Origin of the sequence: Luteibacter sp. RCC_6_2, from assembly GCF_041360655.1 — a bacterium.
Classification (GTDB): Bacteria; Pseudomonadota; Gammaproteobacteria; order Xanthomonadales; family Rhodanobacteraceae; genus Luteibacter.
The window spans coordinates 112147-168653 of the sequence record NZ_JBFUPQ010000007.1 but is presented as its reverse complement, the minus strand read 5'-3'; the positions used below and the strand labels follow the sequence as shown (position 1 = coordinate 168653).

Below are 56507 nucleotides of genomic sequence, written 5' to 3'. Positions count from 1 at the left end.
GGCGACCGCACCGTGGGCGGCCTGAACGCACGCGACCCGATGGTCGGCCCGTGGCAGGTGCCGGTCGCCGACGTCGCGGTGACCATGACCGACTTCGAAGGTTATACCGGCGAAGCCATGGCCATGGCCGAGCGTGCGCCCGTGGCGCTGCTGTCCAGTGCCGATGCCGCGCGCATGGCCGTGGGCGAGGCGATCACCAACCTCGCCGCCGCTTCCATCAAGATGGACGAAGTGCGCCTGTCCGCGAACTGGATGGCCGCCGTGAACCATCCGGGTGAGGATGCCGCCCTGTTCGACGCCGTGAAGGCCGTCGGCATGGAGCTGTGCCCGTCGCTCGATATCTCCATTCCGGTGGGCAAGGATTCGCTCTCCATGCAGACCGTCTGGACGGACGGCAACGGCAAGGCCCAGAAAACCGTGTCGCCCGTGTCGCTGGTGATCACCGGCTTCGCCCGCGTCGACGACGTGCGGCGCACGCTCACGCCGCAGCTGAAACTCGATCGTGGCGATACCGACCTGTGGTTGATCGACCTCGGCGCCGGACGTGACCGCCTCGGCGGCTCGGCGCTCACCCAGGTGTTCAACCGCGGCGGCGGCGTGCCGCCGGATCTCGACGATCCCAAGCGCCTGCGCGCGATGTTCGAGCTGATCCAGGAAGCCAACCAGGCCGGCCTGCTGCTGGCCTACCACGACCGTTCCGACGGCGGCGCCATCGTGACGCTGCTCGAAATGGCTTTCGCCGGTCATTGCGGCCTCGAACTGCGACTCGACGGCTGGGCCGACGCGACGCTGCGCGCCCTGTTCAACGAGGAACTCGGTGCCGTGGTGCAGGTGGCCGTGGCCAACCGCGAGGCCTTCGAGCAGTTGCTGGTCAAGCACAACCTCGCCGGCATGACCCACAACGTGGGCCGGCCCAAGGACAAGCTCGGCATCAAACTGCACCTCAACGGCGAGCCGGCGTTCAAGTGGAACTGGACCGAGCTCTTTCGTGCCTGGAACGAAACCAGCTACGCCATGCAGCGCTTGCGCGACAACCCGCACAGCGCGGACCAGGAAAGCGAGTGGCGGCTCGACGATGCCGATCCGGGCATCACGCCGAAGCTGGTGTTCGATCCCGCCGACGACATCGCCGCGCCGTACATCGCGACGGGCGTGCGCCCGCGCGTGGCGATCCTGCGCGAGCAGGGCGTCAATGGCCAGGTGGAAATGGCGGCGGCGTTCAGCCGCGCCGGCTTCGACGCCGTGGACGTCCATATGACCGACCTCGCCAGCGGCCGCCATCACCTCAAGGATTTCGTCGGCCTCGCCGCCTGCGGCGGATTCTCCTACGGCGACGTGCTCGGCGCCGGCCGTGGCTGGGCCACCTCCATCCTCTACAACGACGCGCTGCGCGAACAGTTCGCCCGCTTCTTCGAAGACGGTTCCCGGTTCGCCCTCGGCGTCTGCAACGGCTGCCAGATGATGTCCGGCCTCAAGGACATCATCCCTGACGCCAAGCACTGGCCGCAGTTCCTGCGTAACCAGTCCGAGCAGTACGAGGCGCGTGTCGCCACGCTGGAGATCCTCGACTCGGGCAGCATCTTCTTCCGTGGCATGGCCGGATCGCGCATTCCCGTCGCGGTGGCGCACGGCGAAGGCCGCGTGCACTTCCCCAACGTGTGCAGCCCCTCCAAGAGCCATGCCGCGGCGCGCTTCGTCGACAACCGCGGCAAGCCGACCGAAAGCTATCCGCTCAATCCGAACGGCTCGCCGGGTGGCCTGGCCGCGTTCACCGCCGGCGACGGCCGCATCACCATCATGATGCCGCACCCCGAGCGCGTGTTCCGCAGCGCCCAGCTCAGCTGGCACCCGGAGCAGTGGGGCGAGGATTCGCCGTGGATGCGGATGTTCCGCAACGCACGGGTATGGGTGGGTTGAGGACAGGGATCGACCGGTGAACAGCCCCCGCCTCACCAGCATCGTCATCGTGCTCGCGGATAGCGGCCCGTTCACGCGCGAGTGTGTCGAGCACGCGCTCGCCAGCGACGTGCCGGTCGAGATCATCGTCGTCGACAACGGTTCCAACGACGGCGTGCCCGAGTCGCTCGATCGCGCCTACGCCGACGACGAGCGCGTGCGGGTGGTGTACAACCGGGCCAACCTCGGTTTCGGTCCGGCGGTGAACCGCGGTGCCGCCCAGGCACGCGGCGACCACCTGCTGGTGCTCAATCCGGATTGCCTCGTCGAGCCCGACACGATTTCCCGCATGGCCGCGCATGTCGACGTCCACACGGGCATCGTCGGCGCGGTCGTGTGCGATAGCGAAGGCCGGCCCGATCCGGCCTCGCGGCGGCGCGACCCCTTGCTGCGCCGGTCCCTCGCGACCAAGCTGGGACGGGGCGGTGACGCGGGCATCGACATCGCCGGGCCGTGGCCCGACGGCGCCGAAGAGGTCGAGATCGTTTCGGGCGCGATCATCCTCATGCCGCGCCAGGTGTTCGAACGCCTGAACGGGTTCGACGAAACCTTCTTCCTGCACTGCGAGGACATGGATCTCTGCCGCCGTGCGCGCGATGCGGGCTACAAGGTGCTGCTGGCCGGCGACGTCCGCGTGTTGCACGGCAAGGGTGGCTCGAGCCGGCACCGGCCCGTCTTCGTCAGCCGGCACAAGCACCGCAGCATGTACCTGTGGTTCCGCCGTCACGATCCCGCCGCGCGTAACCCGCTCGTGCGCGCCCTCGTGTGGACGGGTATCCAAGCCCATTTCCTCGTCAAGATTCCCGGCCAGCTCCTGCGGAAGCGCCGATGAGCGGGACGGTGCGTGGTGGTGGCCTCGCCACCCTCGGCCTGCTCGCGGTCACGGCGATCTGGGGTTCCACCTTCGTCCTGATCAAGGACGTCGTGGGCCGGATGTCCGTGGTCGATTTCCTCGCGGTGCGCTTCGTCATCGCCGCGGTGACGATGCTGCTGTTGTTCGCGGTGCCGCTGCGAAGGCTAGGTCGCAAACAGTGCATGCGTGGCTTCGGCCTGGGCCTGCTCTACGGCGTCGCGCAATGGTTGCAGACCGAAGGACTGGCGCGCACGTCACCCAGTGTGAGCGGCTTCGTCACGGGCATGTACGTGGTGATCACGCCGATCCTGGCCTTGCTGCTGTTCCGGCAGCGCATGCCGTGGAGCACCTGGATCGCCGTGGTGCTCGCGACCGTGGGCCTGGGCGTGCTGGCGTTGAATGGCTTCGACGTGGATACGGGCGTGCTGCTCACGCTGGCTTCGGCGGCGCTGTACGCCTTGCACATCGTCGGGCTGGGCCATTGGTCGAAGCCGGGCGATGCATTCGGCATGTCCGCGATCCAGATGGCCGGCATCGCCACGGTCTGCCTGGCGATCACCTTGCCGCACGGCGGACCGGCCATGCCGCCGGACGCCAAGGCGTGGATCGCCGTGCTCTACATGGCCCTGGTCGCCGGCGCGCTGGCGATGCTCGTGCAGACCTGGGCCCAGGCGCACATGCCGGCCACGCGGGCCGCGATCGTGATGACGACCGAGCCGGTGTTCGCGGCCGGCTTCGCGGTGTTGCTGGGAGTCGACGCGCTCACCGTGCGCATGCTCGGCGGCGGTGCGCTCGTGCTGGCGGCGATGTACATGGTGGAACTCGCGCCGCGCTTCCGCCGGAAGAAACCGGCGGAAGCGTTGCATCACGAAGTGTGAGCCCGCCGCGGGGTTACTTCGTGGCCTTGTCCACCGAGAACTTGTAGATCATGAGGTTCCGGTAGGTCTTGCCCGGCTCCAGCCGCGCCGAGCCGAATTCCGGGCGGTTCGGCGTGTCGGGGAACAGCTGCGGCTCCAGCGCGAAGGCGTCGCCCTGGCGATAGACGCCGCCCGACTTGCCCGACGTGGTCGCGTCGAGGAAATTGCCCGAGTAGAACTGCAGGCCCGGTTGCGCCGACCACAGGGAAAGCACGCGTCCGCTCTTCGGATCGCTGACCCGCGCCACCTCACGTGGCTGCGCTGCTTCCTTGCGCGAAACCACCCAGTTGTGGTCGTAGCCGCGGCCGAACACCAGTTGTTGTTCCTTCGCGTCGCGGATGTCGCGGCCGATCGGCTTCGCCTTGCGGAAATCGAAGTCGCTGCCGGCCACGTTGCGTATTTCGCCCGTGGGGATGGCGGTGGCATCGGTCGGCAGGTAAGCGTCGGCGGCGATCATCAACTTCTGGTCCATGACGCTGCCCGAACCTTCGCCGGCGAGGTTCCAGTAGGCATGGTTGGTGACGTTGACGATGGTCGGTGCGTCGGTCGTGGCGGTGTACTCGATGGTGAGTTCGTTCTTGTCGTCGATCGAGTACGTCGCGGTGGTGGTGAGCTTGCCGGGATAGCCCTGGTCGCCATCGGGGCTGACGTAGGTGAGGGTGACGCTGGGCCGGGCGCCGGACTCCACCTTGTCGACGGTCCAGACGACCTTGTCGAAGCCGAGCTTGCCACCATGCAGCGAGTTCGGGCCGTCGTTGACCGGCACCGTGTACTGCTTGCCATCCAGGGTGAAGCGCCCCTTGGCGATGCGGTTGGCATAGCGGCCCACGGTGTCGCCGAAGTACTGCGGCTTGGCGAAGGTTCCCTTGATGTCCGGATAACCGAGCACGATGTCGCCGGGCTTGCCATTGCGGTCGGGCACCTCCAATGCATAGAGCGCGGCGCCCAGCGACAGGATCTTCGCCGTCATGCCGTGGCCGTTGGTGAGCGTGACCAGCGTCACGTCCGTGCCGTCCGGCGTGCTGCCGAACGATGCCTTCGTGGCTTCGCCGGCCATCGCGGCGGCGGTGGTGGTGGCCAGCAGGATGGCGCTGGCCAGGCTCGTTACGAACTTCATCGCACGTCCACTCCCTTCGAGAAAGTCCGGCGACGAAACCACATTAGTCCGACAAATGACAAGCTGCGCCGCGTCATCGCCGCGCCGCCGGGTGCGGATACGATGTGCGCCGGTCAGCACACCGGGAAGGGGCCATGGCACTGAAGGCGGCAAGCGCGCGGAACCTGCACGCGCAGGTGATCGAGGATATCGGCGGCTCGATCGTGGGCGGCGTGTTGCAACCCGGGGATGCCTTGCCTGGCGAATCGCAGCTGGCCGGGCAGATGGAGGTCAGCCGTACGGTGCTACGCGAGGCACTGAAGGTGCTGGCGTCCAAGGGGTTGATCGAGACGCGCCAGAAGACGGGCATGCGCGTGCGCGACCCGCGTCACTGGAACCACCTCGATGCCGACGTGCTCGCCTGGCGTTGCGCCACGATGCCGACCGATGATTTCGTCGAGAAACTGGTGGAAATGCGCGAAATCATCGAACCGGCGGCGGTGATGGCGGCGGCGCGGCGGCGCGACCCGGATCAATTGGAGACGATCGCCGAGGCCCTCGAAGCCATGGAAGAGGCGGAAGACCTGGATGCCTGGGCCGAGGCCGACCTGCGTTTCCACGAAGCGGTGCTCGCGGCGACGAACAACGAGTTGTTGAGCTCGTTGTTCGCCGTGATCGAGACCGCCCTGGCCACCTTCTTCGTGATGTCCGCGCGTAACGCGAAGAACTTCAAATACTCGTTGCCGCAGCACCGGGCGGTGTACGAAGCCATCCGCCGCCGCCGTCCGAACGAGGCCGCGGCGGCCATGCACTCGATGATCGCGGACTCGCGGGCGAACATGCGCAAGGGCCGTCGCGGGTAGCGGGGGCCTCAGCAGCAGCGCCCGCCCGTGCCGCGATACCTCGCTTCCTGGCGTTCCCGGAAGAACTCGCCGTAGCTGGGCACGGCGCGCTCCGGGTGATGCTCACGCAGGTGTTTCACGTACACGTCGTAGTCGGGCACGCCGCAGCAGAGGCGGGCGGTCTGGACCGCCCACTTCCACAGCGAGCGAGGTGCCGTTCGTGCATCGAGGTTCATGGTGTCGTCCTCAGGGAGCCACGCTGGACAGCGCGACGTAGGGTTCCTCGTGCGCGGTCGGATGGTTGGCGCGCCAGGCGCGGGCGATGGCGCGAAGCGAGAAGAACAGCATGGTCAACACCAGCAGCATGAACAAGGCGGTGAGTGCCATGTCCACGCGGTTGTTGGTGACGATCCGCTGCATTTCGTCCATCGTCTTGGCCGGTGCGAGCAGCTTCCCGCTGGCCATCGCATCGGCGTACTTCTGCGCCGCCGCGGTGAAGCTGATCTTGGCGTCGAAGATCTTCTGCCAACCGGCGGTCAGCGTGCAGATCACCAGCCATGCGGCCGGCACGGCGGGTATCAGCACGAAACGCTCGCGCTTGAGTTTCACCGTGACCACGGTCGCGAGCATCAGCGCGATCGCCGCCAGCATCTGGTTGGCGATGCCGAACAGGGGCCACAGCGTGTTGATGCCACCCAGAGGATCGACCGCGCCCTGGTAAAGGAAATATCCCCACAGGCCCACGCAGATCACCGTGGCGACGACGTTGCCGAGCCAGGATTCGGTCTGCTTCAGGGGCGCCCATGCCATGCCGGCCAGCTCCTGGATCATGAAGCGGCCCACGCGTGTGCCGGCGTCGACGGTGGTGAGGATGAACAAGGCTTCGAAGAGGATGGCGTAGTGGTACCACAGGGCCATCATGCCCTCGCCGGGCATGATCCCGTGGAGCAGCTGCGCCATGCCCACCGCGAGCGTCGGTGCGCCGCCCGCACGGCCGAGGATGGTGCTTTCACCGATGTTCTTCGCCGTCTCGGTGAGTTCGGCCGGCGTGACCAGGAAGCCCCAGGTGCTGATCGTCTGCGCGGCCTGCTCGGCTGTGGTGCCGACCAGGGCGCCGGGGGAGTTCATGGCGAAGTAGACGCCCGGATGCAGCGAGGCCGCCGCGATGAGCGCCATGATGGCGACGAAGGCTTCCATCAGCATGCCGCCGTAGCCGACGATGCGTGCCTCCCCCTCGTTGGCCAGTAGCTTCGGTGTGGTGCCCGAGGCGATGATGGAATGCCAGCCCGATACCGCGCCGCAGGCGATGGTGATGAACAGGAACGGGAAGAGGTTGCCCGAGAACACCGGGCCCGTGCCGTCGATGAACTTCGTGACCGCGGGCATCTGCAGCGTCGGCGCCGCGAGGAAGATGGCCAGGGCGAGCAGCACGATCGTGCCGATCTTGAGGAAGGTGGACAGGTAGTCGCGCGGCGCGAGCAGCAACCATACCGGCAGCACCGAGGCGAAGAAGCCGTAGCCGATCAACAGCCAGGCCAGGCCTTTCGCGTCGAAGTCGAACAGCACGGACAGGGCCGGCGTGTCGGCGACGGTCTTGCCGTACCAGATCGAGGCGAGCAGCAGGACGAGGCCGATGATCGAGACCTCGAGGATGCGCCCCGGCCTGATGTAGCGTAGGTACAGGCCCATCAGCAGCGCGATGGGGATCGTCGCGGCGACGGTGAAGGTGCCCCAGGGGCTGTGTGTCAGCGCCTTGACCACGACCAGCGCCAGCACCGCCAGCACGATCATCATCAGTACCAGCACGCCGACCATGGCGATGACGCCCGGGACTTCGCCCAGCTCTTCACGCAGCATGTGGCCGAGCGAACGACCGTCGCGCCGCAGCGAGAGGCCGAGGATCATGAAATCCTGCACGGCGCCGGCGAAGACCACGCCTACCAGGATCCACAACGTGCCAGGCAGATAGCCCATCTGCGCGGCGAGCACGGGGCCGACCAGGGGACCCGCGCCGGCGATGGCGGCGAAATGGTGCCCGAACACCACCCACTTGTCGGTCGGCACGTAGTCGAGGCCGTCGTTGCGCAGGACCGCTGGCGTGGCGCGCGAGGGGTCGAGCTGGAGCAGCCGGGTGGCGATCAGCCGGCTGTAGAAGCGGTAGCCGATGAGGAATACGGCCACCGACGCGGTGACCAGCCAGATGGCATTGATGGGCTCGCCGCGCCGGAGGGCGACGACACCGAGGCACCAGGCGCCGACGATGGCGATGGCGGTCCACAGGATCTTGCCCGCGGGACTGGGTTTGGGAATGGCGCTTTGCATGTCGTGCTCCCCTTGCGGATGCGACAAGGGTCGTCCTGCCCGCCTTGGGGGTCAATCTCCACGGGGCGTTTGGCGTATTAGCCATTGGTCGAATGGTCAAGGAGGCCCGGTGCGTGCCGCGTGGACCCAAAAGGCTTGAGCCGGGCGCGTTCCGGCGCCATGCTGCGGGTATCCCCACTCCCCAGGGAAAAACCCGTGATTCGCGAGATCCTCAAGATGGGTGACGAGCGCCTGCTGCGCATCGCGCCTCCCGTTCCTCCCGGGATGATCGGCTCGGCCGAACTCGAGGCCCTCATCCAGGACATGTTCGACACCATGCACGACGCGGGTGGCGTCGGCCTGGCCGCGCCGCAGATCGGCGTCGACCTGCAACTGGTGATCTTCGGTTTCGACAGCAGTGAGCGCTACCCCGATGCGCCGCCGGTGCCGCAGACCATCCTGCTCAACCCGGTGATCACGCCTCTTTCGCAGGACATGGAAGAGGCCTGGGAGGGTTGCCTGTCGGTGCCGGGACTGCGCGGCGCCGTGAACCGCTATTCGTTGATCCGCTACCAGGGCGTCGACCCGAACGGAGCGCCGATCGACCGTACCGCCGAAGGATTCCACGCCCGCGTGGTGCAGCACGAGTGCGATCACCTGATCGGCCGCCTGTATCCGTCGCGCATCACCGACTTCACGAAGTTCGGCTACACCGAGGTGCTGTTCCCCGGCATGGATATAGGGGACGACTGAGATTTTCCGGAGTTACTCGGCGTCCGCGAGTGCTTCGATGATGACCAGCAAGGCCTTGCGGCGCTCTTTCGGCAGGCGGCTGACGAGACCCACCAGTCGCAATTGTTCGCGAGAATCCGCACGGTAAAGGGCGGGACTTTCGCGCACGCCGGTGGCGCCGTTCGGAGAACCGCGGCCGGTGGCCAGCCATTCGAAATTGACGCCGAACCGCGTCGCCATGTCGATCTGGCGCTCCAGTTCCGGCAAGCCCAGGTCGCTGAGCCATTTGCGAGCCGTTTCCCGGCTGACGTCGAAAAGGTCGGCGAGCTGGGTGATGCGGCCGCGGCCTTTCTTCACGCCGGCCATGTCCAGCGCGACATGCAGGCGTTGGGAAAAACCTCGGTTGATAGGTGGCATGACAACTCCGGTGGAACGCTGTGGCGCTTCTAGCCCGGTATTGTTCGATAGCGCGGAGCGGCAGCGTAAGCCTTTTGCAGTTGCTGAATCGTACAATTTGCGACTGCTTTTGGTTTTGCTACTCAAATACGGAACAAGTTGACCGATTTTCTCATTTCATCGGCCGCTCGATGTGCTAGGTCGGCAAAGTCGGGACCGGCGCTAGCGTAGAGGATGGCGCGCGAGGAGGAAATCATCAGGCCTGTTCCGTCGGCTGTCTTGCCGTTAACCATCACCGCTTTCACGTCGCCGCCCTGGGCACCGATGCCCGGCACCAGCAGCGGCATGTCGCCGACTACCCGGCGGACGCGGCCCAACTCTTCCGGCCAGGTCGCCCCGGTGACCAGCGCGCAGTTGCCGTTTCCGTTCCAGTCGCGGGCGATGGTCTCGGCCACGCGGATGTAGAGCGGCTCGCCACCACAGTCGAGTGCCTGGAAATCCTTGCCGCCCGGATTGGACGTGCGGCACAGCAGGATCACGCCCTTGTCGGCGCGCTCCAGGAACGGGGCGATGGAGTCGTGGCCGAGATAAGGGTTCAGCGTGACCGCGTCGGCGTCGTAGCGTTCGAAGGCCTCCGCCGCGTAGTGTTTGGCCGTCGAGCCGATGTCGCCGCGCTTGGCGTCGAGGATCACCGGGATGCCCGGATGCTTGTCGTGGATGTGGGCGATCAGCCGCTCCAGGACGCCTTCCGCGCGTTGCGCGGCGAAGTGGGCGATCTGCGGTTTATAGGCGCAGACCAGGCCGGCGGTGGCGTCGACGATGTCGCGGCAGAAGGTGAAGATGCCTTCGTTGCCCGAGAGCCCGGCGGGCAGGCGGCCCGGCTCGGGATCGAGGCCGACGCAGACGAGGGAATCGTTGCGACGCCAGGCGTCTTTCAGGGCGTTGGAGAAGTTCATGAGCGGCACCGCCTGTGGGTTGGACCGGGTCGAGCGGGGTCGCGGCCGAGGCCGCTTCCCACCCTGGGCTTATCGCGGCCGAGGCCGCTTCCCACCCGAAGGTGGGTAGCGCTGCTACTGCTGGTGGGAAGCGGCCTCGGCCGCGATCGGCCTCGCGTCAGACCAGCTTCTTGTACTTCACGCGCTTCGGACCGGCATCGTCGCCCATGCGGCGCTTCTTGTCGGCCTCGTACTCGTTGTAGTTGCCCGGGAAGAACTCGACGTGCGAATCGCCTTCGAACGAGATGATGTGCGTGGCGATGCGGTCGAGGAACCAGCGGTCATGCGAGATGACCACCGCGCAACCGGGGAATTCGAGCAGGGCGTCTTCCAGCGCGCGCAGCGTCTCGACGTCGAGATCGTTGGACGGTTCGTCGAGCAGCAGCACGTTGCCGCCCTGGAGCAGGGTCTTGGCCATGTGCAGGCGGCCACGCTCACCGCCGGACAACTGGCCGACGATCTTCTGCTGGTCGGTGCCCTTGAAGTTGAAGCGGCCGATATAGGCACGCGACTGGATCTCGAAGTTGCCGATGGTGAGGATGTCCGAACCGCCCGAGACCTCCTGCCACACGTTGTTCTTCGGATCGAGGGCGTCGCGCGACTGGTCGACGTAGGCGAGCTTGACCGTGTGGCCCAGCTTCACCTCGCCGCTGTCCGGCGTTTCCTTGCCCATGATCATCTTCATCATGGTCGACTTGCCGGCGCCGTTCGGGCCGATCACGCCGACGATGGCGCCCGGCGGGATCTTGAACGAGAGGTCCTCGATCAGCACGCGGTCACCGAACGACTTCGTGACGTTCTTGAACTCGATCACTTCCTGGCCCAGGCGCTCGCCCGGCGGAATGAAGATCTCGTTGGTTTCGTTGCGGCGCTGGTACTCGACCGAGTTCAGCTCCTCGAAGCGGTTGAGACGGGCCTTGCCCTTCGACTGGCGGCCCTTCGCCGCCGAGCGCACCCACTCCAGTTCCTTCTTGATCGCCTTCTGGCGCGACTTTTCCTGGTTGGCTTCCTGCGCGAGACGCTGGTCTTTCTGCTCCAGCCACTCGGTGTAGTTGCCCTTCCAGGGAATGCCGCGGCCGCGATCGAGTTCGAGGATCCATTCGGCGGCGTTGTCGAGGAAGTAGCGGTCATGGGTGACGGCCACCACGGTGCCGGGGTAGTCGTGCAGGAAGGTTTCCAGCCAATCGACCGATTCGGCGTCCAGATGGTTGGTCGGCTCGTCGAGCAGGAGCATGTCCGGCTTGGACAGCAGCAGGCGGCAGAGCGCCACGCGGCGCTTCTCACCGCCGGACAGGGGGCCGATCTTCGCGTCCCACGGCGGCAGGCGCAGCGCGTCGGCCGCGACTTCGAGCTGGCGCTCGAGGGCATGGGCGTCGTTGGCGGCCAGGATGCCTTCCAGGGCCTCCTGCTCCTTGGCCAGCTTGTCGAAATCGGCGCCTTCCTCGGCGTAGGCCGCGTAGACCTCCTCGAGGCGCTTCTGCGCGTCGAGGACTTCGGAGACGCCTTCCTCGACCGCTTCGCGAACGGTCTTGTTCGGATCGAGATCCGGTTCCTGGGCGAGATAGCCGATCTTGGTGCCTGGATTGGCGCGCGCCTCACCCTGGAAGTCGGTATCGACGCCGGCCATGATCCGCAGGACCGTGGACTTGCCCGCGCCGTTGATGCCCAGCAGGCCGATCTTGGCGCCGGGGAAGAACGACAGTGAGATGTCCTTGATGATCTGGCGCTTCGGGGGGACGATCTTGCTCACCCCGTTCATGGTGTAGATGTATTGCATGGACGCTCCGTAAGGCACAGCCGCGCCCCCGGCTGGATGCCGGGTGGGCAAACCCCAATTGTACCGCGTCCGGCCGGCCCATGCCCCGTGCCGGACGGGTCCGTGCGCCGAGCCCTTCAGTAACCTCGCTTGTAGCGCATCGTGTCGCGGATGAGCCGCACGTTCGGCAGGCTGTAGGCCTTGCATGGGACCGTGGGGTCCACCCGATACATGATCGTGTCGCACGTGGAGAAGGGTCCGGTAAAGCGGCGTTCCGCGTGGTCGTGCGACGCGCCCATCGTATGGCCGATCTCGTGCGCGGGCACGACGATGCTTCCCGCGATACTCGCCATCGCGAGCGAGCCGGGCTGGTGATCCGCGATACCGGCCGCCCGCGGCTCCACCTCCCTTCCTTTCACGAGCAGGATGCTGCGAATGGACCGGATGCCTGCCGAGGTGGGCAGGTGGGGATCGGTGTATTCCCGGACGGCGCGGGCCCAATGGAACAAGGCCCCCTTGTAGCCGTACGAGGGATCGGTAAGGCCCGGAATCGTCCTGCGCAGGTGGACATGGACCTTGCGGTCTTCCAGTACGTCGAATTCCATGCGCTTGACCCACCACGCGAAGAATCGTTCGAAGACGGCGTCATCGTCGAGCACCACGTCGTCGTGGACGAAGGCGAGAACATGGAGGTCCCGCGATTCCCCTTCGTCCGCGACGGGGTCGGCGGAAAGTTCGTCCGGATCGCGAGGCGGTTCCTCGTCGAGCGCATCGGATTCGGATGCCGGCAGGCCGGCGAGCGGCGTATGGACCTCGATGGGGAGCTCGTGCCCGCTAGTGAATGCGGTGGTGTGCATTACCTGGCCATCGATCGACGAGATGCGCAAGCTGTCTCCACGGCGGACAGCCACGGCGTCGTCACCGCGAAAACGTACGTCGTACAGTTCCGCCGCGGCTCCGTCGGAAAACGTCGCGCGGCTGGCCAGGCGCGTCCGTATGGTGAGTTCTCCCGCCGGGGACGTTGTCCCGGGGGACGAACCCAGGGCCGGGGGCTGTCCGGTCGCGATGGTTGCCGGCAGCCCGCCGGCCAGCACCGCGTCGAAGCGCGCCACCGTGTCCGGGCCTAGTGGGTTACTTGAGGCCGCGAGTGTGGAGGCACTGGCGAAAGCCAGGGCGAGGCAAGACCGGCGCAGCCGGCCACGATCCATGATTTTCATGAGGCATTCCTTTGGCTTGGATGGTTCAGGAGACGCGCCCGTGTCGGGGGATGGCGCGTCGGACAAGCGTAATTCCCGGGACTGTGACCCGCTACGCAGAAAAAGACCGGCGCGACCAAGGCCTACGCCATTTGCCGGCATGCGCCCGCGCATGGCCCGGGCAGTGGCCGCAAACGCCCGCTACCGCTACACTTTCGGTCTTCTTTCCCCACCCGTTCCCATGAGGTCGAGATGTTCCCGAAGGATGCAACGATCGCCGGCTACGACGACGAACTCGCCAAGGCCATCGCCGACGAGACCCGTCGCCAGGAAGATCACGTCGAGTTGATCGCCTCGGAGAACTACGCCAGTCCGCGCGTGATGGAAGCCCAGGGCTCCTCGCTGACCAACAAGTACGCCGAGGGATATCCCGGCAAGCGTTACTACGGTGGCTGCGAATACGTCGACATCGCCGAGAAGCTGGCCATCGACCGCCTGAAGAAGCTGTTCGGCGCCGACTACGCGAATGTCCAGCCGCACTCCGGTTCGCAGGCCAACCAGGCGGTGTACTTCGCGCTGCTGCAGCCGGGCGACACCATCCTGGGCATGAGCCTCGCCCACGGCGGCCATCTCACCCACGGCGCCAAGGTCAACCTCTCGGGCAAGATCTTCAACGCCGTGCAGTACGGCATCGATCCGGACACGGGCCTGGTGAACTACGACGAGATCGAGAACCTCGCCGTCGAGCACAAGCCGAAGATGATCGTCGCCGGATTCTCCGCGTATTCGCAGGTGCTCGACTGGGCGCGCTTCCGCGCCATCGCCGACAAGGTCGGTGCCTACCTGTTCGTGGACATGGCGCACGTCGCCGGCCTCGTGGCCACGGGTGCCTATCCGAACCCGATCGACCATGCGCACGTGGTCACGTCCACCACGCACAAGACCCTGCGCGGCCCGCGCGGCGGCATCATCATCGCCAAGGGCCTTGGCGAGGAACTGGAAAAGAAGCTGCAATCCATCGTCTTCCCGGGCATCCAGGGCGGACCGCTGATGCACGTCATCGCGGCCAAGGCCGTGGCCTTCAAGGAAGCGCTGGAACCCGCCTTCACGGAATACCAGGCGCAGGTGGTCAAGAACGCCAAGGCGATGGCGAAGACCTTCATGGACCGCGGCTACAAGATCGTTTCCGGTGGCACGGAAAACCACCTCATGCTGATCGACCTGATCGGCCGCGACGTCACCGGCAAGGACGCAGAAGCCGCGCTCGGCAAGGCGCACATCACGGTGAACAAGAACGCGGTGCCGAACGATCCGCGTTCGCCCTTCGTCACCTCGGGGCTGCGCGTGGGCACGCCCGCGATCACCACCCGCGGTTACAAGGAAGCCGACGCCATCGAGCTGACCCAGTGGATCTGCGACGTGCTCGATGCGCCGGCCGACGCCGCCGTCATCGCCTCGGTGCGCGACAAGGTCACCGCGCAGTGCGCCCGGTTCCCGGTGTACGGCTGATCGATGCACTGTCCGTTCTGCCAGCATGAAGACACGCGCGTCATCGACTCCCGTCTCACCGAAGACGGGAGCACGGTGCGCCGCCGTCGCGAATGCCCGCAGTGCGGTGAGCGCTTCAATACCTTCGAGACGGCCGAGCTGAAATTGCCGGCCATCGTGAAGTCGGGCGACCGGCGCGAGCCTTTCGACGAACACAAGCTGCGGGTCAGCTTCGAGCGCGCCTTGCAGAAGCGCCCGGTCGCCAGCGACGCGGTCGATACCGCGATGCGCGCGGTGATCAACGACCTGCGCCGCATGGGCGAACGCGAAGTCCCCTCGCGCCAGGTCGGTGAACTGGTGATGCGCGAGTTGAAGAAGCTCGACCAGGTGGCCTACGTGCGTTTCGCCTCGGTCTACCGGCGTTTCGAAGACGTCCACGCCTTCCGCGAGGAGATCGAGAAGCTGGAACGTGATCTGCCATCGCTCGAAGGCCTGCAACTGCCGCTGCTCGACGCGGCGCGGCGAGGGCGCAAGCCCTGATGTCGCGGCCGTTCTTCCCGGCCATGGACCATGTCCACATGGCCCATGCCCTGCGTCTGGCCGAGCGCGGATTGCACACCACCCAGCCCAATCCCCGGGTCGGCTGCGTCATCGCGCGCGGCGAGTCGGTGCTCGGTACCGGATGGCATCAACGGGCTGGTGAGCCGCACGCGGAAGTCTTGGCGTTGCGCGAAGCGGGTGAAGCCGCCCGGGGCGCCACCGCTTACGTCACCCTGGAACCCTGTGCGCATTTTGGCCGTACGCCACCATGCGCCGATGCCTTGATCGCCGCGGGCGTCGGACGTGTGGTGATCGCGCACGAAGACCCCTTCGACAAGGTCGCGGGCGCGGGCATCGAGAAGCTTCGCGCCGCCGGCATCGGCGTGCAGGTGGGCCTCATGCGCGACGCCGCGCACGAGATCAACATCGGCTTCTTCAGCCGCATCCAGCGCGGGCGACCCTGGGTACGCGTCAAACTGGCGATGAGTCTCGACGGTCGCACCGCGCTCGCCGATGGTTCGTCGAAGTGGATCACGGGCGATGCCGCGCGAGCCGACGTCCAGCGCTGGCGTGCCCGCGCCTCGGCGATCCTTTCCGCCAGCGGAACGGTGCTCGCCGATGACCCCCACCTCACCGTGCGCCTGCCCGGCGACGAACGTTTCGTGCCGCCACTGCGTGCGATCCTCGATACGCGGCTGCGCACGCCGGCGGGCGCCCATGTCCTAGACGACGCGGCACCGACGGTGCTGTTCCACGCGGAAAATGCCTTCGTGCCCGCGCACCTCGCCGGTGTCCAGCGGGCCGTCATCCGCGAGGATGGCGGCGGCCTCGACCTGCGCGCCGCGCTCCATTGGCTCGCCCAGCGCGATGCCAACGAGGTGCACGTGGAAGCCGGACCGGTGTTGTGTGGTGCATTGCTCGCGGCCGGTCTCGCCGACGAACTGCTGGTCTATATCGCGCCCGTCCTGCTCGGCCATACGGCACGGCCGATGCTGACCCTGCCTCCGCTGGACGACATGGCATCACGCTGGAAGCTCGACGCCATCGACCGTCGCCAGGTCGGTGACGACACCCGTCTCCGGCTGCGCCCCACCGTCCAGCGGCGGTCCACCGAGGTGGACCGATAGCCGTGCCGCCGCTGACGCACGTTCGCTGGGGCATCGTCGGTTGCGGCGCCGTCGCCGAGGTGAAAAGCGGCCCCGCCTTCTCGAAAGTACCGGATTCGTCGCTGGTGGCCGTCATGCGTCGCGATGCCGGCAAGGCGCGCGATTACGCGGAACGGCACGGCGTGCCGCGCTGGTACGACGATGCGCGCGCCTTGATCGCGGATGCGGAGGTCGACGCGGTCTATGTCGCCACGCCACCTTCCAGCCACCGCGAGTACGCCTTGATGGCGATCGCGGCCGGCAAGCCGGTGTACGTCGAGAAGCCGATGGCTGTCGATCACGCCGAGTGCGAGGACATCATCGCGGCGGGCGAAGCGGTGGGCGTGCCGGTGTTCGTCGCGTACTACCGTCGCATGCTTCCGCGCTTCCGCACCATCGCCCGCCTGCTTGGCGAGGGTGCCATCGGTACGCCACGCATCGTCCAGGTCCTGCTCCACCAGCCGCTGGACCCACGCTATCGCGATCGGGCCAACCTGCCGTGGCGGTTGCGTCCGGAGATCTCCGGCGGTGGCATCTTCGTCGATATCGGGTGTCATACGCTGGATATCCTCGATTTCCTGCTCGGGCCCATCGTCGACGCGCGTGGCATGACGTCCAACCAGATGGACGTCTATCCGGCCGAGGACACCGTGGCGATGGCGTTCCGTTTCGAGAGCGGCGTGCTCGGCACCGGCCTGTGGAACTTCGGCGCCGACCGGCGCGAGGATCGCGTGGAGATCGTCGGCGACCGCGGCCGGCTGGTCTTCGCCACCTTTGGCGACGATCCGATCCGGCTCGAATCCGACGGGCGTGTCGAGGACATCCGCATCGCCAATCCCGAACATATCCAGCAACCGCTGATCGAGAGCATCGTGGCGGAGCTGACAGGGCGAGGCACGTGTCCGTCGACGGCACGCACCGGTGCGCGCACCAGCTGGGTGATGGACCAGGTGCTGCGAGGCTAGCCTGGTGGGAGCCGGCTTTGCCGGCGATCCCGCGGCAGCGGGCCAGGTCGAGGCAAGCACCCATCGCCGCTGAAGCGGCTCCCACAACAGCATCGGGTAGGCCGGGTAGGAGCAGACCGGTAGGAACAGGCCTGTGGGAGCCGGCTTTGCCGGCGATCCCGCGGCAGCGGGCCAGGTCGAGGCGAGCACCCATCGCCGCTGAAGCGGCTTCCCACCAGGTCGGGTTCCATGGGCAGGCGTTCCAAGGGGCTTCGAGCCCTTCGGTTGTCATTGGGCCGTGCAGCCCCATGTTATTCTTCGTCGGCTGGGGTCCCCTGGGACACCGGCTTCCATAGCGTCTTCAGGGCGGGGCGAAACTCCCCACCGGCGGTGGGTTTCCGCGAGGAAACGAGCCCGCGAGCGCTCCCGGTCCACCGGGAGGTCAGCAGATCCGGTCAGATGCCGGAGCCGACGGTCACAGTCCGGATGAAAGAAGACGGCGTCGTGCGCTCCTCGCCGAGCGCACATCGCCATGCGCCTTGGGGCGTTTTTCGCTCACCACCGCGGGAAACGTTTCATGAAAACCCAGCTACGCACCGTCGCCTCCTTCCAGGGAGGCCACTGACATGTTCACCGGCATCATCCAGGCCGTCGGCCGCATCGCACGGCTGGAGCCGCGTGGCGGTGACGTCCGCCTCACGGTCGATACCTCCGGACTCGACATGGCCGACGTCGCCCTCGGCGACAGCATCGCCGTCTCCGGCGTCTGCCTCACCGTGATCGATTTCGACGCGGCCAGCTTCGCCGCCGATGTCTCCAATGAAACCCTTTCCCACACCACGCTCGGCAAGCACAAGGCCGGCGACCCGGTGAACCTGGAGAAAGCGCTCCGCCTTGCCGACCGTCTCGGTGGCCACCTCGTCTCCGGCCATGTCGACGGCACGGGCAAGGTGGTGTCGGTGCTGCCCGACGGACGATCGCAGCGCTGGACGTTCGAGGTTCCCGCCGATCTGGCGCGCTACATCGCCCACAAGGGCTCGGTGTGCATCGACGGCACGAGCCTCACGGTGAACGAAGTCGCCGGCAACCGGTTCGGGGTCAACCTTATCCCCCATACGGTGGCACATACGGCTTTCTCGGCACGCCGTCCCGGCGACGCCGTGAACATCGAGGTGGACGTGGTCGCCCGGTATGTCGAACGCCTGCTTTCCAGCGGCGACAGCCCGCGCCTCGACGAGGCCTTCCTGAAGCAGCATGGCTTCGCCTGAGGGAACCCGCGACATGTCATTCAACACCATCCCCGAGATCCTCGAAGACCTGCGCAATGGCCGCATGGTCGTGATCCTCGACGACGAGGACCGCGAGAACGAAGGCGACATCGTGATGGCCGCCGAGAAGGTGCGGCCGGAAGACGTCAACTTCATGGTCCGCGAGGCCCGTGGCCTGCTCTGCCTCACCCTTACCGAGCAGCGCACGCGCCAGCTCGGCCTCAAGCCGATGGTCAGCGACAACAGTTCGCCGTACCACACCAACTTCACCGTCTCGATCGAGGCGGCCGAAGGTGTCACCACCGGCATCTCGGCGCACGATCGTGCGCATACCATCCAGGTGGCCGTGGCGAAGGAGGCGAAGCCCGCCGACATCACCATGCCCGGGCACATCTTTCCGCTGACCGCGCAGCCGGGCGGCGTGCTGACCCGTGCCGGACACACCGAAGCCGGTTGCGACCTGGCGGCGCTGGCCGGTCTCGAACCTTCCTCGGTCCTGATCGAGATCCTGCACGACGACGGCTCGATGGCCCGCCGCCCCGAACTCGAGGTGTTCGCCGCGAAGCACGGGTTGAAGATCGGCACCATCGCCGACCTGATCCGCTATCGCCTGGAGACGGAGAAGACGGTCGAGCGTGTCCATGAGGAAGACGTGGAGACGGAGTTCGGCGCCTTCCGCCTGGTCGCCTTCCGCGACCAGATCCGCCATGGATTGCATTTCGCCCTGGTCCGCGGCGACGTGGCCGACGGCGAGCCGGTACTGACGCGGGTGCACGTGCGAAACACGCTGTCCGACGTGCTGCACCTGAAGCGCGACGATCTCGGCCAGACCGTGACCGACGCGCTGCGCCGCATCGACGCGGAGCGGCGCGGTGTCCTGCTGGTGCTTTCCGGCGAGGATACGCCCGACGCCTTGCTGGCACGGCTCAAGCGCGACCACGCACCGATGCCGTCACCGAAGGACGACCAGGAATGGCGCCAGTTGGGCCTGGGCGCACAGATCCTCGCCGAACTCGGGGTCACCCGCCTGCGCGTGATGGGTACGCCGCGCAAGTTCGTCGGTATCACGGGTTTCGGCCTGGAAGTGGTGGAGCAGGCGGGCTGATGCGAGGCCTCGGGTTGCGAAACGACGCCCCACCGCTTATTGCTAGTCCTTTCCTCGACGACGCCCCGCATGCCGCCCAGCTATGACATCCGCCTGATCGCCCCTTCCGGCTATCCGCACAATCCCGATGCCATGCGGCGCGGCATCGCCCGCCTCGAGGCGGCCGGCCACCGGGTCACGGGCAAGGGGGTCCTGGCGCGGCGCGACCTGCGTTTCGCCGGCACCGATGCCGAGCGTGCGGCCGACCTGGATGCGTTCGCCGATCCCGCCCTTCCGCTGCCGGACATCGGCCTGGCGACCCGTGGTGGCTACGGAGCCCATCCGCTGTTGCCGATGCTTGACTACGAAGGCATCGGCGCGCGGCTGCGCGGCGCACCCATCGCCCTGGTCGGGCACAGCGATTTCACCGCCCTGCAGTGCGCCCTGTATGCGAAAAGCGGCGTCGTCACCCTCGGCGGGCCCATGCTCGGGGCGGATTTCGGCGCGAGCGAACTCGATGGCCTCACCTGGGACCATTTCTGGCACACGCTGGCCAGCGACGAGGTCCATGCTGAATGGGTCGCTCCGCTGACCGAGGACATGGCCGCCAGCGGCACGTTATGGGGTGGCAACCTGGCCATGCTCGCCGGCCTGGCTGGTTCGCCCTACTTTCCGGCGATCGAGGGCGGCCTGCTCTTCGTCGAGGACGTGGCCGAGCCTCCGTACCGGGTGGAGCGCATGCTCTACCACTTGCTCCATGCCGGCGTGCTGGGCGCGCAAAAGGCCTTGCTGGTGGGCGACTTCACCAGCTACCGCGTTTCCGAGTACGACAACGGCTACGACCTCGACGTGGCGCTGGAACGTATCGCCGCGGTGGCGGGTATCCCTGTCGTCCGAGGGCTGCCGTTCGGCCATGGGCCGGCCAAACTCACGTTGCCGTTCGGGGCGCCGGGCCGCCTCGCGGTCGCCGCCGGCCGCGCCACGCTCGATTTCACCGGCCACCCCAGGCCGAAAACCCCGTAAAATGTCCGGTCGCGCGGCGGCCGATTCGCCACAGGATTACCTGCATGAAGATCATCGAAGGCGATTTCGCCACTCCCAAGGGCCGTTTCGCCATCGTGGCCGGCCGCTTCAACGCATTCGTCGTGGAGCCGCTCGTCCAGGGCGCGCGTGACACGCTGGTCCGTCACGGCGTGAAAGACGACGCCATCGACCTGATCCGCGTACCCGGCGCATGGGAAATCGCCCAGGCCGCCTACAAGGTCGCCGGCTCGGGCAACTACGCCGCCGTGCTCGGCCTGGGTGCGGTGATCCGGGGCTCCACGCCGCATTTCGACTACGTCGCCGGTGAAGCCGCCAAGGGCCTCGGCCAGGCCGCCTACGCCTCGGGCGTGCCCGTGTGCTTCGGCGTGCTGACCACCGACAGCATCGAGCAGGCCATCGAGCGTGCCGGCACCAAGGCGGGCAACAAGGGCGCCGACGCGGCGATGGTCGCCATCGAGATGGTCAACCTCTATACGAAGCTCGGGAAATGAGCAGCCATCCTCCGCACGGCATCGACCTGGCCGCGCGTTCGCGCGCCCGCCGCCGCGCCCTGCAGGCGCTTTATGCCTGGCAGGTGGGCGGCAGCAAGATGACCAGCGTCATCGAACAGTTCCGCCACGAGCAGGACATGGAAGTGGCCGACCTCGAATACTTCGAGGACATCCTGCGCGGCGTGGAGCAGCACGTTAAGGAACTCGATGACGGCATCAAGCCCTTCGTCGACCGCGAGGTCGCGCAGATCGACCCGATCGAGCGCGCGGCGCTGCGCATGGGCGCCTACGAACTGAAGTACCGCCCGGACGTACCCTATCGCGTCGTCATCAACGAGGCGGTGGAAGCCACCAAGCGTTTCGGCGCCGATCACGGCCACAGCTATGTGAACGGCGTGCTGGACAAACTCGCGACGCATTGGCGTACCGCCGAAAAGCGATCCTAGCGACACCCTGTGGGAAGCGCGCTGGCGCGCTTCCCACCGTCCGCCCTGATTCGCTCCTGAAGGGAAACGCATGGAATTCGACCTGATCGAACGTATCCGCCGGCATACGGAAGTCCATCGTGACGACGTGATCGAAGGCATCGGTGACGACGCCGCCGTCGTCGCGGTGCCCACCGGCCGCGAACTGGCCATCGCCGTCGATACCCTCATCGAAGGGGTGCATTTCCCGCCCGGCACGTCTGCGGCCGACATCGGCTGGAAGGCGCTGGCGGTGAATCTTTCCGACCTCGCCGCCATGGGCGCCACGCCAGCGTGGGCCTTGCTGGCCCTCACCACGCCCGGCGGCGACGAGGCCTTCTTCGATGGCCTGGCCAGCGGTTTCGCCGAACTGGCCACGCCGTACCGGCTTGCTCTCATTGGCGGCGACACCACGCGCGGCCCCCTGACCGTGACGGTCGCCGTGCATGGTTTCACGACGCCGGGCGAAGCCTTGCTTCGTTCGGGCGCACGCGTGGGCGACGTGGTCATGGTCACCGGTACGCTGGGCGATGCGGCCGCCGGCCTGCGCTGCCTCGCCGAGGCGGACGCCTCGCCCTATGCCGTCCTGGTCGACCGGCTCAATCGGCCGACGCCGCGCGTTTCGGCCGGGCAGGCGCTGCGCGGCATCGCCACCGCCTGCGTCGACATCTCGGATGGACTCGTCGCCGACCTGGGCCATATCTGCATGGCCAGCGGCGTGGGTATCGACATCGAGGCTCCGTTGTTGCCACGCTCGTCGGCGTTGCTCACCCATTTCACCGAAGCCGACGCGCTGGATTTCGCGCTCGGCGGTGGCGACGACTACGAACTCTGCTTCACCGTGCCGGCCGACCGCGCGGGCGAACTGTCGAGCACGATGGCGCGCCTCGGCTGTGGTGCCACGCGCATCGGCCGCGTCGTGGAAGGCAGCGGCGTGCGCGTGCTCGACGAGCGCGGCGGCGTGCACGAGCCATCGCGCACCGGCTGGAACCATTTCGCCGCATGAGCACGAAGTATGTCCTCGATCCCGCCGATCGACGCCGCCTGCTCGCTTCGCCGGCAGGTTGGATCGCCTGCGGTTTCGGCTCCGGCCTGACACCGAAGGCGCAGGGGACGTTCGGTTCGCTGGCGGCGATCCTTCCCTGGTTGCTTCTGCGCGATCTGCCGTTATCCGCCTGGATCGCCGTCATCGCGGTGGCCTTCGGCATCGGCGTATGGGCTTGCGATGCCGCCGGCCGCCTCCTCGGCGTGGCCGATCATCGCAGCCTGGTCTGGGACGAATTCGTCGGCCAGTGGATCGCCTTGCTGCCTGCGCTGTTCGCGCCGTGGTGGGCGGTGGCGGCGGGTTTCGTCCTGTTCCGCGTCTTCGACGTGTGGAAGCCGTGGCCGATCGCCTGGTTCGACCGGCGTGTGAAAGGGGGGCTCGGCGTCATGCTGGATGACGTGATCGCGGGTATCGTCGCCGCCATCGTCTTGTTCGCGATCCTCCATTTCGCCCACTAGGAATTCGCCATGGAATACCGCCGCCTCGGCTCGACCGGCCTCCAGGTCTCCGCACTTTCCTACGGTGCCTGGGTCACCTTCGGTCGGCAGGTGGGCCGCTCGCAGGCGCGCGAACTCATCGCGCTCGCCTATGACCATGGCGTCAATTTCTTCGACAACGCGGAAACGTACAACGCCGGCGAAGCCGAACGCCTGATGGGCGACGTCATCGCCGACCTGCGCCTGCCGCGCGATGCGTACACCGTGTCGAGCAAGGTCTACTTCGGTGCGAGCGAGCAACCGAAACCGACCCAGCGCGGCCTTTCGCGCAAGCATGTGTTCGACGCCTGTCACCAGGCCCTCGAGCGCCTGCGCGTCGATTACCTCGACATGTATTTCTGCCACCGCGCCGATCCCGATACGCCGGTGGAAGAGACCGTCCTGGCGATGGATACCCTGATTCGCCAGGGCAAGGTGATGTATTGGGGTACCAGCGAGTGGCCGGCGGCCGCGATCGAGGAAGCGCATCGCGTGGCGCGCGAGCGGAACCTCATCGCGCCATCGATGGAGCAGCCTCAGTACAACCTGTTGCACCGCGAGCGGTTCGAGCGGGAATACGCCCCGCTGTACGAGCGTTACGGCATGGGCACCACGGTCTGGTCGCCGCTGGCCTCGGGCCTGCTCACGGGCAAGTACAACGATGGCGTGCCGGACGATTCACGACTGGGCCATCCCGATTACGCCTGGTTGCGCGAGGCCTTGCTGGAAGACGATGGCGCGCGCCTGAAGACCGTGCGCGCACTCGCGCCGATCGCGGCCGACCTGGGTCTTCCGCTTGCACGTTTCGCGCTGGCCTGGTGCCTGAAGAACCCGCACGTCTCGACGGTGATCCTGGGCGCGAGCAAGACCGCGCAGCTGGAAGAAAACCTCAAGGCCCTCGATGCGCTACCGTTGCTCGACGACAGCGTCATGCGCCGCATCGAAGCCGTCCTGCCCCCCGCCTGAGCCAACCTGGTGGGAGCCGACCCTGTCGGCGATACGACGCCTGGTGGGAGCCGACCTTGTCGGCGATCCCGCGGCAGCGGGCCAGGTCGAGGCAAGCACCCATCGCCGACAAGGTCGGCTCCCACAAAAAACCTCCAACAGCCTCATTGGCAGTCCCGGGCGAATTACAGTCCTGTGGGAGCCGCTTCAGCGGCGATCCCGCGGCAGCGGGCCGGTCCGAGGCAAGCACCCATCGCCGACAAGTCGGCTCCCACCAGTGCCCCGTACCCACCAGTGGCCGGCTTCGGCCGCGGCTCTCTCAGATGTCGCCGTAGAGGGCTTGCAGGGCGGCGATCGCGGCGAGTCCGGCGGTCTCCGTGCGGAGGATGCGTGGGCCGAGTTTCAAACCAAGGAAGCCCGCCGCCGTAAGGGCCGCGCGATCACGCTCGCCGAAGCCGCCTTCCGGCCCGATCGCGAGGATGGCTGCATCGCGCAGGTCGAGTTCGCCGGGACGCTTGCTTCCTTCCGGAAGCAACGCGAGCCGTGGAGTCGCATCGCCACCGAGCGATGCCAGCCACGCCGACAAGGGCAGTGCCGGAACGATCGTGGGAACGCGGGCGCGGCCCGATTGTTCGCATGCGCTGGCGGCCACCGCGCGCCAATGGACGAGGCGTTTTTCCGCGCGCGCCGGATCGAGCTTCACCTCCGATCGTTCGGTGAGGATGGGCACGATGCGGGCGATGCCGAGCTCGGTCGCCTTCTGCACGATGAGGTCCATCTTCTCGCCACGGGCGACGCCCTGGGCGAGCGTGAGCGCGAGGGGGGACTCGTTGGCGACCACGCGGCCTGCGCCGACCGAGGCGACGACCTCGCGCTTGCCCACGCCGACGAGGGTGGCGTCGTATTCCATGCCATCGTCGCCGGAGAACAGCACCACGGGCGCGCCCACGTCCAGTCGCAACACGCGGGCCACGTGCTCTCCCGCCTGGGCGGGGAGGGTGATCTCCTGGCCGGCGGCCAGGGCAAGGTCGACGTGGATGCGTATGGTGCGCATGTTGTGTCTCGTGTCACGGAATGTGCATTGTAGCCAGCCACACGGCCCGCTATCGTCCATGGGGTTCTCCAGGAGCCGCCCATGCCGATCGCTTGGTACTTCGATTTCGTCTCGATGTTCTCCTGGCTGCAATGGCAGTCGATCCGCGAACTCGCGGAACGGCGCGAGGTGTCCCTGCGGCCGATCCTGTTCGGTGCGCTGCTCAAGGAAATGGGCCAGCGTGGCCCGGCGGAGATTCCGCGCAAGCGCGAATTCACCTACCGCTATGCGCAATGGCGTGCGCGGCAAGCCGGCGTCCCGCTGCGCTTCCCGCCCACGCATCCGTTCAATCCGCTCCCGGCCTTGCGCCTGTGCATCGCGGCGGGGACCAGCGTGGAGGCGGTAGGCGCCATCTTCGAATGGATATGGGCGCACGGACGCCCGGCCGATACGGCCGAGGCACTCGAACCGCTGGCGGCGTCGCTCGGAATAGCCGACGTGCGCGCCGCACTGGCCGCGTCCGAAGTGAAAGCCCGGCTGCAGGCCAATTTCGAAGAGGCGATGCGTCAACAGGTGTTTGGCGTGCCCACGCTCGCCATCGGCGACGAACTGTTCTGGGGCGCGGACGCCCATGCCTTCGCGATGGACTACCTCGCCCATCCGGACCTGTTCGCGGATGGCGAGATGGACCGCCTCGGCCACTTACCGGTGGGTTTGTCGCGCGTCTAGGCCACCGCTTTCGCGATGCCCGCGATCGCGGTGTCGACCATGAAGTCGATCTCCGCCTCGCTGACCACGTAAGGCGGCATGAAGTACACCACGTTGCCCAGCGGCCGCAGCAGCGCGCCGTGCTCGAGGCCGTGGCGATATACGCGAAGACCTCGGCGCTCGGCGGCGGCGAAAGGCCTGCGCGTGGCCTTGTCGGCGACCAGTTCGATCGCGGCGATCATGCCGGTCTGGCGCACGTCCGCCACGTGCGGATGGTCGGCCAGCGGCGCGATGCGCGAGGCCATGTGCGCGGCCAGGACGCGATTGCGTTCGAGCACGGGATCGTCGCGGAATATCGCGAGGGTGGCGGTGGCCGCGCGGCAGGCGAGCGGGTTGCCGGTGTAGCTGTGCGAGTGCAGGAAAGCCTTGCCGGCGGCGTACTCGGCATAGAAGGCCTGGTAGACCTCGTTGGTGGTGAGCACGGCGGAAAGCGGAAGGAAGCCTCCCGTAAGTCCTTTCGACAGGCACATGAAGTCCGGCGAGACACCGGCCTGTTCGCAGGCGAACAGGGTTCCCGTCCGGCCGAAGCCGACGGCGATCTCGTCGGCGATGAAGTGCACGTCGAACTCATCGCACAGCGCGCGCAGGCCCTTGAGGTACGACGCGTCGTACATGCGCATGCCGCCGGCGCATTGCACCAGCGGTTCCACGATGACGGCGCAGGTTTCGTGCGCGTGGCGTTCGAGCAAGCGGCGCATCTCGCCCAGGCGGCGCGTGGCGATCTCTTTCGCCGTTTCGCCGGGTTCGCCTTCGTAGGTGTCCGGCGAGGGCGCGAGTTCGGGCGTCAGCAGCAGGGGGGCGTAGGTCTTGCGATAAAGCGCCACGTCGCTGACGGAAAGCGCGCCCAGGGTCTCGCCGTGATAGCTGCCGGTGAGGGCGATGAAACGGGTCTTCTCGCCGTGGCCTCGATTGAGCCAGTAGTGGAAGCTCATCTTCAGCGCCACCTCGATGGCGGCGGAGCCGTTGTCGGCGAGGAAGACGCGCTCCAGCCCCGCCGGCGTGATCCGCACCAGTTCCTCGGCCAGTTCCACCGCGGGCTCATGGGTGAAGCCGGCGAAGATGACGTGCTCCAGGCGGTCGAGCTGGTCTTTCAACGCCCCGGCGATACGTGGCTCCGCGTGGCCGAAGAGGTTCGTCCACCAGGAACTGACGGCGTCGAGGTAGCGCTTGCCGTCCGCGCCGACCAGCCATGCCCCTTCGCCGCGCACCACGGGTACCATGGGCAGGGTTTCGTGGTCGTGCATCTGGGTGCACGGGTGCCAGAGGACGGAAAGGTCGCGGGCGACGAGCGCGTCGGCGGCCGGGGAAGCGAAAAGGGCGTCGGTCATCCGCCCATCATCGCCCCGTGCCCCCCGGTCCTCAAGTCGAGAGGTGAGGTGATGGTTTGAAGTGGTTGCGTTGGACGGCCCTGCTCGTCGCCTTGCTGGCCGTCGCCGCGGGGCTTTCCTACTGGTTCCTGCCGGCGAGCGTCGCCGTGCCGTTCGCGGCGCGGCGTGTCCATGGCGTGGTACTCGACCAGCTCTCGGGCACCCTGTGGAATGGCCGCGCGGGGCGCGTGGCGATGGCCGACGGCCGCGAACTCGGCGCCGCCACCTGGCGGCTCGGCCGGGACGCGATCCTCGGACGCACGCACCTGGATGTCCGCCTGGATGGCGGTGCCGGGCGTTTCGCCGGTCATCTGGAAAGCACCGGCCGCGACAACGCGACCTGGAGCGGCGTCGATTTCCGGATGGATGCCGGCGCCCTGGCCGGACCGGCTTTGCCGCCCGGTCTGGTGCCGGTGGGTGTGGTGGAAGGGCGGATACCGCGTGCCGAACTCCAGGGTAACTGGCCGGTAGCCCTCGATGCCGACATCGCATGGCGCAAGGCCGCCGTGCGCACTCTCGAAGGCTATGTCACCCTCGGCGACATCGAACTGAAAGCCGCGAGCGAGGGCGGGGTGCTGCGCGCCACGCTCGCCGACGACGGCTCGGGCTCGCTGGCGGTGAACGCGGCACTGGCCGCCACGCCGCTGGGCTGGCGTATGGAAGGCAAGCTGGTTCCCCGCATCGCCGACAGCGCGTTGTCGCATCTCATCGCACGTTTCGGCCCCGTAGGCCGCGACGGTTCCGTCAACCTCCAACGCAAGGCGGGGCTGGCGCCCTCGATCACACCATGACAGACATCCTCGACAAGGCGCTCGCCGCCGCGCGCGACGCCGCCGGAGCGGCCGCCGAGATCATCCAGCATTACTGGCGCGCGGGCGTGGACGTGATCGTGAAGGGCGACGACACGCCGGTCACCGTCGCGGACCGCGAAGCGGAGATGGCGATCCGCGCGATCCTCGCCAAAGCCCTGCCGGAAGCCGGTATCTATGGCGAGGAATACGGCGCGGACGACACCTCGCGCGAATACCTGTGGCTGGTGGACCCGCTGGACGGAACGAAGAGCTTCGTCCGCCGCACGCCGTTCTTCTCCACGCAGATCGCCCTGATGCATCGCGGCGAACTGGTGCTGGGCGTCTCCTCCGCGCCCATCTACGGCGAGCGCATGTGGGCGGTGCGCGGACGTGGCGCCTTCCTCGACGGCGATCCCGTGCGTGTGGCCTCGACGGCGACGATGCGCGAGGCATCGATCTCCACCGGCAACGTGAAGACCCTCACGATGGATGCACGGTGGGACGTGTTGGGCGCGATGATCCGCGACAGCAATCGTATCCGCGGCTATGGCGATTTCTGCCATTACCACCTGCTTGCCCGGGGCGGTCTCGACCTGGTGATCGAATCCGACCTGAACATCCTCGACATCGCCGCCCTGGCGGTGATCGTCCGCGAGGCCGGCGGCGTGTTCACCGATCTGGACGGCGCCGCGCCCGGCCTGGACACGCGCAGCGTCCTTGCGGGCACGCCGGCCATTCACGCCGAGGCGCTGGCGCGACTCACCGGCGCTACAATCGGCCGATGAACAAACGCCCGACGATCCTCGCGACGCGCGACGCGCCCGACAGTCCCCTCCGCCGTGCGGAAGAGGTCGACCTCGAGTTCTCCAACGGTGAAAGGCGCACGTACCAGCGCCTGAAAGGCAGCGGCTTCGGCGCCGTGTTGATCGTCGCGATGCGCGATCCGGAAACGGTGCTTCTCGTGCGCGAATACGGCGTGGGCGTGGACCGCTACGAACTGGGCGTGCCCAAGGGCCGCCTGGACGGTGACGAGACGACGGAGCAGGGCGCGAATCGCGAACTGAAGGAAGAAGTCGGTTACGGGGCGCGCAAGCTGAAGATCCTCGGCACGCTGTCGCTGTCGCCCTCGTACATGACCCACCTCGCGCACGTCGTGCTCGCGGAAGACCTCTTCCCCGAGCGACTGCAAGGCGACGAGCCCGAGGAACTGGAAGTCGTTCCCTGGCGAATGGACAAGCTGCACGAACTGCTCGCGCGCGACGACGTGACCGAAGGCCGCTCGATCGCCGCGCTGTTCATGGCCCGCGAATACCTGGCCGGGCGGTATCGTCCCGCATGAGCGTATCCCCGGCAGCGTGGCTCGATCCGGTCTGCGCCATCGCGCGACAGGCCGCCGAGGCGATCCTTGCGGTGTATGCGCAGGATTTCGAAGTCATCTGCAAGGACGACGATTCCCCCGTGACCGCCGCCGACCTCGCCGCCCAGCGCGTCATCGAGGAAGGCCTGCATCGGCTGGCTCCCGGCGTGCCGGTGATCTCCGAGGAGGCGCTCGCCGCGCCCTGGGCCGAACGGCGTACCTGGCGACGCTATTGGCTGGTCGACCCGCTCGATGGCACGCGCGAATTCGTGAAGCGCAACGGCGAATTCACGGTGAACATCGCGCTCATCGAAGACCATCGCACCGTGCTCGGCGTGGTGCTCGTCCCGGTGACGGGCGACCTCTATGCCGCCGCCCGCGGCGAGGGTGCCTGGCGGCAGGCTTCGGTCGACGCGCCGCGCGAACGCATACGCACGCGCCGCGCCGACGGCCTGCTGAGGGTCACCGGCAGCCGCTCGCACGCGGGTGGCCGCAGCCTCACGCTGCTCCATCGCCTCGGCGACCACGAGACCTTCGTGCTCGGCTCCTCGCTCAAGTTCTGCGTGATCGCGCGGGGTGACGCGGACATCTACCTGCGTCTGGGTGCCACCTCCGAATGGGACACCGCCGCGGCGCAATGCGTGCTCGAGGAAGCCGGTGGCGCCGTGCTCGACCTGGCCGGCCGACCGTTTCGCTACAACACGCGCGATTCGCTCATCAATCCCGAATTCATCGCCTGTGGCGATACCTCGGTCGATTGGGCGGCGCGGCTGGTCGATCCGGAGGACGCCACGTGACGCGTCCGGTGGACGACCTCATCGCCATCATGGCGCGCCTGCGCGATCCGGAGAATGGTTGCCCCTGGGACGTGAAGCAGAGCTTCGCCACGATCGCGCCGTATACGATCGAGGAAGCGTACGAGGTGGCCGATGCGATCGATCGTGGGGACATGCACGACCTGCGCGATGAATTGGGCGACTTGCTGCTGCAGGTCGTGTTCCATGCGCGCATGGCGGAAGAGGTAGGGCATTTCGCTTTTGGCGATGTCGTCGAAGCGATCTGCGACAAGATGCAGCGGCGTCATCCGCATGTGTTCGGCGACGTCACGCATGCCAGCGACAGTGCGCGCTCGCGCGATTGGGATCGCCTGAAGGCGGAGGAGCGCGCGGCCAAGGGCGCCGACGATACCAGCGCGCTCGCCGGTATTTCGCGCGGGCTGCCGGAATGGCAACGCGCGGTGAAGCTGCAGAAGCGCGCGGCGAACGTGGGCTTCGACTGGCCGGACCACCGGCCGGTGCTCGACAAGATCGAGGAAGAGATCGAGGAAGTCCGCCACGAATTCGAGAACGGTGCCGACGAGGAACGCCTGGCCGATGAAATCGGTGACGTGTTGTTCGTCGCGGCGAACCTCGCGCGGCATGCGAAGGTCGACGTGTCGCGCGCGCTGCGTGGTGCGAACGCGAAGTTCGAGCGGCGCTTTCGCGCGATGGAGGCGCTCGCCGCGATGGAAGGACGTGAGCTGGCGTCGTATTCGTTGCAGGAGCAGGAGATGCTCTGGCGCCGGGTGAAGCGCGAGGCAGGCTGACCGCCATGTGGGAGCCGATTTATCGGCGATCCCGCGGCAGCGGGCCAGGTTACGGCAAGCACCCATCGCCGCTGAAGCGGCTCCCACAACAGCTTCGGGCAGGCCAGCTTAGAGATAGGCCTGTGGGGAGATAGACCTGTGGGAGCCGACCTTGTCGGCGATCCCGCGGCAGCGGGCCAGGTTACGGCAAGCCCCCATCGCCGCTGAAGCGGCTCCCACAGGGGGGCTCGCGGTATCAAAGCTGCCAAAAGAAAACGGGGCCTCGCGGCCCCGTTTCTCCTTACTTCGAAGCAGCCGACTTATCGGCCATTCGCTGCGCCATGCGCGCCTTGAACTGCTCCATCTCCTGGTGACGCTTCTGGTCCTGCGCGAGGTTCTCGTCGAGGCTCTTGCGCATCGTGGCGATGGCGGCGTCCGGATTCTGCGGCTGCATCTGCGCACGCGCCAGGTGGCGGTACACGTAATCGCGGACCATCGGGTTCTGCGACTTGGCGAGCACGTCGTTGTAGAGCGCCGGCAGTTCCTTGCTGCGACCGGAAACCACGTACAGGCGTTCGAGGGCACGAAGGTCGCCGATGACGCCGGAGCGGGCCATGCCGTCACCATGACGGCCCCAGCCACCATGCTCGCCACGACCGTGGTCACGGTCGCCGTCGCGGCCCCACTTGTGGCCCTGTTGCGGGCCGGCCGGCTGGCCTGCGGCCTGGGCCGCCGGAGCGTTGGGAGCCTTGGGGGCGGCATCCTGCGCGAACGCGAAGGCGGCCGAACCGGCAAGGAGAAGGGAAGCGGCACTGGCGAGAAGGGTCTTGCGTTGCATAGGGTGATCTCCCGGTTGGACTTGCACGGGGAAAAACGTGCCGCCTCGCCGGCGGTTGACGGGCTTGTTGCCAACCGCTCAGATTCGTGTGAAATCGCGGTTACAACCTTTTGCGCGCGGCTGGCATCCATCACCGGCACACCGCATCCACTGGAGGGGATTTCCATGCGTCACCTGCTTCTCGCCTCGTTGCTGCTCGTCCCGGCCATCGCCATGGCCGACGACCAGTGCAAGTTCCACGCGGACCGCAACCTCGACCTCGATCTCTCGGGCGTCCGCGCCGTCCGCTTCTCCGTCCACTCCTACGAACTGCACCTTTCCGGCGGCGCGCCCGCGGGCAAGGGAACCGTGCGCGGCAAGGCCTGCGCCTCCGACCAGCAAACCCTCGACAGCCTCGTCGTCACGCAGGAACGGGACGGCGACACGCTCCTGGTCGAACTGAAGACCAACCGCAACAGTGGGTGGTCGGGCTTCGGCAGCCACTACAGCGACTTGAAGGTCGAGGCCAGCGTGCCGTCGAACATTCCTGTCATGGTCAACGTGGGCTCGGGCGAGGCGAAGGTGCGCGGCGTCGCGTCACTCGACAGTTCGTCGGGCTCGGGTGAACTGGAAGCGAGCGACATCAAGGGGTCCGTACGGACCACGGTGGGTTCGGGCGAGGTGAAGCTCGACAGCACCGGCCCCGTGGAAGTCGACACGGTCGGCTCCGGCGATTTCGAGGCGAAGCACGTGAACGGTGGCGTCCGCATCGGCACCGTAGGCTCGGGCGACGCGAAGCTCAGCGACATCGGCGGCAACGTGGACGTCGGGACCATCGGTTCGGGTGACCTCAACGTCGACGGCGTCCGCGGCGATCTTCGTGTTCGTACGCAGGGTAGCGGCGACGTCGACCACCATGGCGTCACTGGCCGGGTCGACGTTCCGGATAAGAATCGCTGATCCACGCTGGAAGCCGATATGATCCCGTCCTTGGCGGCGGGATACTTCCTTCATGACGTGGCTACCTCCTTCGTTGCGCGCGCTTCGCCGCGACGTGTTCTTCCTCGTATTGCTGGCCGTGTCGGTCGCCCTCGCGATCGCACGGCCTTCGCGCGTCGCCGCGTGGCCGTCGCTGGTCGATTGGCCCACCATCGCGGCCCTTACTGGTCTGCTGATCCTTACCAAGGGCGTCGAGGCCAGCGGTGCGCTGGACCTCGCGGGGCGCTGGCTGATCGACCGCACGTCGACGCGGCGTGTGGCGGCGCTCGGCCTCGTCGCCGCCACCGCCTTGCTGTCGATGCTCCTGACCAACGACGTGTCGTTGTTCGTGATGGTGCCGCTGACCCTGAGCATGTGCCGGATCGCGCGCATGCCGGCGACACGCCTGGTGGTGTTCGAGGCCCTGGCGGTGAACGCGGGCTCGATGCTCACGCCGATCGGCAATCCGCAGAACCTGTTCCTCTGGCAGCAGTGGAATAACGGTTTCGGCGGATTCGTCTGGGAGATGCTGCCACTGGTCGCGATCGCCCTGGCCTTGTTGCTCGCACTGACCGCGCTCGCGTTTCCCGCCATGCCGTTGGAAGTGCACGAGCGCGGCGGCGAGTCCGTCGATCGCACGATGCTCGGCGTGGCGGCGCTGCTCTACGTGCCCTTCATCGTCCTGGCCGACTTGCAGTACGTGGGTTGGGGGTTGCTTGGTGTCGTGGCGGTGTTCCTCGCGCTTCGCCGGCGCGTCGTCGCGAGCATTGACTGGGGATTGTTGCTGACCTTCGTGTTGATGTTCATCGACTTGCGCATGCTGGCGGGACTCGACGCGGTCCGTTCGTTCGTGGCGGGCCTGGGCCTGGAGCACGCGTCGCATCTGTACGTCACCGGGGCGTTGGCCTCGCAGGTGGTGAGCAACGTTCCCGCGGCGATCCTGCTGGCTGAGTACTCGCACGACTGGCGCACGATCGCCTTCGGCGTGAACGTCGGCGGGTTCGGCTTCGTCCTGGGCTCGCTGGCTAACCTGATCGCGCTGCGGTTGCTCGGTGAACGCAAGGCGTGGGCGAGCTTCCACGTGTGGTCGGTGCCGTTCTTCGTGGTGACCGGACTATTGGGCTGGGCGCTGCTGTAGCGGCCCTGACCCATCGAGCCAAGCCGACATCTGGTGGTGGGAGCCGACCCTGTCGGCGATGGGTGCTCGCTATAAGCTGGCCCGCTGCCGCGGGATCGCCGACAAAGTCGGCTCCCACAAAGGGCCAGTCATCCCCGGTAGCGAAGTCCCGGCTTTTTTGTGGGAGCCGCTTCAGCGGCGATGGGTGCTTGTCGCGACCTGGCCCGCTGCCGCGGGATCGCCGACAAGTCGGCTCCCACCAGGTCTAGGCATCCTTGCAATCGGGGCCTGCTTCAGGCCTTGCGGTTGCCTTGGGCGCCGGTGTTGCTGTTGCCGCGGTCGAAGGTCTTGATGAAGTCGCGGACGTCCGGATAGACCACGTCGCGCCAGCGGCGGCCGCTGAAGATGCCGTAGTGACCGGCGCCTTCGATGATGAGGTGCTTGCGGCGCTTCTTCGCGATGCCCTTGCACAGGCCGTGCGCCGCTTCGGTCTGGCCGAGGCCGGAGATGTCGTCGAGCTCGCCTTCGATGGTGAGCAGCGCGGTGTCCTTGATCTTCGCCGGTTGCACCAGTTCACCATGAACTTCCCAGGTGCCCTTGGGCAGGCGGTGTTCCTGGAACACGGTTTCGATCGTGTCGAGGTAGTACTCGGCCGGCATGTCGAGCACGGCGTTGTACTCGTCGTAGAACTTGCGGTGCTGGTCGGCGTCGTCGAGGTCGCCCTTGCGCAGGTTCTCGTAGAAGTCCCAGTGCGACATCACGTGGCGGCTCGGATTCATAGCGATGAACCCCGCGTGCTGCAGGAAGCCCGGATAGACTTCGCGGCCCGCGCCCGGGTACTGGTAGGGCACCTTGTGGATCAGCTGGTTGCGGAACCACGACAGCGGTCGCGTGGTGGCCAGGTTGTCGACGCTGGTGGGGCTCTTGCGCGTGTCGATCGGGCCACCCATGAGGGTGAGCGTGGCTGGCGTGGCTTCACCACGGGCGGCCATGAGCGATACCGCCGCGAGCACCGGCACCGTGGGCTGGCAGACCGAGACCACGTGCGCGCGATGCACGCCGACGTGGCGGATGAATTCCTCGATGTACGTCACGTAATCGGCCAGCGAGAACGAGCCCTGGTCGAGGGGGATCATGCGCGCGTCGACCCAGTCGGTGATGTACACCTTGTGGTCGCGCAGCAGCGTGCGGACGGTGTCGCGCAGCAGCGTGGAGTGGTGTCCGGACAGCGGCGCCACGACCAGCACGGCCGGGTCGTTCTTCATCTTGTCGACGGTGGCCTGGTCGTCGGAGAAGCGCTTGAACCGCTTGAGGGTACAGAACGGCTTGGCCATGGCGACCTGTTCGACGATGGCGACGTCGTGGCCGTGGGCATGCACGCTGTGGATGTCGAATTCAGGCTTTTCGTAGGCCTTGCCCAGCCGGTACATGAGCTCGTAACCGGCGGCGGCGCGTTCCGCGCCCGGCACCCGGGCGAACGGGCTGGCAATGTCGCCGAACATCTTCGCGCCCGCCTCGGCCCAATAGGAGAGGGGGCTGAGCATGGAGCGTTGCCATTCGTGCATGAGGTAGAGCATGCAGCTTACGTCCGGGGCGGGGAAGGTGGCGCATCATAACCAGTTGCGCCGCGCCATGTGTAAAGCCCCTGTTTTTGCTCGATTTAAAGGCCAGCCTTGCGGCAGACCAGCAGGACTTCGTCGACCCCGGGCCCTGGTTCGAAGCCGGCCGTGAAGGCCAGCGGCTTCTGGAAACGCACGCCCAGCGGCATGAACACCCGGTTGTACCACCACATGGCGCGGGCGCGCTGGTGGGTCAGGAACCACTGCCCGAGGTCGAGCAGCTTCGACGATTTCGGCTGCATGCCGTACACGGCGCTGCGTTCGATGGTGAATCCGTGGCGCCCGAGAAGGGCACGGATCGCATCGGGCTCGTAGCGGCGGTAATGGCCCACGAAGTCGTCGAAGGCGGTCCATGCGTCCGGATGCAGGGGCACCGAGATCAGCAGGCGGGCACCGGGCTCGGCCACGCGGGCCAGCTCACCCAGGGCCCCCTCGTCGTCCACCACGTGTTCGAGGATGTCGAAGGCGCAGACGAAGTCGAAGCTGGCGTCGCGAAAGGGCAGGGCGCCGATCATGGCGTTGGCCACGCGGGCGCCGTGCCGGCCCAGCTCGGCCAGCGCGGGCTGGCTCAGGTCGACGAACTGGGTATCCGCCAGTGGCAGGCGGGGGCGCAGCCCGGGAGCGACTTCCAGGCGCCGCGAGGTTTGCGCGGCCAGTTCGGCCACCAGCGGCCAGGTGTTGAACTGTTCTGGCGAGAACAGCTTCGCTTCCGACCACAAGGCGTCGTAGAAGCGCTTGTTGCTGCCGATCAGGTCGGCGTCGGTCCGCTGGGCCGGAGGGCCCGAGGTAAACGATGCGATGGTCATGCGGTACCTCGGGCGGTGAAAAACAAGGACTAGCGCAGTCGCGCCAGTTCGCGCAGCAGGGGCAATCGGCGTACGCGCACGGCGGTGGCGCGGAAGACGGCGTTCGCGAGCGCCGGTGCCGCCGAGGGTACGCCGATCACGCTGGCGCCGGCCGGATCGGCGGTGGACGGCACGATCACCGTTTCCACCTCGTAGGGCATCGGCTGCGTCGCGGCGATCGGATAGTCGCGGAAGCCCGTCTGCTGCACCTTACCGTCCTTCACCGTGATGGCGAGGTTGAGGGCGGTGGACAGCGCATCCAGCGTGGCGCCCTGTAGCTGGGCTTCCAGCCCCAGCGGATTGATCGCCCGGCCCACGTCGGCCACGCAGACCACGCGATGGATGTCGATGCCGTCGGTGGTCGGCGCCACTTCGATGGCGTGCGCCACGTAGGCGCCGAAGACATAGGCGCAGGCGATGCCGAGGCCGTTCTCGCTGCGCAGCCAGCGGCTCCAGTCGAGCTTGTCGGCGGCGAGCTTCAGCACGTTCGCCATGCGCGCGGTGTCGATGGGGCCGCCACGGCCGTTGTACGGCAACTGGCGTGGCTCGCCGAGCAGGGCGAGACGGAAGTCGAGCGGATTGGCCTTCACCGCGTGCGCGAGTTCGTCGATGAAACTTTCGCTGGCGAAGGTGGGCGTGACGTGCGGCGAACCTCGCCACTCGCCGCGGGCCAGCGTCGATTCCAGCGGATACCAGTCGCTGCGGAAGTTGGGAACGAGTCCCGCAGGCAGGGCGTCGGCGACCAGTTCCGATTGCCACAGCCGGTTGTCCGGCGTGGCCCGGCCCACCAGGGCGGAGGGACTGGCCATGCGCTGGTGCCAGCCGACGATGTTCTTCTTGCGGTCAAGCGACGCGTTGAGGCGATGCACGGCCAGCGGGCGGTAGTAGTCGCGCGCGAGGTCGTCGTCGCGGGTCCAGAGCACCTTGACCGGCCGGTTGCGGATCTCGTCGGGTTTCTTCGCCAGGGCGATCGCCATCGCTTCGGCGATGTAATCCTGCTCCAGGCGACGGCCGAAACCGCCGCCGCCGCGTGGCACCTGGATATCGATCTGCTCGGGACGGAACCCGGTCATGCGTTGCACGACCGTGTAAGCCTGGCGCGGCGACTGCGTGGCGGCGATCACCGTCACGCTGGTGTCCGGATCGAGGCGGACGACGCAATTGGGTGTTTCCGCCGTGGCATGCGCGACCCAGGGCTGGAAATACGTGGCTTCGAGCGCACGCGCGGCCTTCTTGCGCGCGGCGGCGATGTCGCCGTCGTTGCGCACGGTGGCCGGCGCGGCGGCGTCGTCGCCGAACAGGTCGAGCGCTTTCTGTTCGAGGGCGGCGCTGGCCGGCTCGGTGGCGCTTCCCGGTTTCCACGTCGCCTTCAACGCGGCGCGGCCGGACAGGGCCGACCAGGTGTCGCGCGCGAGTACCGCCAGCGCCGGTGCCTGGGCGGCGAGACCGGGCTGCTGGCCCTGCTCGGGGGTGATCTCGATCACATCGAAGACGCCCTCGACCTTCTTCGCCGCGTCGCGGTCGGCGGTGTCGAGCGAGCCCCCGGGGTAAGGGCAGCGCGCCAGCACCGCGATCACCGGGTCGCCGATGCTCTCGTCGAAGGCGTAGCGCAGCGTGCCGGTGACGACGGCACGCGCGTCGACGTCGCCGGCGGGTTGCCCGATCAGGTGATAACGCTCGGCCTGCTTCACCGGCGGCGGTGTCGAAGGCGCGTCGATGCCGGCCGCGGCCGAGGCCAGGTCGGCGTAGGAGATGCGCCGGCCGTCGGCGGCGACGACCATGCCGCTCTCGCCACGAAGCTGTTCCGCCGGGACGCCGAGGCGGCGCGCGGCCGCCTGCAGGAGTAGCCAGCGACCGAGCGCGCCGGCCTGGCGCAGGTCGGCCCAGGCGGCCGGAATGCTGGTGGCGTCGCCGCTGCGCTGGCGGCCGTAGGTGAATTTCGGTTCGCCGTTGCCCTGGGTGACGCCGAGGCCGAGGGGTTCCACGATCACGCGGGACCAGTCGGCGTCGAGTTCCTCGGCGATGATCCTCGCCAGCGACGTGGACGTGCCTTCGCCATTGTCGGGATCGCGCACGCCGATGTAGATGCGGCCGTCGGCGGCGATGCGCAGGTAAGGACCGACCTGGGCCCAGGCGTCGCCCAGCAGGCCCAGCGGCGGCGGGCGATCGAGGGCCTCCGCCGTGCCGACGCCGATGACCAGCGCGCCAGCGGTGCCGGCGGCGTATTTCAGGAACCGGCGGCGGGAAAGTCGAACCTCGCCACTCATGCCTTCGGGTCCTTCATCGCGCCGGCGGCGCGCTTGATCGCCTTGCGGATGCGGCCATAGCTGCCGCAACGGCAAAGGTTGCCGATCTTGTCGATATCCGCGTCGGAGGGATTCTTCTGCCGCGACAGCAGGTCCACCGCGGCCATGATCTGGCCGGGCTGGCAGAACCCGCACATGATGGCGTCTTCGTCGATCCAGGCCTGCTGCACGGGGTGCAGCGTGCCGTCCGCGGCGGACAGGCCCTCGACCGTGGTCACCCGCTTGCCGGACATCTTTTCCATCTTCGTCTGGCAGGCGGCCACGGCCTTGCCGTCGACGATGACCGTGCAGAAGCCGCAATCGCCCTGGTCGCAGCCGTACTTCGCGCCGGTGAGGCGCAGCACGTCGCGCAGGTACCAGAGCAGGGGCATGGTCTTGTCGCCCGTGTGCCGGTAGCGCTTGTCGTTGACGATGAGGTCGATGCCTTCACGTACCGGCTTGGGCGCCGGCTGACGGGCGTCCTGCTTGGGCGGAACGGGTACGGGAGACGTCGGACCTTGCTGTGCCATCGGCTTTCCTCAACTGAACCGGGTCATTGTGGCATCCGTGCCATGGTTCAGCGAGCGACTTTACTGAACAGCCGTCGCCACACGGCGTAGACAGGCAGTCCCGACAGCACCACGAGGCAGACCACGCCCGCGCTGAGTGGCTTGTCCCAGGTGTACGCCACGACCACGCCGATCACGGTGGCGAGGAAGACCAGTGGCAGCAGGGGATAGGCCGGCGTGGCGAACGCGGGCCGGCCCTGGCCGTGCCGGCGATACCAGAACAGCGTGGCGATGGTGACCGCGTAGGCGGCCCAGTCGCCGAACGCGGCGAAATCCAGCAGTTGCCCGTAATTGGCGATCCATACGAGCACGATGGCCCACGCCGAAAGCATCATCAGCGCGATGTTCGGGGTGCGATAGCGCGGATGCAGCCTGGCCACGCTGGAGAAGAACAGGCCGTCCTGGCCCATCACCTGGAGGACGCGGGCGCCGGCGACGAGGGTGATGTTGCAGAAGCCGAGCGTGGAGATGGCGATGCCGATGGCGATCAGCTTCGCGCCGGCGGTGCCGAACACGCGGCTCATCACGTCGGCCGCCGGCGCCTGGCTGGCCGCGAGGCCATCGTGGCCGAGCACGGCGAGGTACGCGTAGTTGGTGAGCACGTAGGCGGCGATCACCACCAGCATGCCCACGATCAGGGCACGCGGCAGGGTGCGTTGCGGATCGCGGACCTCGCCGGCGAGGTTGTTGAGGTAGCTGAAGCCGGAGAAGGCGAACAGCACCGGCAGCAGGGCGCCGGCGAGGCTGCCGGTCACCTGGGTCGGGCTCGCCTCCAGCGCCTGGGTGGTGCCGGCTCCCGCGAAAGCGACGCCGGTGACCACCAACACGACGATGGCGGTGAGCTTCAGTATCGCGAAGACGTTCTGCACCTGGGCGCCGAAGCGGATGCCGAAGAGGTTGAGTCCCGTGACGAAGACGAGCGCGCCGATGGCGAGTGGCTTGATCAGGCCGGGCGAAAGACCGAACACGGAGGTGGCGTAGCTGCCGAAGATGGTCGCCACGGCGGCGCTGCTACCGCTGTAGATCACCAGCAGCATGGTCCATCCGAACAGGAATCCGGCCAGCCGGCCGAAGGCTTCGCGAAGATAGACGTAGCTGCCGCCCGCCTCCGGCCGCCGCGCGCCCAGTTCGGCGTAGCAGAGGCAACCGATCAGCGTAAGCAGGCCCCCCGCTACCCACAGTCCCAGCAACACCCAGCCGGAGCCGGTGCGCTGCGCGACGATGCCGGGATTGAGGAAGATGCCGCCACCGATGATCCCGCCCACGACGATGAGCGCGGCGTCCATGAGGGTGAGGCGGCGGGCGTAGCCGGGATTTTCCATGGATCGTCGTCGCCTGGGTAAAGCGCGCAGGATCGCCTGCGCGCCACGGCCCCCGCAAGCCCGGATCGCGTTGAACGCCTAGAACATGTGGCGGAAGAGGTCGGCCAGGGCGCGGCTGAAGGTGGCCGAGGCGATCACGATCGCCACCGTCGTCGCCCAGACCACGAGCAGCAGCACGCCGTCGCGTTCCACCAGGGCGAAGGCGAAGGCGATCAGCATGCCGCCGAACACGTAGTTGGTGAACGGAATCGGCAAGGCCAGCAGGATGCCGACGAAGATCATGATGGCGCCCGAGGCGAAGGTGAATGGCCGTTGCGTGAGGCGTTGCAGGCGCGGTTTGCAGATCTTCTCCAGCCGGCGCGTCATCGGCGCGATACGGTCGAGGAAACGCAGAAGGCCCTCGCGCGACATCGTGCGCCGGCGAAGGAAGCCGGGGATCCACGGGTGCTCGAGGCCGATCAGCATCTCCAGGCCGAGCGCGATCACCAGCACGCCCATGATCCCGCCGATGCCCAGCGGCACGGGTATGAAATTGGGAATCGCCAGCAGGAGAAGGAGGAAGCCGAAGGCGCGGCGCCTCAGCGGCTCGAGCAATTGCTCGATCGTGATCCGTTCACCGGGGGTGGACATGAGCGCCGCCCTCAGCAGGGCGGCGGTCTTGTCTTCGCGCGGTTCGGTCGGTGTCATGCAACGACTGTCGCGGCCCGCGCTTGAACCCCCGCTTTACGTTGCCGGCCGGGGTGTCATTCGCCTGCAACGGACTCTTCGGCGCCGACGGTGCTCACCAGCACCTTGTCGATGCGGGCACCGTCCATGTCGACCACCTCGAAGCGGTTGCCCTGCCAGGTGAAGGATTCGCCCGCCTGCGGGATGTGGCCGAACTGCGTGGTGAGCATGCCGGCCACGGTGCGGAAATCGTGTTCTTCCTCGTTGGGCAGGCGATCCAGCTGGAGCAGTTCGCGCAGGTCGTCGGCCGGCAGCGACCCGTCGACCAGCCAGCTGCCATCGTCGCGGCGCACGATGGGGCCTGCCTGCCCGGCGTCGTCGGCCGTGGGGGCGGTGGCGCCGACCACGGCCGTGAGCAGGTCGTTCAAGGTGACCAGGCCCTCGATGTCGCCGTATTCGTCCACCGCCAGCGCGAGCTGGGTGTCGGCGTCGCGAAAGGCTTCGAGCAGGTCGAGGGCCCGTGCCGTGGCGGGCACGAAGAGCGGACGGGCGACGCGGGCGAAAAGGTCGACCTGGCCGCGCTCGAGGGAGCCGATCAGGGATTTCACCTCCACCGTGCCGACCACCTCGCTTTCGTCGCGGCGGTACACCGGGTAGCGGGAGAACTGTGTCTCGCGCAGTACCTCGAGGTTGTCCTCGCGCGACGCGGCCACGTCCAGCCAGGCGATCTTCATGCGCGGCGTCATCACCGAGTCCACCGTGCGGTCGCCCAGGCGCAGCACGCGGTTGACCATGTTGCGCTCGTCGCTGTCGAGGATGCCTTGCTCGGCGCTTTCCGCCACGAGGAGGCGGATCTCCTCTTCGGTGGCCGCGCTGGCGCTGGTCCGGTGCAGGCGGAGCACGCGGAGGATGCCGGTGGAAAGGTGGTTGAGCAGCCAGACCATCGGCAGGGTGATGCGCGAAATCACCAGCATCGGCATGGCGATCTGGCAGGCGATGCGCTCGGGGGCGGAAAGGGCCGCGCGCTTGGGCACGAGTTCGCCGATGACGATCTGGACCAGCGACATCAGCAGGAAGCCCAGCAGCCAACCGACCACGCGCACATACGGTTCCAGCCAGAGCGGGCCACCGCCGTGCAGCAGCTCGGCGAACTTCTCGCCCAGGCTGTCACCGGCCACGGCACCCGTGACAAGGATGATCAGGGTCATGCCGACCTGGACCGTGGAGAGGAAGCGCTCCGGCGACTCGGCCAGCTGCAGGGCCACCCGGGCGCGCCGGCTGTCCCTGGCCAGCTGCTTGAGCCGGCTCTTGCGCGAGGCGACGACGGACATCTCGGACAGGGCGAAGAAGCCGTTGCCGAGGGACAGGACGAGGACCAGCAGGAGTTCGGAGAGCATCGGGGGCTTATATAGCAGATGGGCCGTGCCCGGTCGTGGACGTTCGCCCGCGGGATGCCCACGGCACCGCCAGGCTCAGTCCGGTAACATTAGCGTCATAAATTCCCAAGGTTCCCCAGGCGACGCCATGTTTTCACTCCAGACGATCTTCGGTAAGGGCGACAAGTTCTATGGGCTGCTCGAAGCCAGTGCCGAGGCCGCGCGCGAAAGCGCCCGGGCCATGCACGAGCTGGTGACCCAGACCGACCGTACCCCGGTGATGGCCGCCTTCAGCACGGCACGGGCCCGCGAGAAGGCCTTGCACGGGCAGATCGGCGAGGAACTGGTGAACACCTTCGTCACCGCCCTGGACCGCGAGGACATCGAGGCCCTGAACTCGGCGCTGTACAAGATCCCCAAGACCATCGAGAAGTTCGCCGAGCGCTACGTGATCGTCGCCGAGCGCCTGCAGGGCATCGATTTCAGCCAGCGCGCCGCGTTGCTCGAACGCTCGGCCGACGTGGTGGTGGCGATGATCGGCCAGCTTCGCCATGGCCTGAAGATCGACCCCGTGAAGAAGCTGCGCGACCAGCTCCAGGCCCTGGAGTCCGAGGCCGACCGCCTGCTGCTCGATCCGTACCGCACCCTCTACGCCGAAGCCTCCGATCCGCTTCGGGCCATCCTCGCCAAGGACCTCTTCGAACTGGTCGAGAAGGCCGTCGACAAGTGCCGGGACGTCGGCAACGTCGTCTATTCGATCGTGCTCAAGAACTCCTGACGGCGGGCGCCCCATGAGCATGGTCATCGCGGTCGTCCTGATCGCCCTCGCGTTCACCTATATCAACGGCTTCCACGATACGGCGAATTCCATCGCCACCGTGGTCGCGACCAAGGTACTCACGCCAGGCCAGGCGGTCCTGCTGGCGGCCGTCACCAACCTGGCGGGCGCCCTCTGGGGCACGGCCGTGGCGGCGACGATCGCCTCGGGCCTGATCGACACGGGCGTGGTCGAGGTCGGTTCGCAGCTGCTGATCAGCGCGCTGCTCGGCGCCACCATCTGGAACCTGATCACCTGGTGGCTCGGCCTGCCTTCCAGTTCCAGCCACGCCCTGGTCGGCGGCCTGTGCGGTGCCGCGCTGGCCGCGGCGGGCGACAACTTCCATTCGATCATCTGGTGGCAGGGCGGCGCGCACTGGTGGCTCGGCAAGGGCGTGGTGCCCAAGGTCATCGTGCCGATGATCGTCTCGCCCTTCCTCGGCTTCGTGATCGGTTTCCTCATCATGGGTGGCCTCTATGCGTTGCTGGGCTTCTTCTCCAGCCGCAAGGGCCCGCTGCGACGCTTCGGCCGCACGCCGTTCGTGAACAGCTTCTTCGGCAAGGCGCAGATCGTCTCGGCCAGCGCCATGGGCCTGTCCCACGGCATGAACGACGCGCAGAAGAGCATGGGCATCATCGCCCTGGCCCTGGCTGGCGCGACGGCGGCCGGCCAATTCGACCACCTGCCCGCGTTCCTGCATTTCCTGCGCATCCCGCACGACCCGGCCGCGGCCGGCGGATTCCCTATTCCTGTCTGGGTGAAGGTGGTCTGCGCGCTCACCATGGCCGGCGGTACCGCCGGTGGTGGCTGGCGCATCATCAAGACGCTGGGCCACAAGATGGTGAAGCTGCATCCCATCAATGGTTTCGCCGCCGAAGGCAGTTCCGCGGCGGTGATCCTCACCGCCTCGATGCTCGGCGTGCCGGTGTCGACCACGCACAACGTGTCCGCGTCGATCATGGGCGTGGGCGCGGCCAAGCGCTTCAACGCCATCCGCTGGTCGGTGGTCGAGCGCATGGTCTGGGCATGGATCCTCACCCTGCCCATCACGGCGGGGCTCGGCTACGGCCTGGTCAAGCTGGGCCGCCTGCTGTTCTGACGCCTAAAGCGCGTCGGCGTCGCCATTGACGACCTGCTCGAGCTGGTCGCCGATGGCGCCCAGTTCCTCGATCAGCCGGGCCAGTTCGCGCTCGTCCAGGTAGTCGTATGGGCGGTTCTCGCACAAGTGCAGGTAAGGCGAGCCGTCGAGATCGGCTTCGGCCAGGTATCCGGTGCGTTGCTCCCAGTTGAAGCGCAGGCAGCGTCGCGCATCCACGCCGGCCAGGGGGCCGATCGGCGTCGACAGGCGCAGGAAACGCTGTCCGTCGGCGTCCTCGAGTTCGGTCAGGTAGATGCCCTGGTGCCGCCCGTCGGGCAGCTCGAGGTCGAAGCTGATGATGTAGGGCTCGTTCTGGCGGAGCTTGTGAATGCCGCCCAGGTGGGAGCGAATCGCTTCGAAATGCCGCATGGCTGCCTGCTGGTCCGTCGTCGGGGGCTTCCGATGGTACGCTCAACGGAGGCCCCGGACATGCACGAAACAACCATGAACGATGTACTCGACGATGACGAGGCCCGCGCGTTGCGGGCACAGCGGATCATCGATGCGGTCGCGGCCATTCCGCGTGGCCGGGTGGCCAGCTACAGCGCCATCGCGGCTCGTGCCGGGTATCCCGGCCGGGCCCGCCTGATCGGGCGGGTGCTCGGCGATGCGCCCAATCGCCTCGACCTGCCATGGCATCGCGTGTTGCGGGCCGACGGCAAGATCGGGATTCCCGTCGGCACGCGGGGCTATCGTGAACAGTGCCGGCGATTGAAGGCCGAGGGGGTGGTCGTGAAGGACGGTCGCGTGCCCATGAGCGCCTTCGGCCTGGATCATGACCTGGACCGCGCCATCTGGGGATGACGCGTGCGTGGGATCAGCGATAGGTGACCTCGATCAGGCGCCACGACCGCGACGGGTCGCGGTGCCGGGCGTAGTCGAACAACGCCAGCCTGGGATCGCCTTGCACCAGGCGTGCATCGAGCGAATGGACGATGGCGTCGCCCTGGCGGCCGGCTGGACAATCCAGCTTACCCTCGGTGACCGGGCAGGATGGTTCGACGATGGCGCCGTGGAAGCCGATGCGGCCGCCATCGGCGAACGTGGGTAAGGCGCCGACGAGCAAGGCGCCGGCAAGCAGGCTTGCGGGAAAGAGCGCTTTCTTCATGACATCCCCCCTCTTGAGGACGTTGAAACGCTATGGAATCGCGGGGCGGCATGCCCGGCTCCATTACCTGCCGATGCGCGGGGAAAGAAAACGACCTTACGTCTCAAATCGGTGTAGGCCTACATCCCGTTCAGCTGTCGTCCCGTGCCGGTACGTCGCGCCGGTTTGTTAGCATGGGAGGATGCAGTCCCAGGCTCTCGATCTTCTTCACTCCGTATTCGGCTATCCCGGATTCCGCGGTCAACAACAAGCCATCGTCGAAGAGGTCGCGGGGGGTGGCGACGCGCTGGTGCTCATGCCCACGGGCGGTGGCAAGTCGCTCTGCTTCCAGATTCCAGCCCTCATGCGCCACGGGACGGGCATCGTCGTCTCGCCGCTGATCGCCCTGATGCAGGACCAGGTCGACGCCCTGACCGAAGCGGGCGTGAAGGCGCGATACCTCAATTCCAGTCTCGACGCGACGACCCAGCGCGAGGTCGAGGACCTGCTGCTGGCGGGTGAACTCGACATGCTGTACGTGGCACCCGAACGCCTGCTCACGGGGCGCTTCCTCGGTTTGCTCGACCGCATCCCCATCGCGCTGTTCGCCATCGACGAGGCCCATTGCGTTTCCCAATGGGGACACGATTTCCGGCCGGAGTACCGTGGGCTTGCGATCCTCCACGAGCGCTTCCCCGAGGTGCCGCGCATCGCGCTCACGGCGACCGCCGACGAGCGCACCCGCGAGGAAATCGTCGAGCGACTGGGGCTGCACGAGGCGCGTCGCTTCGTTTCGAGTTTCGACCGCCCGAACATCCGCTATCGCGTGGCGCCGCGGCAGAACGCGCGGCGGCAGTTGCTCGATTTCCTCGACGGACATCGCGGCGAGGCGGGTATCGTCTACTGCCTGAGCCGGCGCAAGGTGGACGAAACCGCCGCATGGTTGATGGAGGCGGGCGTCGAGTCCCTGCCTTATCACGCCGGACTCGATGGCGAGACTCGCACGCGGCACCAGCAGCGCTTCCTCCGCGAGGAAGGCGTGGTGATGGTCGCCACCGTCGCCTTCGGCATGGGGATCGACAAGCCCGACGTGCGCTTCGTGGCGCACCTCGACCTGCCGCGCAGCATGGAGGGCTACTACCAGGAAACCGGACGTGCCGGCCGCGACGGTCTCCCCGCCGAAGCCTGGATGGTCTACGGCCTGGGCGACGTCGTCACCATGAGCCAGATGATTTCGCAATCGGAAGCGGGCGACGATCGTAAGCGCATCGAGCGCCTGAAACTCGATTCGCTGCTCGGCTACGCGGAAGCGACCCGCTGCCGTCGGCAGCTGTTGCTGGAAGCGTTCGCCGAAACCTACCCCGAGCCCTGCGGCAACTGCGACAACTGCCTGGTACCGCCGAAGACGTGGGACGCCACGCTGGCGGCGCAGAAAGCCATGTCCTGCATCTATCGCAGTGGACAACGCTACGGTGCGGGGCACCTCATCGATATCCTGCGCGGCGAGGCGGGCGAGCGCGTGCGCGAGCTCGGCCACGACAAGCTCACCGTGTTCGGCGTCGGCGCCGACATGGATGCCACGCAATGGCGCTCGGTGTTCCGCCAGTTGCTCGCCGCTGGCCTGATCGAAGCCGACCCCGAGGGCTTCGGCACCTTGCGCCTCTCGTCCACCAGCGGGCCGGTGCTCAAGGGCGAACGAAGGGTGTGGTTGCGTGAGGACGCGCGCCCGGCGAAGGGACGCCGCAGTGCGCGGTCGCCGACCACCGTGCCGGGCGGCTCGCTCGGCATCGAGGCGATCGAACAGCCGCTATGGGAAGAACTGCGTCGCGTACGCGCCGAACTGGCCCGGCAGCACGGCGTTCCGGCCTACGTGATCTTCCATGACGCCACCTTGCTGGCCATGCTCCGTGCGTTGCCCGGAAACGAAGAGGAACTGGCTTCGATCAGCGGCGTGGGCGAGAACAAGCTCAAGCGTTACGGCAAGGATTTCCTCGCGGTGCTCACGGCCGCAAGCTGACGCCGAGCGTGCGGCCAGCGGAGCAGGCTGGCGCTCGTGTGGGAGCCGCTTCAGCGGCGATGGGAGCTTGCCTCGAACTGGCCCGCTGCCGCGGGATCGCCGCTGAAGCGGCTCCCACAGGAGTGCCTCGGGTAAGCAATCGGCTGAGGTAAGTCTCAAGCACGTGGCGCTTGCGTGGCTCCGCGTTTGCCCCCATTGCTTTTTGGACGACTCAGGGAGCCGCCCATGCACGACGCCACGCCGCTTATCGCCACCATCGTCGGTGGCCTCGTTCTCGCCTTCATCTTCGGCGCGATCGCCCACCGACTGAGGTTGCCCGTCCTGGCGGGCTACCTCGTCGCCGGCGTGGTGGCGGGCCCGTTCACCCCGGGGTGGGTCGCCGATGCGCACATCGCCCAGGAACTCGCGGACCTCGGCGTCATCCTGCTCATGTTCGGCGTGGGCCTGCACTTCTCCTTGAAAGACCTCCTCTCGGTCAAGGCCATCTCGGTTCCCGGTGCCGCGGTGCAGATGGGCGTCGCCACCGGCCTCGGCATGCTGCTGGGCTGGTTGCTCGACTGGCCGCTTGCGCAGGGCTTCGTGTTCGGCCTCGCGCTCTCGGTGGCCAGCACGGTGGTCCTGCTGCGCGCGATGGAGGAACGCCGCCTGCTCGACAGCGATCGCGGCCGCATCGCGGTGGGTTGGCTGATCGTCGAGGACCTGGCGATGGTGCTGGCCCTGGTGCTGCTGCCGGCGATCGGCGGCTTCCTCGGCACGGAGAAGGGCGGGGCGGCGACGGACGTGGGCGCCCTGCTGGAGACGGTGGCATGGACCATCGGCAAGGTGATCGTCTTCGTCGCCTTGATGCTCATCGTCGGCAAGCGTGTGATCCCGTGGACGCTCCAGGCGGTTTCGGCCAGCGGCTCGCGCGAATTGTTCCGCCTCGCCGTGCTCGCGATCGCGCTGGGCATCGCGTTCGGCGCGGCCCACCTGTTCGACGTCTCGTTCGAACTCGGCGCCTTCTTCGCCGGCATGATGATGGGCGAGTCGAAATTGTCACAGCGCGCCGCCGAGGAAACCCTGCCGCTGCGCGATGCCTTCGCCGTGTTGTTCTTCGTGTCGATCGGCATGTTGTTCAACCCCGGCATCCTGCTCGAACACCCATGGATCGTGCTGGCGGCCTGCCTCATCATCATCGTGGGCAAGTCGGTGGCCGCCTTCGCCATCGTTCGTGCCTTCGGCCGGCCCGCGAAGACCGCGCTCACCATCGCCACCAGCCTCGCGCAAATCGGCGAGTTTTCCTTCATCCTCGCCGGCCTCGGCGTTTCGCTGGGCCTGTTGAGCGAGGAGGCGCGCGACGTGCTGCTCGCCGCGGCCATCGTGTCGATCCTGGTCAACCCGCTGCTCTTCGTGGTGCTCGACCGGTGGATCGCGAAGCACGATTCGGATGCGCCTGAAGACCATCCCGACGCCATCGCGGGACACACCGTGCTGGTCGGCTTTGGCCGCGTCGGCCGACGCGTGTTCGCGGAACTGCATGCGGCAGGGACGCGCACGCTCGTGATCGAGACCGACGAGGACGCGGTGCGCGAACTGCGCCGTCAGGACACCGCCGAGATCGTGATCGGCAACGCCGCGGCCGCGCCGGTGCTGGCGGAGGCGAATCTCGCCGGTGCCAGGGCGTTGATCGTCGCCGTGCCCGATCCCTTCGAAGGCGGACAGATCGTTCGCGCCGCGCGTGCCCTGCGCCCGGACCTTCCCATCGTGGCGCGCGCGCACTCGGTGGAATGCGTCGCCCATCTGGACGGCCTGGGCGCGAGCGACGTGATCTACGGAGAGCAGGAACTTGCGCACAGCATGTTCGAGGCGGCACAGCCACGGCGGACCAGTCCCGCGCATTGATGCGGACACGCCGGCCTAACGGGCCGCTCGTTATCGTCGAAGGACTGGCGGTCGAGACGACGAGGACGACATGGCATCCCTGATCGAGGACTACGCGATGCTCGGCAATTGCCGAAGCGCCGCACTGGTGGCACGGAACGGTTCGATCGACTGGTTATGCCTGCCTCGCTTCGACTCCGCCTCCTGCTTCGCGGCCCTCGTCGGCGACGACGACAACGGGCGATGGCGAATCGCTCCCGCCGATCCCGATGCCGCCTGTTCACGCCGGTACATCGACGGCAGCCTCGTATTGGAGACCGAATGGCGCACGGCCACGGGACGGGCGAGGGTCATCGATTTCATGCCGTTCGCCGGCGACCAGGTGGGCGTCACGCGCATCGTCGAAGGCATCGAGGGCCGGGTGGATTTCGAAGCCGTGCTCACGATCCGCTTCGACTACGGCAACGCCGTGCCCTGGGTCAGCCGCCTGGACGAGACCACCCTCACCGCCGTCGCGGGCCCGGACATGCTGGTCGTGCGCAGTCCCGTGGCCGTGGAAGGCGAGGGCATGCACAGCATCGCCCGCTTCGTCGTGGGCAAGGGCGATTCCATCCCCTTCATGATGGCCTGGGGCCCCTCGCACCTGCCGCCGACCGCCGCACTCGACCCCCATGCCGAACTGCGCGATACCCTCGCGTTCTGGGAGACCTGGTCAAACCGTTGCAACGACAGCGGCGAGTGGAGCGATATCGTCCGCCGTTCCCTGGTGGTGCTCAAGGGCCTGAGCTACCTGCCCACCGGCGGCATCATCGCGGCACCCACCACCTCGCTTCCCGAGCAACTGGGTGGCCAGCGCAACTGGGATTACCGCTATTGCTGGGCGCGGGACGCCACTTTCGTGCTCTCGGCCCTGGTCAACGCGGGGTATCACGACGAGGCCAGCGCGTGGCGCGACTGGGTGCGCCGGGCGGTCGCGGGATCGCCCGACCAGTTGCAGGTCCTCTATGGCGTGGCCGGCGAGCGCCGCCTGGAGGAATACGAGGTGCCCTGGCTCTCCGGCTACGAGGGGGCCAAGCCCGTACGCATCGGCAACGCCGCGTCCGCGCAGTTCCAGTTGGACATCTTCGGGGAACTCGTCGGTGCCTTCGCCCATGCCATCCGCCATGGCGTCACCCTGCAACCCGAAGCCGACGACGTGCAGGCGGTGTTCCTGGAACATCTCGCCGGGATCTGGCGCCAGCCGGACGAAGGCATCTGGGAGATCCGCGGCGAACCACGCCACTTCGTGCATTCGAAGGTGATGGCCTGGCTGGCGTTCCAGCGCGCCGCCGAGCAGGACCGGCACGGCCGTGACCCGGGCTTCACCCAGCGCTGGCGTGCGATCGCGGATGAAATCAAGGCCGACATCCTGGCCAAGGGCGTCGATCCCGCGCGTGGCTGCTTCACCCAGTCGTACGGGTCGACCGAACTGGATGCCAGCCTGCTCCTGGTGACCCTCACCGACTTCCTTCCGCCGGATGATCCGCGCATCGTCGCCACCGTGCGGGCGATCGAGGAAGACCTGCTTGTCGAAGGCTTCGTGCGCCGCTACGACACGCGCAGCGGCGTGGACGGCCTCCCACCGGGAGAGGGCGAGTTCCTGCCATGCAGTTTCTGGCTGGTGGAGAATTACGTACTGCTCGGCCGCTTCGACGAAGCACGCGAATTGTTCAAGCGCCTCATCGGGCTCGCGAACGACCTCGGCCTGCTCGCGGAGGAGTACGATCCACGGTCGAAACGGCTGCTGGGCAATTTCCCACAAGCCTTTTCACACGTCGCGTTGGTTAATGCCGCTTTCAGCCTCGCGCATTGCTACAGCGCGACGGCAGATGTCCACGCCACCCCCGAAGCCCTCGATCCCCAAGGAGTCCGTGCATGAGCCAAGCCCAACCGAAGCGCGTCGCCTCACGCGCTCACCCGGCCGACCCGTGTACCGTCGTGATTTTCGGCGCCGCTGGCGACCTCACCAGCCGCCTCGTCGTTCCCGCCCTCTACAACATGCGCCGCACCGGCCTGCTGTCCGACAACTTCTCCGTGATCGGCTTCAATCACGGCAAGATGACCGACAACGCCTGGAAGAAGGGCCTGACCTCCGCGCTGGAGCGTTTCGTCGGCAACAGCGGCGGCAAGCTCGACGCCGAAGCGTGGGGCTGGCTGAGCGGCCAGATGACCTACCACGCCGGTGACTTCGACGACCTCACCGCGTTCCAGAGCCTCGCCATCAAACTCAAGGATGCGGAGCGCCGCCGCGGCACCAAGGGCAACGTGCTGTTCTACCTCGCCACGCCGGAGCGCTTCTTCGGCGACGTGATCGAAAAACTGCACGAGGCCGGCCTGGTCGACGACGGCGGCCCCGATGGCCAGTGCTGGCGCAGGGTGATCGTCGAGAAACCGTTCGGCCACGACCTGGCTTCGGCGCACGCGCTCAACGAACGCATCCTCAAGGTGCTGCGCGAAGACCAGATCTACCGCATCGATCATTTCCTGGGCAAGGAAACGGTGCAGAACATCATGGCCTTCCGCTTCGCCAACGGCCTGTTCGAGCCCATCTGGAATCGCGATCGCATCGACCACGTGCAGATCACCGTGGCCGAGACGGTCGGCGTCGAGCGTCGCGGCTCGTTCTACGAGCAGACCGGCGCATTGCGCGACATGGTGCCGAACCACCTGTTCCAGTTGCTGGCGATGGTCGCGATGGAACCCCCAACCTCGTTCGACGCGGAGGCCGTGCGCACGCGCAAGGCCGAGACCATCGAGGCGATCCGCCCCATCCAGCCCGAGGACGCCGTGCGCGGCCAGTACGGCCCCGGCGCGGTGAACGGCGAACTGGCGATCTCCTACCGCGACGAGCCGAACGTGGCGGCGGATTCCGTCACCGAGACCTTCGTCGCCATGAAGTTGTCGATCGACACCTGGCGCTGGTCGGGCGTGCCCTTCTACCTGCGTACCGGCAAGCACATGGGCCGGCGCACCACGGAGATCGCGATCCGCTTCAAGTCCGCGCCGTTCGCTCCGTTCCGCGGCACGGGCATGGACGCGTTCGGTCCGGACTGGCTGGTGTTGCAGATCCAGCCCGACGAAGGCATCTCGTTGCAGTTCGACGTGAAGCGTCCGGGCCCGCGCGTGGAACTCGCGCCCGTGCGCATGGATTTCAAGTACGCCGACTGGTTCCGCGCCGAACCCAACGTGGGTTACGAGACCTTGCTGTACGACTGCATGACCGGCGACGCCACCTTGTTCCAGCGAGCCGACATGGTCGAGGCGTGCTGGCGCGCCGTGCAGCCGATCCTCGACGATTGGGCACAGCGCACGCCCGCCGACTTCCCGAACTATGCGTCTGGCAGCGCCGGCCCCGCCTCGGCCGATACCTTGCTGGCCCTGGGTGGACGTTCGTGGCGTCCGCTGAACTCGGCGAACGAGCTCAACGCCAGGCGCACGGCGAAGCCCAAGGTGGATGCGCCTTCGCCCGCGCAGAAATCGCCGGAGCGCCGCAAGGCCGCGCAAAGGGCCGCCGCCAAGAAGGCCTTGCGCAGCACCGCGGTGAAAAAGGCCGCCCCGGCACGCAAGGCGACCGCGACGAAATCGGTTTCAAAGAAAACGGCGACCAAGAAAACCCCGACGAACAGGACGGCCGCTGCATCCGCCAAACGCGCACCGCCCAAGCGTGCCTCGACAACCCGCGGCAAGGGCCCGCGCAAGAAATAGCGCGAGCCCGGAGCTCCCCAACAAACTGTGGGAGCCGCTTCAGCGGCGATCCCGCGGCAGCGGGCCAGGGTGCTTCAAGCCCCCATCGCCGCTGAAGCGGCTCCCACAAGGGCCGGCCAAGGTTGAGTAGACCAGGTAGGACCGGGCTTGGTGGGATGGTGGGATGGTGGGAGCCGACTTTGTCGGCGATCCCGCGGCAGCGGGCCGGGTTGGGGCAAGCCCCCATCGCCGACAGGGTCGGCTCCCACCATCCACCATGCCATGGAGGGCTGCGTCACCGGGACGGAAACGACCTTCCAGTGGGTGGTTTTCGCGCTGCATTGCAGCAAAGCCGCCGGTTTGCATGGCAGTGCGCTCCACGTTCGCATTCCCACGGAAAAAAGCCACGGTGGCAAAACGGGTTACGACTCACCGTCACTTGCATGGCGCGTCCATGGATCGATCCAAATCGTACTAGCCAGTTTCCGCACTGCACTATTTTTTTGTTTTCTTATTTCATAGCTAGAACAGGTACTTACATAAAACAGCGTATCTTTAGATCGAGTTAAAAATCGGTTGACAACGTTGTCAGCGGCCCCTAAAAATCCGCTCAGTCACACCACTGCAATAGCGACGACGACACAAGCGGGCCGTGCCGGCCATGTACGGCGATCGCGGTAGGGCGCAGGGCTAAAAACCAAAATCCAATGGAACGAACGGTAGCGAACGCGGGCGTCAGCCTGCGCGGTGGCGTTCGTTCCGAAGAAGACACCACGCAGGGAAGGGGCGGATGCGCGAGCGTCGTCTCCTTGCCTGTGATCATTTCCAGGAGATCGATGTGAACCACCGAATCAGCGCGCTATCCATGGCCATCATGGCTGGCCTGTTCGCCACGGGCAGCGCCATGGCGCAGGACGCGACGACCCCCGCTCCCGCCGCCACGACGACGAAGAAGAACGAGCCGGCCGCCACGCCGGGTTCGGAAGCGAACGTGCAGGACGCCGCCAACCTCAACGGCATCACGGTCACCGGCATCCGCGCCAGCTTGCAGAAGTCGCTCGACCTGAAGCGCAACGCCGATTCGATCGTCGACGCGATCTCCGCCGAGGACGTGGGCAAGTTCCCCGACACCAACGTGGCCGAATCGCTGTCCCACCTGCCGGGCCTCAGCGTCGACCGCAACTTCGGCGAAGGCGACAAGGTCAGCATCCTGGGTACCGATCCGGCGCTGAACCGCCTGATGCTCAACGGCCAGACCGTGGCCTCGACGAACTGGACCTCCGACCCGAACAACCCGGACAGCCGTTCGTTCAACTACAGCCTGCTCGCCTCGGAAATCATCGGTAACGCCCAGGTCTACAAGACCCCGCAGGCGAACATCGACGAAGGCAGCATCGGCGGCACGGTCATCGTCAACACGCGCCGTCCGCTCGACCTGCCCGCGAACACGCTGACCGGCAGTGTCAGCTATGGCTATAACGACCGCGCCGACAAGGGCAAGCCGAACGCCTCCGTGCTGTACAGCTGGAAGAACAAGGACAGCACCTTCGGCGTGATCGGCTCGCTGATGCATTCGGACCGGATCATCGACCGCCAGGGCACCGAGATCTTCGGCTACCAGCGCGTGAACGATCCCACCGATACCAATCCGGACCACCAGTTCAACCCGGCCGTGGTCCCGGCCGACGCCAAGGGCGTCTATCCCACCGCGATCAATACCGCGTGGTTCCAGCAGCGCCGCACGCGTGACGGCGTGTCGACCGGCCTGCAGTGGAAGCCGAACGATGCGTTCGAGCTGAACTTCACCGGCCTGTACGTCACCGAGAAGTTCAACAACTTCAACCAGAGCCACTACGGCGAGTGGTCGGGTTCGGCCGCCAACGCCACGGCGCTGGGCTTCAACAACGGCGTCGCCACCAGCGGCAGCTACAACGCCAACACCTCGACCTATCTCGACGGCTACGAGCGCGATTCGACCGTGAACACCGGCGTGGCCCAGTTGCGCGCCGACTGGTTCGGCGATGGCTGGACCGCCTCGAGCCAGATCGGCTACACGGGTTCCACGGGTGGTTCGGACGGCATCTGGAACATGCAGTTCCAGGGCTTCGGTGGCTTCGACTGGAACCTCAAGGGCCAGCATCCGCAGATCAACTACAACAGCGCGGACGACGCTTCGGCGATGCTCGCCCATGGCGCCGGCTACAGCTACGCGCCGAGCTACGACCGCGAGCGCTACTTCCAGGCCGACTTCGCCCACGACGTCAGCTGGGGCCCGCTGAACCAGATCGAGGTCGGCATCAAGGCGACCAACCACCTGGACGGCCAGGACGCCTACGCGGCGCGCCTGCCCAGCCAGGACGGCAGCGGCGTCTCGCTGGCCGACTTCGCCAATGGCGGCACGCCCAGCGGCTATCTCGACGGCCTCAGCTCCGCCGGCAACATGGGCAACTGGACCACGATCGATCCGGGCCTGATGAAGGCCTACGTGCAGAGCCTGAAGAACGGCACGGTCTCGCTCGATCCGAAGGCCACCTACAGCGTCGCCGAACAGAACCGCGCGTTCTACATCCAGGGCGACTTCGCCGGTGACGACTACCGCGGCAACCTCGGCGTGCGCTACTTCCGCACCCGCGATACCGTGAACGGCTACAACGCGATCGGCCCCGACGTCTACGGCGCCGTGAACAAGCGCAGCACGTACCACGACTGGTTGCCCTCGTTCAACATCGCCTACGACGCGGCCGACAACCTGACCCTTCGCTTCGCCGCGGCCAAGACCATCGCCCGTCCGCGCTACCAGCAGATGACGCCGTACGTGGCGCTGGACGACCGCACGCTGACCGGCTCGCGTGGCAACACCGACCTGGGCCCGTACAAGTCGACCAACTACGGCGCGTCGGCCGAGTGGTACTTCTCGGAAAACAGCGTGCTCGCCGCCGAACTGTTCTTCCGTCGCATCTCCGGCTACATCCTCAACACCAATGTCGCCGAGACGCATTACAACCTGACCAACCTGCGCGACGACGTGTACCAGATGCAGGTGCCGATCAACGCCGGCGTGGCCAAGGTGAAGGGCGCCTCGCTCAGCTACCAGCAGAATTTCCGCTACGGCTTCGGGCTCCTCGCCAACTACACCTACTCCGACGCGGACACCAGCAACGATTTCCCGTTGCCGTATAACTCGAAGAACTCGTTCAACCTGTCGCCGTTCTACGAGCAGGGCCCGTGGAGCGCCCGCGTGACCTATAGCTGGCGTTCGTCGTACTTCACGTCGATCGCCCAGTTGCAGTCGCAGCAGATCACGGGCATCTTCCGTGAACTCGATGCTTCGGTGGGGTACCAGGTGAACGATCACATCCGCGTGTCGCTCGACGCCACCAACCTGCTGGACGAGACGTACTTCGTCTACAACAACAC

Annotated in this window: 52 protein-coding genes and 1 riboswitch (2 of these 53 only partly in view); of the genes, 33 read left to right on the top strand and 19 right to left on the bottom strand. The window is 67.0% G+C overall.

The annotated features are described in order from the left end of the window. The 3 genes in view from purL to AB6730_RS09890 are tightly spaced (at most 16 nt apart) and all read left to right on the top strand, a layout consistent with a single transcriptional unit that may run on beyond the window. Positions 1–1917: the final stretch of a phosphoribosylformylglycinamidine synthase gene (gene purL / locus AB6730_RS09900; protein WP_371023443.1), read on the top strand. Its footprint begins 1947 nt before the window's first position; only the last 1917 of its 3864 coding nucleotides appear in the window; its start codon lies beyond the left edge, outside the window; it ends in the stop codon at positions 1915–1917. Between the two features lie 16 nt (positions 1918–1933). Next, entirely contained in the window at positions 1934–2788 is an 855-nt protein-coding gene (locus AB6730_RS09895; protein ID WP_371023442.1) for a glycosyltransferase family 2 protein, read from the top strand. Next, positions 2785–3687 (top strand): DMT family transporter, encoded by a 903-nt coding sequence (locus AB6730_RS09890; RefSeq protein WP_371023441.1) that lies wholly within the window; start codon positions 2785–2787, stop codon positions 3685–3687. Before AB6730_RS09895 ends, AB6730_RS09890 begins: the two co-directional genes overlap by 4 nt. A 13-nt stretch (positions 3688–3700) precedes the next feature. Here the strand turns inward: AB6730_RS09890 and AB6730_RS09885 are convergent, their stop codons facing one another. After that, positions 3701–4843, bottom strand: coding sequence for an aldose epimerase family protein (locus AB6730_RS09885; RefSeq protein ID WP_371023440.1), 1143 nt, complete (start codon positions 4841–4843; stop codon positions 3701–3703). A gap of 134 nt (positions 4844–4977) precedes the next feature. On the opposite strand from AB6730_RS09885, the gene AB6730_RS09880 reads away from it, so the two are divergent. Continuing rightward, the gene (locus AB6730_RS09880; protein ID WP_371023439.1) at positions 4978–5685 is read left to right on the top strand and encodes a FadR/GntR family transcriptional regulator; all 708 of its coding nucleotides are present in this window, start codon (positions 4978–4980) and stop codon (positions 5683–5685) included. Between the two features lie 8 nt (positions 5686–5693). Here the strand turns inward: AB6730_RS09880 and AB6730_RS09875 are convergent, their stop codons facing one another. Together AB6730_RS09875 and AB6730_RS09870 are read right to left on the bottom strand one after the other, a co-directional pair. Continuing rightward, positions 5694–5900, bottom strand: coding sequence for a YbdD/YjiX family protein (locus tag AB6730_RS09875; RefSeq protein ID WP_306849668.1), 207 nt, complete (start codon positions 5898–5900; stop codon positions 5694–5696). Positions 5901–5910: 10 nt separating this feature from the next. Beyond that, positions 5911–7986 carry a carbon starvation CstA family protein gene (locus tag AB6730_RS09870; RefSeq protein ID WP_371023438.1) on the bottom strand — a complete coding sequence of 692 codons (2076 nt, stop codon included), beginning with the start codon at positions 7984–7986 and terminating at the stop codon, positions 5911–5913. Between the two features lie 195 nt (positions 7987–8181). On the opposite strand from AB6730_RS09870, the gene def reads away from it, so the two are divergent. Then, positions 8182–8718: a peptide deformylase gene (def, locus tag AB6730_RS09865; RefSeq protein WP_371023437.1), complete on the top strand. Its 537-nt coding sequence runs from the start codon at positions 8182–8184 to the stop codon at positions 8716–8718. 12 nt (positions 8719–8730) lie between these two features. Here def and AB6730_RS09860 read toward each other — a convergent pair whose 3' ends face one another. The 4 genes from AB6730_RS09860 to AB6730_RS09845 form a co-directional block, all read right to left on the bottom strand. Then, complete coding sequence (locus AB6730_RS09860) at positions 8731–9114, bottom strand: hypothetical protein (protein WP_029213475.1); 384 nt, start codon at positions 9112–9114, stop codon at positions 8731–8733. Positions 9115–9236: 122 nt separating this feature from the next. Beyond that, positions 9237–10049, bottom strand: a complete 813-nt coding sequence (pyrF, locus tag AB6730_RS09855; protein WP_371023436.1) for an orotidine-5'-phosphate decarboxylase — start codon at positions 10047–10049, stop codon at positions 9237–9239. Positions 10050–10206: 157 nt separating this feature from the next. Then, on the bottom strand, positions 10207–11865 hold the full coding sequence (gene ettA / locus AB6730_RS09850; protein WP_306849679.1) for an energy-dependent translational throttle protein EttA: 1659 nt from the start codon (positions 11863–11865) through the stop codon (positions 10207–10209). A gap of 116 nt (positions 11866–11981) precedes the next feature. Further along, positions 11982–13061 (bottom strand): hypothetical protein, encoded by a 1080-nt coding sequence (locus AB6730_RS09845; RefSeq protein WP_371023435.1) that lies wholly within the window; start codon positions 13059–13061, stop codon positions 11982–11984. A 231-nt stretch (positions 13062–13292) separates the two neighbouring features. Between AB6730_RS09845 and glyA the strand changes: the two genes are divergently transcribed. The 12 genes from glyA (at position 13293) to AB6730_RS09785 (ending at position 23995) form a co-directional block, all read left to right on the top strand. Further along, positions 13293–14549: a serine hydroxymethyltransferase gene (gene glyA, locus AB6730_RS09840; protein WP_371023434.1), complete on the top strand. Its 1257-nt coding sequence runs from the start codon at positions 13293–13295 to the stop codon at positions 14547–14549. A gap of 3 nt (positions 14550–14552) precedes the next feature. After that, a complete protein-coding gene (gene nrdR / locus AB6730_RS09835; protein WP_306849690.1) occupies positions 14553–15068 on the top strand; it encodes a transcriptional regulator NrdR in 516 nt (171 codons plus the stop codon). A gap of 38 nt (positions 15069–15106) precedes the next feature. After that, on the top strand, positions 15107–16195 hold the full coding sequence (gene ribD, locus AB6730_RS09830; RefSeq protein ID WP_371023433.1) for a bifunctional diaminohydroxyphosphoribosylaminopyrimidine deaminase/5-amino-6-(5-phosphoribosylamino)uracil reductase RibD: 1089 nt from the start codon (positions 15107–15109) through the stop codon (positions 16193–16195). Next, on the top strand, positions 16192–17178 hold the full coding sequence (locus tag AB6730_RS09825) for a Gfo/Idh/MocA family protein (protein ID WP_371023506.1): 987 nt from the start codon (positions 16192–16194) through the stop codon (positions 17176–17178). Before ribD ends, AB6730_RS09825 begins: the two co-directional genes overlap by 4 nt. Positions 17179–17510: 332 nt before the next feature. Beyond that, a riboswitch (FMN riboswitch) is annotated at positions 17511–17659 on the top strand. A gap of 124 nt (positions 17660–17783) precedes the next feature. Continuing rightward, positions 17784–18425 carry a riboflavin synthase gene (locus tag AB6730_RS09820; protein WP_371023432.1) on the top strand — a complete coding sequence of 214 codons (642 nt, stop codon included), beginning with the start codon at positions 17784–17786 and terminating at the stop codon, positions 18423–18425. A 13-nt stretch (positions 18426–18438) separates the two neighbouring features. Next, the gene (ribBA, locus tag AB6730_RS09815; protein WP_371023431.1) at positions 18439–19530 is read left to right on the top strand and encodes a bifunctional 3,4-dihydroxy-2-butanone-4-phosphate synthase/GTP cyclohydrolase II; all 1092 of its coding nucleotides are present in this window, start codon (positions 18439–18441) and stop codon (positions 19528–19530) included. A gap of 69 nt (positions 19531–19599) precedes the next feature. Continuing rightward, positions 19600–20532 carry a muramoyltetrapeptide carboxypeptidase gene (gene ldcA, locus AB6730_RS09810; protein ID WP_371023430.1) on the top strand — a complete coding sequence of 311 codons (933 nt, stop codon included), beginning with the start codon at positions 19600–19602 and terminating at the stop codon, positions 20530–20532. Between the two features lie 44 nt (positions 20533–20576). Further along, positions 20577–21044: a 6,7-dimethyl-8-ribityllumazine synthase gene (gene ribE, locus AB6730_RS09805; protein WP_306849701.1), complete on the top strand. Its 468-nt coding sequence runs from the start codon at positions 20577–20579 to the stop codon at positions 21042–21044. Next, complete coding sequence (gene nusB / locus AB6730_RS09800; RefSeq protein WP_371023429.1) at positions 21041–21490, top strand: transcription antitermination factor NusB; 450 nt, start codon at positions 21041–21043, stop codon at positions 21488–21490. Before ribE ends, nusB begins: the two co-directional genes overlap by 4 nt. Positions 21491–21560: 70 nt before the next feature. Further along, positions 21561–22514: a thiamine-phosphate kinase gene (gene thiL / locus AB6730_RS09795; RefSeq protein ID WP_371023428.1), complete on the top strand. Its 954-nt coding sequence runs from the start codon at positions 21561–21563 to the stop codon at positions 22512–22514. Then, positions 22511–23011, top strand: coding sequence for a phosphatidylglycerophosphatase A (locus tag AB6730_RS09790; RefSeq protein ID WP_371023427.1), 501 nt, complete (start codon positions 22511–22513; stop codon positions 23009–23011). The genes thiL and AB6730_RS09790 overlap by 4 nt, the downstream gene beginning before the upstream one ends. Positions 23012–23020: 9 nt before the next feature. Next, entirely contained in the window at positions 23021–23995 is a 975-nt protein-coding gene (locus AB6730_RS09785) for a potassium channel beta subunit family protein (RefSeq protein WP_371023426.1), read from the top strand. 298 nt (positions 23996–24293) lie between these two features. Here the strand turns inward: AB6730_RS09785 and AB6730_RS09780 are convergent, their stop codons facing one another. Then, entirely contained in the window at positions 24294–25028 is a 735-nt protein-coding gene (locus AB6730_RS09780; protein WP_371023425.1) for a 16S rRNA (uracil(1498)-N(3))-methyltransferase, read from the bottom strand. A gap of 81 nt (positions 25029–25109) precedes the next feature. On the opposite strand from AB6730_RS09780, the gene AB6730_RS09775 reads away from it, so the two are divergent. Further along, the gene (locus tag AB6730_RS09775; RefSeq protein ID WP_371023424.1) at positions 25110–25736 is read left to right on the top strand and encodes a 2-hydroxychromene-2-carboxylate isomerase; all 627 of its coding nucleotides are present in this window, start codon (positions 25110–25112) and stop codon (positions 25734–25736) included. Here AB6730_RS09775 and AB6730_RS09770 read toward each other — a convergent pair. After that, positions 25733–27103, bottom strand: coding sequence for an adenosylmethionine--8-amino-7-oxononanoate transaminase (locus AB6730_RS09770; protein ID WP_371023423.1), 1371 nt, complete (start codon positions 27101–27103; stop codon positions 25733–25735). The two genes, AB6730_RS09775 and AB6730_RS09770, sit on opposite strands and share 4 nt — an antisense overlap. Positions 27104–27159: 56 nt before the next feature. On the opposite strand from AB6730_RS09770, the gene gspN reads away from it, so the two are divergent. From gspN to mazG, 5 genes are read left to right on the top strand one after another with little or no spacing between them, the layout of a single operon-like run. After that, on the top strand, positions 27160–27933 hold the full coding sequence (gene gspN / locus AB6730_RS09765; RefSeq protein ID WP_371023422.1) for a type II secretion system protein N: 774 nt from the start codon (positions 27160–27162) through the stop codon (positions 27931–27933). Beyond that, positions 27930–28718: an inositol monophosphatase gene (locus tag AB6730_RS09760; RefSeq protein ID WP_371023421.1), complete on the top strand. Its 789-nt coding sequence runs from the start codon at positions 27930–27932 to the stop codon at positions 28716–28718. The genes gspN and AB6730_RS09760 overlap by 4 nt, the downstream gene beginning before the upstream one ends. Continuing rightward, positions 28715–29272, top strand: a complete 558-nt coding sequence (gene nudE, locus AB6730_RS09755; protein WP_371023420.1) for an ADP compounds hydrolase NudE — start codon at positions 28715–28717, stop codon at positions 29270–29272. The genes AB6730_RS09760 and nudE overlap by 4 nt, the downstream gene beginning before the upstream one ends. Further along, positions 29269–30087 (top strand): 3'(2'),5'-bisphosphate nucleotidase CysQ, encoded by an 819-nt coding sequence (gene cysQ, locus AB6730_RS09750; protein WP_371023419.1) that lies wholly within the window; start codon positions 29269–29271, stop codon positions 30085–30087. Before nudE ends, cysQ begins: the two co-directional genes overlap by 4 nt. Continuing rightward, positions 30084–30875, top strand: a complete 792-nt coding sequence (gene mazG, locus AB6730_RS09745; protein ID WP_371023417.1) for a nucleoside triphosphate pyrophosphohydrolase — start codon at positions 30084–30086, stop codon at positions 30873–30875. The genes cysQ and mazG overlap by 4 nt, the downstream gene beginning before the upstream one ends. 280 nt (positions 30876–31155) lie before the next feature. On the opposite strand, the gene AB6730_RS09740 is transcribed toward mazG, so the two are convergent. Further along, the gene (locus AB6730_RS09740; protein WP_371023415.1) at positions 31156–31692 is read right to left on the bottom strand and encodes a hypothetical protein; all 537 of its coding nucleotides are present in this window, start codon (positions 31690–31692) and stop codon (positions 31156–31158) included. A gap of 165 nt (positions 31693–31857) precedes the next feature. Here AB6730_RS09740 and AB6730_RS09735 point away from each other — a divergent pair, with 165 nt between their 5' ends. Together AB6730_RS09735 and AB6730_RS09730 are read left to right on the top strand one after the other, a co-directional pair. Continuing rightward, the gene (locus AB6730_RS09735) at positions 31858–32631 is read left to right on the top strand and encodes a hypothetical protein (RefSeq protein WP_371023414.1); all 774 of its coding nucleotides are present in this window, start codon (positions 31858–31860) and stop codon (positions 32629–32631) included. A 52-nt stretch (positions 32632–32683) separates the two neighbouring features. After that, positions 32684–33787, top strand: a complete 1104-nt coding sequence (locus tag AB6730_RS09730; RefSeq protein WP_371023413.1) for an SLC13 family permease — start codon at positions 32684–32686, stop codon at positions 33785–33787. A 272-nt stretch (positions 33788–34059) separates the two neighbouring features. Here the strand turns inward: AB6730_RS09730 and AB6730_RS09725 are convergent, their stop codons facing one another. The 7 genes from AB6730_RS09725 to AB6730_RS09695 all read right to left on the bottom strand — a co-directional run bounded on the left by AB6730_RS09725 (position 34060) and on the right by AB6730_RS09695 (position 42469). Next, on the bottom strand, positions 34060–35343 hold the full coding sequence (locus AB6730_RS09725; RefSeq protein WP_371023412.1) for a polyhydroxyalkanoate depolymerase: 1284 nt from the start codon (positions 35341–35343) through the stop codon (positions 34060–34062). Positions 35344–35426: 83 nt separating this feature from the next. Next, a complete protein-coding gene (locus AB6730_RS09720; protein ID WP_371023411.1) occupies positions 35427–36191 on the bottom strand; it encodes a class I SAM-dependent methyltransferase in 765 nt (254 codons plus the stop codon). 29 nt (positions 36192–36220) lie between these two features. Further along, positions 36221–38497, bottom strand: a complete 2277-nt coding sequence (locus tag AB6730_RS09715) for a molybdopterin cofactor-binding domain-containing protein (RefSeq protein WP_371023410.1) — start codon at positions 38495–38497, stop codon at positions 36221–36223. Beyond that, positions 38494–39045: a (2Fe-2S)-binding protein gene (locus AB6730_RS09710; RefSeq protein ID WP_371023409.1), complete on the bottom strand. Its 552-nt coding sequence runs from the start codon at positions 39043–39045 to the stop codon at positions 38494–38496. Before AB6730_RS09710 ends, AB6730_RS09715 begins: the two co-directional genes overlap by 4 nt. A 47-nt stretch (positions 39046–39092) precedes the next feature. Next, positions 39093–40406 carry an APC family permease gene (locus AB6730_RS09705; RefSeq protein ID WP_371023408.1) on the bottom strand — a complete coding sequence of 438 codons (1314 nt, stop codon included), beginning with the start codon at positions 40404–40406 and terminating at the stop codon, positions 39093–39095. A 78-nt stretch (positions 40407–40484) separates the two neighbouring features. Next, on the bottom strand, positions 40485–41093 hold the full coding sequence (locus tag AB6730_RS09700; protein ID WP_371023407.1) for an exopolysaccharide biosynthesis protein: 609 nt from the start codon (positions 41091–41093) through the stop codon (positions 40485–40487). Between the two features lie 56 nt (positions 41094–41149). Continuing rightward, on the bottom strand, positions 41150–42469 hold the full coding sequence (locus AB6730_RS09695; RefSeq protein WP_371023406.1) for a hemolysin family protein: 1320 nt from the start codon (positions 42467–42469) through the stop codon (positions 41150–41152). A 127-nt stretch (positions 42470–42596) separates the two neighbouring features. Here AB6730_RS09695 and AB6730_RS09690 point away from each other — a divergent pair, with 127 nt between their 5' ends. Together AB6730_RS09690 and AB6730_RS09685 are read left to right on the top strand one after the other, a co-directional pair. Beyond that, positions 42597–43226 carry a DUF47 domain-containing protein gene (locus AB6730_RS09690; protein ID WP_306849739.1) on the top strand — a complete coding sequence of 210 codons (630 nt, stop codon included), beginning with the start codon at positions 42597–42599 and terminating at the stop codon, positions 43224–43226. Between the two features lie 13 nt (positions 43227–43239). After that, positions 43240–44364, top strand: coding sequence for an anion permease (locus AB6730_RS09685; RefSeq protein WP_371023405.1), 1125 nt, complete (start codon positions 43240–43242; stop codon positions 44362–44364). Between the two features lie 3 nt (positions 44365–44367). Here AB6730_RS09685 and AB6730_RS09680 read toward each other — a convergent pair whose 3' ends face one another. Continuing rightward, positions 44368–44772, bottom strand: a complete 405-nt coding sequence (locus tag AB6730_RS09680) for a hypothetical protein (protein WP_371023404.1) — start codon at positions 44770–44772, stop codon at positions 44368–44370. A 75-nt stretch (positions 44773–44847) separates the two neighbouring features. On the opposite strand from AB6730_RS09680, the gene AB6730_RS09675 reads away from it, so the two are divergent. After that, entirely contained in the window at positions 44848–45207 is a 360-nt protein-coding gene (locus AB6730_RS09675; protein WP_371023403.1) for an MGMT family protein, read from the top strand. A 13-nt stretch (positions 45208–45220) separates the two neighbouring features. On the opposite strand, the gene AB6730_RS09670 is transcribed toward AB6730_RS09675, so the two are convergent. Then, positions 45221–45511 (bottom strand): hypothetical protein, encoded by a 291-nt coding sequence (locus AB6730_RS09670; RefSeq protein WP_371023402.1) that lies wholly within the window; start codon positions 45509–45511, stop codon positions 45221–45223. Between the two features lie 181 nt (positions 45512–45692). Between AB6730_RS09670 and recQ the strand changes: the two genes are divergently transcribed. From recQ to AB6730_RS09645, 5 genes are all read left to right on the top strand, one after another. Beyond that, entirely contained in the window at positions 45693–47507 is a 1815-nt protein-coding gene (recQ, locus tag AB6730_RS09665; RefSeq protein WP_371023401.1) for a DNA helicase RecQ, read from the top strand. 225 nt (positions 47508–47732) lie between these two features. Continuing rightward, complete coding sequence (gene ybaL / locus AB6730_RS09660) at positions 47733–49388, top strand: YbaL family putative K(+) efflux transporter (RefSeq protein WP_371023400.1); 1656 nt, start codon at positions 47733–47735, stop codon at positions 49386–49388. A 70-nt stretch (positions 49389–49458) separates the two neighbouring features. Continuing rightward, positions 49459–51285 (top strand): glycoside hydrolase family 15 protein, encoded by a 1827-nt coding sequence (locus AB6730_RS09655; RefSeq protein ID WP_371023399.1) that lies wholly within the window; start codon positions 49459–49461, stop codon positions 51283–51285. Continuing rightward, positions 51282–53111 carry a glucose-6-phosphate dehydrogenase gene (gene zwf, locus AB6730_RS09650; RefSeq protein ID WP_371023398.1) on the top strand — a complete coding sequence of 610 codons (1830 nt, stop codon included), beginning with the start codon at positions 51282–51284 and terminating at the stop codon, positions 53109–53111. The genes AB6730_RS09655 and zwf overlap by 4 nt, the downstream gene beginning before the upstream one ends. Positions 53112–53994: 883 nt before the next feature. Then, positions 53995–56507, top strand: the 5' portion of a protein-coding gene (locus tag AB6730_RS09645; protein WP_371023505.1) for a TonB-dependent receptor. It continues 70 nt past the right edge of the window; 2513 of the gene's 2583 nt are visible here — the first part of the coding sequence; the start codon lies at positions 53995–53997; its stop codon lies beyond the right edge, outside the window.

Excerpts from the sequence above, each read along its gene's own strand:
- AB6730_RS09890 (WP_371023441.1), top strand. The coding sequence starts at position 2,785 with ATGAGCGGGACGGTGCGTGGTGGTGGCCTCGCCACCCTCGGCCTGCTC.
- AB6730_RS09885 (WP_371023440.1), bottom strand. The coding sequence starts at position 4,843 with ATGAAGTTCGTAACGAGCCTGGCCAGCGCCATCCTGCTGGCCACCACC.
- AB6730_RS09880 (WP_371023439.1), top strand. The coding sequence starts at position 4,978 with ATGGCACTGAAGGCGGCAAGCGCGCGGAACCTGCACGCGCAGGTGATC.
- AB6730_RS09875 (WP_306849668.1), bottom strand. The coding sequence starts at position 5,900 with ATGAACCTCGATGCACGAACGGCACCTCGCTCGCTGTGGAAGTGGGCG.
- AB6730_RS09870 (WP_371023438.1), bottom strand. The coding sequence starts at position 7,986 with ATGCAAAGCGCCATTCCCAAACCCAGTCCCGCGGGCAAGATCCTGTGG.
- AB6730_RS09860 (WP_029213475.1), bottom strand. The coding sequence starts at position 9,114 with ATGCCACCTATCAACCGAGGTTTTTCCCAACGCCTGCATGTCGCGCTG.
- pyrF (WP_371023436.1), bottom strand. The coding sequence starts at position 10,049 with ATGAACTTCTCCAACGCCCTGAAAGACGCCTGGCGTCGCAACGATTCC.
- ettA (WP_306849679.1), bottom strand. The coding sequence starts at position 11,865 with ATGCAATACATCTACACCATGAACGGGGTGAGCAAGATCGTCCCCCCG.
- AB6730_RS09845 (WP_371023435.1), bottom strand. The coding sequence starts at position 13,061 with ATGAAAATCATGGATCGTGGCCGGCTGCGCCGGTCTTGCCTCGCCCTG.
- glyA (WP_371023434.1), top strand. The coding sequence starts at position 13,293 with ATGTTCCCGAAGGATGCAACGATCGCCGGCTACGACGACGAACTCGCC.
- nrdR (WP_306849690.1), top strand. The coding sequence starts at position 14,553 with ATGCACTGTCCGTTCTGCCAGCATGAAGACACGCGCGTCATCGACTCC.
- ribD (WP_371023433.1), top strand. The coding sequence starts at position 15,107 with ATGGCCCATGCCCTGCGTCTGGCCGAGCGCGGATTGCACACCACCCAG.
- AB6730_RS09820 (WP_371023432.1), top strand. The coding sequence starts at position 17,784 with ATGTTCACCGGCATCATCCAGGCCGTCGGCCGCATCGCACGGCTGGAG.
- ribBA (WP_371023431.1), top strand. The coding sequence starts at position 18,439 with ATGTCATTCAACACCATCCCCGAGATCCTCGAAGACCTGCGCAATGGC.
- ldcA (WP_371023430.1), top strand. The coding sequence starts at position 19,600 with ATGCCGCCCAGCTATGACATCCGCCTGATCGCCCCTTCCGGCTATCCG.
- ribE (WP_306849701.1), top strand. The coding sequence starts at position 20,577 with ATGAAGATCATCGAAGGCGATTTCGCCACTCCCAAGGGCCGTTTCGCC.
- nusB (WP_371023429.1), top strand. The coding sequence starts at position 21,041 with ATGAGCAGCCATCCTCCGCACGGCATCGACCTGGCCGCGCGTTCGCGC.
- thiL (WP_371023428.1), top strand. The coding sequence starts at position 21,561 with ATGGAATTCGACCTGATCGAACGTATCCGCCGGCATACGGAAGTCCAT.
- AB6730_RS09790 (WP_371023427.1), top strand. The coding sequence starts at position 22,511 with ATGAGCACGAAGTATGTCCTCGATCCCGCCGATCGACGCCGCCTGCTC.
- AB6730_RS09785 (WP_371023426.1), top strand. The coding sequence starts at position 23,021 with ATGGAATACCGCCGCCTCGGCTCGACCGGCCTCCAGGTCTCCGCACTT.
- AB6730_RS09780 (WP_371023425.1), bottom strand. The coding sequence starts at position 25,028 with ATGCGCACCATACGCATCCACGTCGACCTTGCCCTGGCCGCCGGCCAG.
- AB6730_RS09775 (WP_371023424.1), top strand. The coding sequence starts at position 25,110 with ATGCCGATCGCTTGGTACTTCGATTTCGTCTCGATGTTCTCCTGGCTG.
- AB6730_RS09770 (WP_371023423.1), bottom strand. The coding sequence starts at position 27,103 with ATGACCGACGCCCTTTTCGCTTCCCCGGCCGCCGACGCGCTCGTCGCC.
- AB6730_RS09760 (WP_371023421.1), top strand. The coding sequence starts at position 27,930 with ATGACAGACATCCTCGACAAGGCGCTCGCCGCCGCGCGCGACGCCGCC.
- nudE (WP_371023420.1), top strand. The coding sequence starts at position 28,715 with ATGAACAAACGCCCGACGATCCTCGCGACGCGCGACGCGCCCGACAGT.
- cysQ (WP_371023419.1), top strand. The coding sequence starts at position 29,269 with ATGAGCGTATCCCCGGCAGCGTGGCTCGATCCGGTCTGCGCCATCGCG.
- AB6730_RS09740 (WP_371023415.1), bottom strand. The coding sequence starts at position 31,692 with ATGCAACGCAAGACCCTTCTCGCCAGTGCCGCTTCCCTTCTCCTTGCC.
- AB6730_RS09735 (WP_371023414.1), top strand. The coding sequence starts at position 31,858 with ATGCGTCACCTGCTTCTCGCCTCGTTGCTGCTCGTCCCGGCCATCGCC.
- AB6730_RS09730 (WP_371023413.1), top strand. The coding sequence starts at position 32,684 with ATGACGTGGCTACCTCCTTCGTTGCGCGCGCTTCGCCGCGACGTGTTC.
- AB6730_RS09725 (WP_371023412.1), bottom strand. The coding sequence starts at position 35,343 with ATGCTCTACCTCATGCACGAATGGCAACGCTCCATGCTCAGCCCCCTC.
- AB6730_RS09720 (WP_371023411.1), bottom strand. The coding sequence starts at position 36,191 with ATGACCATCGCATCGTTTACCTCGGGCCCTCCGGCCCAGCGGACCGAC.
- AB6730_RS09715 (WP_371023410.1), bottom strand. The coding sequence starts at position 38,497 with ATGAGTGGCGAGGTTCGACTTTCCCGCCGCCGGTTCCTGAAATACGCC.
- AB6730_RS09710 (WP_371023409.1), bottom strand. The coding sequence starts at position 39,045 with ATGGCACAGCAAGGTCCGACGTCTCCCGTACCCGTTCCGCCCAAGCAG.
- AB6730_RS09705 (WP_371023408.1), bottom strand. The coding sequence starts at position 40,406 with ATGGAAAATCCCGGCTACGCCCGCCGCCTCACCCTCATGGACGCCGCG.
- AB6730_RS09700 (WP_371023407.1), bottom strand. The coding sequence starts at position 41,093 with ATGACACCGACCGAACCGCGCGAAGACAAGACCGCCGCCCTGCTGAGG.
- AB6730_RS09695 (WP_371023406.1), bottom strand. The coding sequence starts at position 42,469 with ATGCTCTCCGAACTCCTGCTGGTCCTCGTCCTGTCCCTCGGCAACGGC.
- AB6730_RS09690 (WP_306849739.1), top strand. The coding sequence starts at position 42,597 with ATGTTTTCACTCCAGACGATCTTCGGTAAGGGCGACAAGTTCTATGGG.
- AB6730_RS09685 (WP_371023405.1), top strand. The coding sequence starts at position 43,240 with ATGAGCATGGTCATCGCGGTCGTCCTGATCGCCCTCGCGTTCACCTAT.
- AB6730_RS09680 (WP_371023404.1), bottom strand. The coding sequence starts at position 44,772 with ATGCGGCATTTCGAAGCGATTCGCTCCCACCTGGGCGGCATTCACAAG.
- AB6730_RS09675 (WP_371023403.1), top strand. The coding sequence starts at position 44,848 with ATGAACGATGTACTCGACGATGACGAGGCCCGCGCGTTGCGGGCACAG.
- AB6730_RS09670 (WP_371023402.1), bottom strand. The coding sequence starts at position 45,511 with ATGAAGAAAGCGCTCTTTCCCGCAAGCCTGCTTGCCGGCGCCTTGCTC.
- recQ (WP_371023401.1), top strand. The coding sequence starts at position 45,693 with ATGCAGTCCCAGGCTCTCGATCTTCTTCACTCCGTATTCGGCTATCCC.
- ybaL (WP_371023400.1), top strand. The coding sequence starts at position 47,733 with ATGCACGACGCCACGCCGCTTATCGCCACCATCGTCGGTGGCCTCGTT.
- AB6730_RS09655 (WP_371023399.1), top strand. The coding sequence starts at position 49,459 with ATGGCATCCCTGATCGAGGACTACGCGATGCTCGGCAATTGCCGAAGC.
- zwf (WP_371023398.1), top strand. The coding sequence starts at position 51,282 with ATGAGCCAAGCCCAACCGAAGCGCGTCGCCTCACGCGCTCACCCGGCC.